General features: G+C 70.1%; 48 protein-coding genes, 2 tRNA genes and 1 pseudogene (2 of these 51 running past the window's edge). 15 read left to right on the top strand and 36 right to left on the bottom strand.

Annotated features, from left to right (window positions below; all coding sequences use genetic code 11):
* Positions 1-1,054, top strand: partial view of an LLM class flavin-dependent oxidoreductase gene (locus ACWD2L_RS25705; protein ID WP_351343393.1) — the 3' portion only. 26 nt of this gene lie to the left of the window's left edge; 1,054 of the gene's 1,080 nt are visible here — the last part of the coding sequence; its start codon lies off the left edge, out of view; its stop codon occupies positions 1,052-1,054.
* An 18-nt stretch (positions 1,055-1,072) separates the two neighbouring features.
* Here ACWD2L_RS25705 and ACWD2L_RS25700 read toward each other — a convergent pair whose 3' ends face one another.
* Positions 1,073-2,998, bottom strand: coding sequence for a putative bifunctional diguanylate cyclase/phosphodiesterase (locus tag ACWD2L_RS25700; protein ID WP_451191531.1), 1,926 nt, complete (start codon positions 2,996-2,998; stop codon positions 1,073-1,075).
* A 305-nt stretch (positions 2,999-3,303) separates the two neighbouring features.
* Here ACWD2L_RS25700 and ACWD2L_RS25695 point away from each other — a divergent pair, with 305 nt between their 5' ends.
* Positions 3,304-4,593 (top strand): M6 family metalloprotease domain-containing protein, encoded by a 1,290-nt coding sequence (locus ACWD2L_RS25695; protein ID WP_351343389.1) that lies wholly within the window; start codon positions 3,304-3,306, stop codon positions 4,591-4,593.
* Between the two features lie 420 nt (positions 4,594-5,013).
* On the opposite strand, the gene ACWD2L_RS25690 is transcribed toward ACWD2L_RS25695, so the two are convergent.
* The 7 genes from ACWD2L_RS25690 to ACWD2L_RS25660 all read right to left on the bottom strand — a co-directional run bounded on the left by ACWD2L_RS25690 (position 5,014) and on the right by ACWD2L_RS25660 (position 11,488).
* Positions 5,014-5,087 (bottom strand) — tRNA-Lys (locus ACWD2L_RS25690).
* Positions 5,078-5,719: a bifunctional DNA primase/polymerase gene (locus ACWD2L_RS25685; protein ID WP_351340927.1), complete on the bottom strand. Its 642-nt coding sequence runs from the start codon at positions 5,717-5,719 to the stop codon at positions 5,078-5,080. The genes ACWD2L_RS25690 and ACWD2L_RS25685 overlap by 10 nt, the downstream gene beginning before the upstream one ends.
* A gap of 156 nt (positions 5,720-5,875) precedes the next feature.
* Positions 5,876-6,226 carry a hypothetical protein gene (locus ACWD2L_RS25680; protein WP_351340930.1) on the bottom strand — a complete coding sequence of 117 codons (351 nt, stop codon included), beginning with the start codon at positions 6,224-6,226 and terminating at the stop codon, positions 5,876-5,878.
* 161 nt (positions 6,227-6,387) lie between these two features.
* Positions 6,388-7,722, bottom strand: coding sequence for an AAA domain-containing protein (locus tag ACWD2L_RS25675; RefSeq protein WP_351341000.1), 1,335 nt, complete (start codon positions 7,720-7,722; stop codon positions 6,388-6,390).
* An 11-nt stretch (positions 7,723-7,733) separates the two neighbouring features.
* Complete coding sequence (locus ACWD2L_RS25670) at positions 7,734-9,317, bottom strand: hypothetical protein (RefSeq protein ID WP_351340933.1); 1,584 nt, start codon at positions 9,315-9,317, stop codon at positions 7,734-7,736.
* A 142-nt stretch (positions 9,318-9,459) separates the two neighbouring features.
* The gene (locus ACWD2L_RS25665; protein ID WP_351340935.1) at positions 9,460-10,635 is read right to left on the bottom strand and encodes a hypothetical protein; all 1,176 of its coding nucleotides are present in this window, start codon (positions 10,633-10,635) and stop codon (positions 9,460-9,462) included.
* The gene (locus ACWD2L_RS25660; protein ID WP_351340936.1) at positions 10,559-11,488 is read right to left on the bottom strand and encodes a phosphatase PAP2 family protein; all 930 of its coding nucleotides are present in this window, start codon (positions 11,486-11,488) and stop codon (positions 10,559-10,561) included. The genes ACWD2L_RS25665 and ACWD2L_RS25660 overlap by 77 nt, the downstream gene beginning before the upstream one ends.
* A 242-nt stretch (positions 11,489-11,730) precedes the next feature.
* Here ACWD2L_RS25660 and ACWD2L_RS25655 point away from each other — a divergent pair, with 242 nt between their 5' ends.
* The gene (locus ACWD2L_RS25655) at positions 11,731-12,330 is read left to right on the top strand and encodes a histidine phosphatase family protein (protein WP_351340939.1); all 600 of its coding nucleotides are present in this window, start codon (positions 11,731-11,733) and stop codon (positions 12,328-12,330) included.
* Positions 12,331-12,568: 238 nt separating this feature from the next.
* Here the strand turns inward: ACWD2L_RS25655 and ACWD2L_RS25650 are convergent, their stop codons facing one another.
* Positions 12,569-13,939, bottom strand: coding sequence for a tetratricopeptide repeat protein (locus tag ACWD2L_RS25650; protein ID WP_351340941.1), 1,371 nt, complete (start codon positions 13,937-13,939; stop codon positions 12,569-12,571).
* Between the two features lie 296 nt (positions 13,940-14,235).
* On the opposite strand from ACWD2L_RS25650, the gene ACWD2L_RS25645 reads away from it, so the two are divergent.
* On the top strand, positions 14,236-14,670 hold the full coding sequence (locus ACWD2L_RS25645; protein WP_351341003.1) for a hypothetical protein: 435 nt from the start codon (positions 14,236-14,238) through the stop codon (positions 14,668-14,670).
* A gap of 68 nt (positions 14,671-14,738) precedes the next feature.
* Positions 14,739-15,611 (top strand): spermidine synthase, encoded by an 873-nt coding sequence (locus ACWD2L_RS25640; RefSeq protein ID WP_351340944.1) that lies wholly within the window; start codon positions 14,739-14,741, stop codon positions 15,609-15,611.
* A gap of 80 nt (positions 15,612-15,691) precedes the next feature.
* Here the strand turns inward: ACWD2L_RS25640 and ACWD2L_RS25635 are convergent, their stop codons facing one another.
* The gene (locus ACWD2L_RS25635) at positions 15,692-16,270 is read right to left on the bottom strand and encodes a hypothetical protein (protein WP_351340947.1); all 579 of its coding nucleotides are present in this window, start codon (positions 16,268-16,270) and stop codon (positions 15,692-15,694) included.
* Between the two features lie 100 nt (positions 16,271-16,370).
* Here ACWD2L_RS25635 and ACWD2L_RS25630 point away from each other — a divergent pair, with 100 nt between their 5' ends.
* The 3 genes and pseudogenes from ACWD2L_RS25630 to ACWD2L_RS25620 all read left to right on the top strand — a co-directional run.
* Positions 16,371-17,060 (top strand): response regulator transcription factor, encoded by a 690-nt coding sequence (locus tag ACWD2L_RS25630; protein WP_351340949.1) that lies wholly within the window; start codon positions 16,371-16,373, stop codon positions 17,058-17,060.
* Positions 17,057-18,490, top strand: coding sequence for a sensor histidine kinase (locus tag ACWD2L_RS25625; RefSeq protein ID WP_351340952.1), 1,434 nt, complete (start codon positions 17,057-17,059; stop codon positions 18,488-18,490). The genes ACWD2L_RS25630 and ACWD2L_RS25625 overlap by 4 nt, the downstream gene beginning before the upstream one ends.
* 240 nt (positions 18,491-18,730) lie before the next feature.
* Positions 18,731-19,624 (top strand): annotated as a pseudogene (locus ACWD2L_RS25620) (chitinase); the annotation flags it as partial.
* An 89-nt stretch (positions 19,625-19,713) separates the two neighbouring features.
* Here the strand turns inward: ACWD2L_RS25620 and ACWD2L_RS25615 are convergent.
* From ACWD2L_RS25615 to ACWD2L_RS25585, 7 genes are all read right to left on the bottom strand, one after another.
* Positions 19,714-21,366, bottom strand: coding sequence for a bifunctional aspartate transaminase/aspartate 4-decarboxylase (locus tag ACWD2L_RS25615; protein ID WP_351340954.1), 1,653 nt, complete (start codon positions 21,364-21,366; stop codon positions 19,714-19,716).
* Positions 21,367-21,394: 28 nt separating this feature from the next.
* Positions 21,395-23,098 carry an aspartate-alanine antiporter gene (gene aspT, locus ACWD2L_RS25610; protein WP_351340956.1) on the bottom strand — a complete coding sequence of 568 codons (1,704 nt, stop codon included), beginning with the start codon at positions 23,096-23,098 and terminating at the stop codon, positions 21,395-21,397.
* 16 nt (positions 23,099-23,114) lie between these two features.
* Entirely contained in the window at positions 23,115-24,791 is a 1,677-nt protein-coding gene (gene aspT, locus ACWD2L_RS25605) for an aspartate-alanine antiporter (protein ID WP_351340959.1), read from the bottom strand.
* Between the two features lie 107 nt (positions 24,792-24,898).
* A complete protein-coding gene (locus ACWD2L_RS25600) occupies positions 24,899-26,350 on the bottom strand; it encodes a GH1 family beta-glucosidase (RefSeq protein ID WP_351340961.1) in 1,452 nt (483 codons plus the stop codon).
* 163 nt (positions 26,351-26,513) lie between these two features.
* On the bottom strand, positions 26,514-27,425 hold the full coding sequence (locus ACWD2L_RS25595; RefSeq protein ID WP_351340964.1) for a carbohydrate ABC transporter permease: 912 nt from the start codon (positions 27,423-27,425) through the stop codon (positions 26,514-26,516).
* Positions 27,422-28,456 (bottom strand): carbohydrate ABC transporter permease, encoded by a 1,035-nt coding sequence (locus ACWD2L_RS25590; RefSeq protein ID WP_351340967.1) that lies wholly within the window; start codon positions 28,454-28,456, stop codon positions 27,422-27,424. Before ACWD2L_RS25590 ends, ACWD2L_RS25595 begins: the two co-directional genes overlap by 4 nt.
* On the bottom strand, positions 28,453-29,781 hold the full coding sequence (locus ACWD2L_RS25585) for an ABC transporter substrate-binding protein (protein ID WP_351340969.1): 1,329 nt from the start codon (positions 29,779-29,781) through the stop codon (positions 28,453-28,455). Before ACWD2L_RS25585 ends, ACWD2L_RS25590 begins: the two co-directional genes overlap by 4 nt.
* A 269-nt stretch (positions 29,782-30,050) precedes the next feature.
* Here ACWD2L_RS25585 and ACWD2L_RS25580 point away from each other — a divergent pair, with 269 nt between their 5' ends.
* On the top strand, positions 30,051-31,106 hold the full coding sequence (locus ACWD2L_RS25580) for a LacI family DNA-binding transcriptional regulator (RefSeq protein WP_351340972.1): 1,056 nt from the start codon (positions 30,051-30,053) through the stop codon (positions 31,104-31,106).
* Between the two features lie 71 nt (positions 31,107-31,177).
* On the opposite strand, the gene ACWD2L_RS25575 is transcribed toward ACWD2L_RS25580, so the two are convergent.
* Complete coding sequence (locus ACWD2L_RS25575; RefSeq protein WP_351340975.1) at positions 31,178-31,303, bottom strand: hypothetical protein; 126 nt, start codon at positions 31,301-31,303, stop codon at positions 31,178-31,180.
* Between the two features lie 15 nt (positions 31,304-31,318).
* A complete protein-coding gene (locus ACWD2L_RS25570) occupies positions 31,319-31,822 on the bottom strand; it encodes a glycine-rich domain-containing protein (protein WP_351340977.1) in 504 nt (167 codons plus the stop codon).
* Between the two features lie 225 nt (positions 31,823-32,047).
* On the opposite strand from ACWD2L_RS25570, the gene ACWD2L_RS25565 reads away from it, so the two are divergent.
* A complete protein-coding gene (locus ACWD2L_RS25565; RefSeq protein WP_351340979.1) occupies positions 32,048-32,557 on the top strand; it encodes a hypothetical protein in 510 nt (169 codons plus the stop codon).
* Positions 32,558-32,601: 44 nt separating this feature from the next.
* Positions 32,602-33,150, top strand: coding sequence for an NUDIX hydrolase (locus ACWD2L_RS25560; protein WP_351340981.1), 549 nt, complete (start codon positions 32,602-32,604; stop codon positions 33,148-33,150).
* A 96-nt stretch (positions 33,151-33,246) separates the two neighbouring features.
* On the opposite strand, the gene ACWD2L_RS25555 is transcribed toward ACWD2L_RS25560, so the two are convergent.
* From ACWD2L_RS25555 to ACWD2L_RS25540, 4 genes are all read right to left on the bottom strand, one after another.
* Positions 33,247-33,319 (bottom strand) — tRNA-His (locus ACWD2L_RS25555).
* 122 nt (positions 33,320-33,441) lie between these two features.
* Positions 33,442-34,044: an oligoribonuclease gene (orn, locus tag ACWD2L_RS25550; protein WP_351340984.1), complete on the bottom strand. Its 603-nt coding sequence runs from the start codon at positions 34,042-34,044 to the stop codon at positions 33,442-33,444.
* Between the two features lie 79 nt (positions 34,045-34,123).
* On the bottom strand, positions 34,124-35,341 hold the full coding sequence (locus tag ACWD2L_RS25545) for a helix-turn-helix domain-containing protein (protein ID WP_351340986.1): 1,218 nt from the start codon (positions 35,339-35,341) through the stop codon (positions 34,124-34,126).
* 398 nt (positions 35,342-35,739) lie between these two features.
* Positions 35,740-36,048, bottom strand: a complete 309-nt coding sequence (locus tag ACWD2L_RS25540; protein ID WP_451191562.1) for a hypothetical protein — start codon at positions 36,046-36,048, stop codon at positions 35,740-35,742.
* A 360-nt stretch (positions 36,049-36,408) separates the two neighbouring features.
* Here ACWD2L_RS25540 and ACWD2L_RS25535 point away from each other — a divergent pair, with 360 nt between their 5' ends.
* Positions 36,409-36,933, top strand: a complete 525-nt coding sequence (locus tag ACWD2L_RS25535) for a universal stress protein (RefSeq protein WP_351340989.1) — start codon at positions 36,409-36,411, stop codon at positions 36,931-36,933.
* A 287-nt stretch (positions 36,934-37,220) separates the two neighbouring features.
* Here ACWD2L_RS25535 and glmS read toward each other — a convergent pair whose 3' ends face one another.
* The gene (glmS, locus tag ACWD2L_RS25530; protein ID WP_351340991.1) at positions 37,221-39,038 is read right to left on the bottom strand and encodes a glutamine--fructose-6-phosphate transaminase (isomerizing); all 1,818 of its coding nucleotides are present in this window, start codon (positions 39,036-39,038) and stop codon (positions 37,221-37,223) included.
* Between the two features lie 17 nt (positions 39,039-39,055).
* A complete protein-coding gene (locus ACWD2L_RS25525) occupies positions 39,056-39,313 on the bottom strand; it encodes a hypothetical protein (RefSeq protein WP_351340994.1) in 258 nt (85 codons plus the stop codon).
* A 201-nt stretch (positions 39,314-39,514) separates the two neighbouring features.
* Between ACWD2L_RS25525 and ACWD2L_RS25520 the strand changes: the two genes are divergently transcribed.
* The gene (locus ACWD2L_RS25520; RefSeq protein WP_351340997.1) at positions 39,515-41,098 is read left to right on the top strand and encodes a purple acid phosphatase family protein; all 1,584 of its coding nucleotides are present in this window, start codon (positions 39,515-39,517) and stop codon (positions 41,096-41,098) included.
* A 136-nt stretch (positions 41,099-41,234) separates the two neighbouring features.
* Here ACWD2L_RS25520 and ACWD2L_RS25515 read toward each other — a convergent pair whose 3' ends face one another.
* From ACWD2L_RS25515 to ACWD2L_RS25465, 11 genes are all read right to left on the bottom strand, one after another.
* Positions 41,235-42,095: a DUF4429 domain-containing protein gene (locus tag ACWD2L_RS25515; RefSeq protein ID WP_351345462.1), complete on the bottom strand. Its 861-nt coding sequence runs from the start codon at positions 42,093-42,095 to the stop codon at positions 41,235-41,237.
* Positions 42,096-42,191: 96 nt separating this feature from the next.
* Complete coding sequence (locus tag ACWD2L_RS25510) at positions 42,192-43,964, bottom strand: IucA/IucC family protein (protein ID WP_351345465.1); 1,773 nt, start codon at positions 43,962-43,964, stop codon at positions 42,192-42,194.
* Positions 43,961-44,521: a GNAT family N-acetyltransferase gene (locus ACWD2L_RS25505; RefSeq protein ID WP_351345468.1), complete on the bottom strand. Its 561-nt coding sequence runs from the start codon at positions 44,519-44,521 to the stop codon at positions 43,961-43,963. Before ACWD2L_RS25505 ends, ACWD2L_RS25510 begins: the two co-directional genes overlap by 4 nt.
* Positions 44,518-45,813 carry a lysine N(6)-hydroxylase/L-ornithine N(5)-oxygenase family protein gene (locus ACWD2L_RS25500; RefSeq protein WP_351345471.1) on the bottom strand — a complete coding sequence of 432 codons (1,296 nt, stop codon included), beginning with the start codon at positions 45,811-45,813 and terminating at the stop codon, positions 44,518-44,520. Before ACWD2L_RS25500 ends, ACWD2L_RS25505 begins: the two co-directional genes overlap by 4 nt.
* Positions 45,797-47,239, bottom strand: coding sequence for a lysine decarboxylase DesA (desA, locus tag ACWD2L_RS25495; protein ID WP_351345474.1), 1,443 nt, complete (start codon positions 47,237-47,239; stop codon positions 45,797-45,799). The genes ACWD2L_RS25500 and desA overlap by 17 nt, the downstream gene beginning before the upstream one ends.
* Positions 47,240-47,401: 162 nt before the next feature.
* Entirely contained in the window at positions 47,402-48,259 is an 858-nt protein-coding gene (locus ACWD2L_RS25490; RefSeq protein WP_351345477.1) for a siderophore-interacting protein, read from the bottom strand.
* Positions 48,260-48,263: 4 nt separating this feature from the next.
* A complete protein-coding gene (locus tag ACWD2L_RS25485) occupies positions 48,264-49,307 on the bottom strand; it encodes an ABC transporter substrate-binding protein (RefSeq protein WP_351345480.1) in 1,044 nt (347 codons plus the stop codon).
* A gap of 286 nt (positions 49,308-49,593) precedes the next feature.
* Complete coding sequence (locus tag ACWD2L_RS25480; RefSeq protein WP_351339360.1) at positions 49,594-50,754, bottom strand: acyl-CoA dehydrogenase family protein; 1,161 nt, start codon at positions 50,752-50,754, stop codon at positions 49,594-49,596.
* Positions 50,755-50,761: 7 nt separating this feature from the next.
* Positions 50,762-51,742 (bottom strand): hydroxymethylglutaryl-CoA lyase, encoded by a 981-nt coding sequence (locus tag ACWD2L_RS25475; protein WP_351339363.1) that lies wholly within the window; start codon positions 51,740-51,742, stop codon positions 50,762-50,764.
* Positions 51,739-53,655, bottom strand: coding sequence for an acetyl/propionyl/methylcrotonyl-CoA carboxylase subunit alpha (locus ACWD2L_RS25470; RefSeq protein WP_351339366.1), 1,917 nt, complete (start codon positions 53,653-53,655; stop codon positions 51,739-51,741). The genes ACWD2L_RS25475 and ACWD2L_RS25470 overlap by 4 nt, the downstream gene beginning before the upstream one ends.
* Positions 53,656-53,669: 14 nt before the next feature.
* The gene (locus ACWD2L_RS25465; protein WP_351339368.1) at positions 53,670-55,292 is read right to left on the bottom strand and encodes a carboxyl transferase domain-containing protein; all 1,623 of its coding nucleotides are present in this window, start codon (positions 55,290-55,292) and stop codon (positions 53,670-53,672) included.
* Between the two features lie 85 nt (positions 55,293-55,377).
* Between ACWD2L_RS25465 and ACWD2L_RS25460 the strand changes: the two genes are divergently transcribed.
* Positions 55,378-55,971 carry an SACE_7040 family transcriptional regulator gene (locus ACWD2L_RS25460; RefSeq protein WP_351339371.1) on the top strand — a complete coding sequence of 198 codons (594 nt, stop codon included), beginning with the start codon at positions 55,378-55,380 and terminating at the stop codon, positions 55,969-55,971.
* Between the two features lie 129 nt (positions 55,972-56,100).
* Positions 56,101-57,048 carry the 5' portion of an acyl-CoA dehydrogenase family protein gene (locus ACWD2L_RS25455; protein ID WP_351339374.1) on the top strand. It continues 210 nt past the right edge of the window, so 948 of the gene's 1,158 nt are visible here — the first part of the coding sequence; it begins with the start codon at positions 56,101-56,103; its stop codon lies off the right edge, out of view.

Below are 57,048 nucleotides of genomic sequence, written 5' to 3'. Positions count from 1 at the left end.
CGCACCCACCCCGCTCTCCGTCCTGGACCTGGTCACCGTCGGAGCGGGTCGCACGGCCACCGACGCCCTCCGCACCAGCGTCGACATCGCCCGCCTCGCCGAGTCCCGCGGCTACCACCGCTACTGGGTCGCCGAGCACCACTCGATGCCGGGCGTCGCCTCCAGCAGCCCCGCCGTGATCCTGGCCCACCTGGCCGCCCACACGGACCGCATCCGCCTCGGCTCCGGTGGCGTCATGCTCCCGAACCACGCCCCGCTCGTGATCGCGGAACAGTTCGGCACGCTGGAAGCGATGGCCCCGGGCCGCGTCGACCTCGGCCTCGGCCGCGCCCCCGGCACCGACGGCGCCACCGCCGCCGCCCTGCGCCGCTCGGACCGCCTGAACGAGGGCGCGGACGACTTCCCGCAGCAGCTCGTCGAGCTCACCCGCTTCCTCGACGACGACTTCCCCGACGGCCACCCGTACTCCCGGATCCACGCCGTCCCCGGCCCCGTCCAGGCCACCTCCCCCGGCGGCGTACAGGACCCGAACCGCCCGCCGGTCTGGCTGCTCGGCTCCTCCGGCTTCAGCGCCCGGCTTGCCGCGACCCTCGGCCTCCCGTTCGCCTTCGCGCACCACTTCTCGGCGCAGAACACCATCCCGGCGCTCGACCTGTACCGCGAGAACTTCCGTCCGTCCGAGCTGCTCTCCGAGCCCTACGCCGTCATCGGCGTCTCGGCCCTCGCGACGGACGACGACGGCACGGAGGCCCGCCGCCAGGTCCTCGCGGCCGCCCTCAACATGGTCCGGCTGCGCACCGGCCGTCCCGGCCTCGTCCCGACCCCCGAAGAGGCCGAGGCGTACCAGTTCAACGAGATGGAGCAGGAGTTCATCAACTCCTGGAACTCCAACGTCATCCACGGCACCCCCGACGAGGTCCGCGCCGGCCTCGACGACCTGCAAAAGCGCACGGGCGCGGACGAGTTGATGCTCACGGCCAACGCCCACGGCGGCGACGTACGCCTGCGTTCCTACGAACTCATCGCGGACGCCTACGGGTTGCCGCGCGCCTGACGCGGTAGCGGCGGCGGATCATCCGCGCTCCGCGAGGAGCCCGGAGATGCGATCCGCCGCCACCGGCCGCGAGTAGAGCCACCCCTGCCCGGTGTCGCACCCGAGCCGGCGCAGCCGCTCCGCCTGCTCCGCCGTCTCCACGCACTCGGCGGTCACGGTGAGCCCGAGCCGGTGCGCCAACTGCACGAGCGCCTCGACGATCATCGCGTCCGCCGGCTCCGCGGGCGCGGTCCCGTCACCCTGGAACCCCCGCACGAACGCCCCGTCGAGCTTGAGCACCGACACCGGCAGCCGGCTGAGGTACGCGAGGTTGGAGTACCCGGTGCCGAAGTCGTCGATGGCGATGCGCACCCCCATGTCGCTCAGCGCCCTGAGCGCCTGCAACGGCCGGCCCGTCGGCCCCATCACGGCGGACTCGATCAGCTCCAACTGGAGGAGTTCCGGCGGGAGTCCGGTCTCGGCGAGGATCTGCGCGACGTCGGACACCAGGTCCGAGTCCCACATCTGACGCACCGCCACATTGACGCTCATGAACACCGGCCGCGCCTCGGGGTGCTCCACCTGCCAGCGCCGCGCCTGCGCGCACGCCGTCCGCAGCACCCACCGCCCCAACTCCACGATGGAGCCGTCCTCTTCGGCCAGTGCGATGAACCGATTCGGCGTCAGTAGGCCGAATTGCGGGTGCCGCCAGCGCACCAGCGCCTCGACGCCGCGCAGCGCACCGTCCGCCATCTCCACCAACGGCTGGTACTCCAGGGTGAATTCACCCCGGTCGACCGCGGGCCGCAGGCTCGACGACAGGGCCTGACGGGTCATCCGGTGGGCGTTGCGCTCCGGATCGAAGAAGGTCCAGCGGGCCTTGCCGTCCGCCTTCGCCCAGTACAGCGTGGTGTCGGCCGCCTGCATCAGGGCCGTCGTGCTGGTGCCCGTGACCTGCCGCTCGACCACGCCGATGGAGGCGGACACCGACACCTGGTGACCGGCCAGGTCGAAGGGCTCCCGCAGCGCGTCGAGCACCGCGCGGGCGAGCGCGGCCAGCTGCTCCGTACCGGTGGAGTCCTCGACGAGCAGCGCGAACTCGTCCCCGCCGAGCCGGGCCACCAGCGGGGCGCCCGTGGCGTTCTGCGCATGGTCCGCGCAGTGCGTGAGCCGCTCGGCGACGGCGACGAGCAGCCGGTCGCCGACGGGATGCCCGAGCGAGTCGTTGACCGCCTTGAACCCGTCGAGATCGAGCAGACAGAGCCCCACCCGCCCGGTCGCCCCCGCACTCTCGTACGCCCCTGGGCTCTCGTACGCTCCCGTCTCCAGGGCGGTGCAGACGCGCTCGAAGAACAGGGCGCGATTGGGCAGCCGGGTCAGCGGATCGTGCAGCTCCAGGTGGTGCAGCCGGTCCTGGAGACCGCGGTGCGCGGTGATGTCGCCGAGCGAGAGCAGCACCGCCTCCGCGTCCGGGAGCGGTGACACCGTGACGCGCAGCCACATCGAGTGGCCCGAGGGGTGCTTGAGGCGGCGGGTGCGGCTGAGCCGGGCCTGCCGCCCGCGCAGGATCTCCTGGTAGGCGTCCGCGGTGCGCGGGTCCGAGTGCAGGTCGACCAGTTCGTCGACAGCGCGGCCGATGAGCTGCCGGGCACCTCCGCCGGTGTTCTCCTCGCACAGCAGGGCGCACGCGGCGTCGTTGGCGCCGCGAATCACGCCGGCGCGATCGACGACCGCCATGGCCAGCGGCGACGTCGCGAAGGCCGACCGCACGCCGTCACTTTCCGTGATGCCCAAGGGCTCTGTGATCACTGAGGGCTCTGTGCTGACCGAGGGCTCTGTGGCCTCTGAGTTCGCGGAGTTCTCGGAGGTCTCCGTGAACCCCCGGAACTCCGCGAGGGGGTCGTGGCGCAGGCCGGGCGGGGCCACCCAGTGCGCGGTCGTGGGCCCTTCGGGCTGTGCGCTCACCGCTCGCTCCCGTGGTGCGTCGGATGGTTGCGTGATCTGCTGCGGCCGGGTCCCGGCAGGAAAGTGTGCCGATCATAGGGCCAGGTCGAACGGCCTATCCAGCCTGGATCACGGGGTGCGTGGGTTCCGGGCCGCCGCGCCCGCCCCGGTAGATCGTTTCTGCTCGCTGCTGCCCCACCTCCTGTCGCTCCCCGATCGCGGCCGATCGTCTGTGACGTTCCGTTATCGGCTGGAGTGTCGTGCGCTCACTCATCCGGGCCAGATAAACAGGGCATAGCACATCAAATGCCAACACTCTGGGTTCGGTGTCCCGCATTCCCGTCCCGGAGGTCGACTTGCCGCGTCCGCAGCCACTCGGGGGAGTGGCCACGCCACGCCCGCGCGCACTCGCGGCGGCGCTCACCGCCTTCGCCGCCGTGGCCGCCATGGGACTCCTCGCCGGTCCGGCCTCGGCCGTTCCGTTCGCGGGGCCGTGCGCCCTGGAGCGCACTCCGGCGCACCACTCCGAGGGCCTGGACACCTGGAATCCGGCGTACTCGAAGCCCGAGAAGACCCTCAACGCCGTGATGGTCTTCCTCTCGTTCCCCGACTCGCGGCCGCTGGCCACGCCGGACGAGCTGGCCTCCGACTACTTCCCGGCCACCAGCCGCTTCTTCGACCGGGCCTCGTACGGAAAGTTCTCCCTGGTCCCGCATCCGCAGCGGCGGTGGACCCGGATGCCGCACGCATCGACCACGTACGCCATACAGCGCGACTGGGACGCCGCGCACCGCAGCGCATATCTGCAAGATGCCCTGAAGGCGGCGGATCCGCACACGGACTTCAGTAAGTACGACGTCGTCTACTTCGTCGCAGACCCGGACGCGCCCGGCGTCGACTCCGACGCGACGAAGGTCGTGAACTTCGACCGGCCGATGCGCGCGGACGGCACGGACATCCGTCGCATCGTGACCGTCTTCGAGCGCCATCCGCCGGACCGGAACGTCCTCGCGCACGAGACCGGTCACGTCTTCGACCTGCCCGACCTCTACCACCGGCCCACCGACGGCAAGGGGGACTGGGACACGTACGTCGGGGACTGGGACGTCATGGGCAGCCAGTTCGGCCTGTCGCCGGATCTGTTCGGCTGGCACAAGTGGAAGCTGGGGTGGCTGGAGCGGCGGCAGGTGGCGTGTGTGAAGCGGAGTGGTGAGACGCGGTTGACGCTGGAGCCGTTGAGTTCGGGGGAGCGGGGGGCGGGGGCGCCGTTCGGTACGGGGGGTGGCACCAAGCTCGCCGTCATTCGTACGGGGGTCGACAGTGCCATCGCGCTCGAGGCGCGGGGTGGGTCCGGCAATGATGCGGCGACCTGTAGTCGGGGTGTCCTCGTGTACCGCGTACGCAGCGACTCCTCGTCCGGGGGCGGGCCCATGGAGGTCCTGGACGCGCATCCCCGTACGGAGGCCTGTTACGGCGAGTCCGTCTACCCGCCCCTGGCCGACGCGCCCGTGGGGGTGGGGGAGACCTTCACGGTGCCGGGCGACGACATCCGCGTCGAGGCGGAGGGCCGGACGGCGTCGGGGGCGTGGACGGTGCGGGTGACGACGTCGGGTTGATCGTGCACCGGCACCGTCGTTGCGGTCGCGGGGCTCCGCCCCGGACCCCGCGCCTCAATCGCCGGCGGGGCTTAAAAACAACCGCCGGCGCGGCTTGAGAGATCAGCCGCCGGCGGGGCTTGATCTATCAAGCCCCGCCGGCGATTGAGGCGAATCTTTTAAGCCTCTGCGGCGCTTGAGCCGCGGGGTCCGGGGCGGAGCCTCGCGGCCGCAACGACGGCGGACATGACGAAGGCCCCCCGCCGTAGCGAGAGGCCTTCGTCTTCAGGTGCGCCATCAGGGACTCGAACCCCGGACTCGCGGATGCTGTATTCCCCGGGGGATAACCCCCGGACCCCCAGCCGCGCCTGTCGGCGCCGGGGTGACTCCGAGCGCACGGCAAAGGCCCCCCGCGCTTGCGGAGGGCCTTCGTCTTTCAAGTGCGCCATCAGGGACTCGAACCCCGGACACGCGGATTAAGAGTCCGCTGCTCTAACCAACTGAGCTAATGGCGCCGGTTGACGTCGTAGACATTAGCACCAGGATCGGGGGCAGGAAAAATCGAAATCCGCACCGCGGCCTGCGCACTCGCGCGCGCCGCCCTGACGCATGCCCAGCGCATCACCTCGGGCCCCGGGAGCCAGGGGTGACGGGTGTCGGGGGCGACCACCCAGCGGGACTCCTGGCGCTGGTCGGGCCGGAGGGCGGCGTGGGTCGTGGGGGCCGGGCCGGTGACCGCGTCGCCGGCGCCGTGGTAGAGCAGCGGCGGCACCGAGGGGCCCCACTCCTCCCAGTGGAGGAGGGCCGGCAGGCGCTGCGCCGTGCCCGGCGCGGTGAACAGGAGCATGCGGCCCCGGTGCGTGGCGACGGGCCCCGATCCGGGCCCCTCGGACCAGAGCCGGTCTAACATCCGCCGGCCGAAGATCGCGGGCACGTTCACCACGTCGAAGGCGGATCCGCAGGGGAGGACGACGGGGGCCGTGGGCCGCGCCTCCCAGTGGGCGAGCGTGGAGCGGGGGTACGCCCCGGCGGAAGCGAGCCAGGCGGCGCCCTCGGGAGTGACGTCGCAGATGTCGAAGTGGTCGCGCTTGCCAGGGGTCGTGGCCGACGGGTCGTGGGGGGTGTACGGAGGCGTCGCAGTACTCATGCCTCATACATCTACAGGGGGTGAAGGCGCGATCGCCATGGGTTGCGGAAAATCGGGACAGGAGTGGGCGGGGTGGAGTATCTTGCCCACTGGCATATGCCAAATGATCTTTCTGGTGCCCGTGGCCCTCGCGGTACGCCCCCGTCACGACCCTCGTTACTGCGTCCGCTCCTGAGCCCCGCGCAGCAGATCACGGCCGAACTCGACCATCCTCTTCGCGTAGTCCTCGGTCCAGTCCGCGCGCTCCGCGATGTCCGCCGTGGTGAGCCGGTCGAAGCGGCGCGGGTCCGCGAGCTGGGCCGCGGCGACGGCCTGGAACTCCATGGACCGGTCCGCCGCCGAGCGGAACGCGTGCGTCAGCTCCGTGGCGCGGGTGAGCAGCTCGCGGGGGTCCTCGATGGACTCCAGGTCGAAGAAGTGCTCCGGGTCGGCGGACGCCTCCGCGGGTTCGAAGATCAGCGGGGCGGGTCGTAGCCGGGGCTGGTGGGTACGGTCGGGCTCCGCCATGGTGCGGCCTCCTGTTGCCGGGGTGGCCCGCGGTTCCGTGTCGGGCCACCTTCCATTGTCCGTCGGCCCGCAAGAGGGCGGGTGGGCTCCGCCCGGTGGGCCGGGGTGAAAGATCGGGGCTCTGCCCCGTACCCCGCTGGCTCTCGTCCAAAGAGCGGGGCTTAAAAAGGGACCCGGTGTTCGGTCAGGCGGGACAGGACGGAGTGGTTGGCTTCCCAGCCGTCCGGGAATTTGACGGTCACGCCGAGTTGTACCGGGTCCGCCGACGGGTGTTCGTCCAGGAGGTCCGCGACGCCGGCCCGGCACACCACCACGCACGCGTGCCGATGCCGCGACGCGAGGACGCAGAGTCGGCCCGTCTCCAAGTGGAACGCCGTCGCGTCCGGGCGGCCGGACAGTGGGTGCAGCACGACGGTGACGTCGTACTCCCGGCCCTGGAGGCGGTTCGCCGTGTCCACGGTGACGTCGTGGACGTCGAGGTCCGTCAGCGCCGCCCGTACCGCCGCCGCCTGGTCGCGGTGCGCGGTGCCGACGCAGATCCGCTCGGCCGTCAGCGGGCCCTCGCCGGACTCGGAGCGCGTGACACCGTCCCGGTCGAGCAGCCGCCGTACGACCAGGGCCACCGCCCGGACCGCCTCCGGGTCCGTACGCGGTGTGTGTGCGGCGGGCAGTTCGAGCAGGCCCCAGCCGGCGGCCGCCGCCTCGTCGATGACGCGGTCGGGGCCCGAACCGTCCGATTCCGTAAGGAAGTTCAGCTCACGGTCGCCCTCGTCCGTGCCGCTGCGGAACGGTGTGTACGGGTAGAAGGCGTCGGAGACCAGCGGCGCCGCGGAGGCCGGGAGGCGCCAGGAGACCGGGAGGCGGTGCTGCGGCAGCTGCGGGTTGTGGGCCAGCAGCGTCGACACCGCCGAGGCCGACGGGTCGTAGGAAAGGCCCGCCCACTGCTCCGCCCCGACGATCGAGAACGGGTCCAACTGCCCCGGATCGCCCACGAACAGCGCCCGCTCGAACAGCCCCGCGACGGCCAGCAGGGAGTCGGAGCGCATCTGGTACGCCTCGTCGACGATCGCGTGTGGCCACGGCCCTCCCGCGTCGTCGGCCTTGACGTGCGCCCACTTCGCGGCCGTCGACACGACGATCGGCAGCGGGGCCAGATCGCCGACCTTCGTGGACAGGCGGACGTTCGGCAGGTCGTCGAGCGCCTTGTCGTACGCGTCCGGGTCGCTGCTGTGCAGCCGGCCGACCACGAGCTCCGGGTTCTTCACGTGGAGGCGCAGGACCAGGTCGTCCACCTGCGCGTTCGTCTGCGCCACGATCATCAACGGGCGGCCCGCCTCGGCGAGTTCGAGCGCCGCCCGCACCACGAGGGTCGACTTTCCGGCGCCGGGAGGCGAGTCGACGACGATGCCGCGCGCCGTGCCGTGCAGCGTGTCGCGGAGGATGGCGGCGGTGGCCTGCCCGGCCGCATCGGACGGGCTGAGGGCGGTGGTCGGCATGGTCGGCGCGGTCACAGTACGTCCTCCGAAGTCACGGTGTCGGGCGACTCCGCGTCCGTCCCCGGCGGGCCGCCGTGCGTCCACGGTGTCTCCTCCGGGTCCGGCAGCTTGGGGCCGCCGCGCTGCTCGTGCTCGAACAGCGTCCAGCACACCCGCTCGCCCTTCTCCGGCAGCGAGCCCTCGGCCGGTTCCTTGCCGCGCCCCATCTTGTCCAGGACCCGCAGCACGACGGCCCTGCCTCCGTCTTCGTACTCCACGAACTCGGCCGTCTGCGGCTTGCCTTCGAGCGTGCGGTACACCTTCACGCCCGCGCCGAGGCGCGGCCCGTCCGCCGTGCGGAGGGTGACGAGCGGGCGGGGCCGCTTCTTCTCGTTGTACGCGGCCGCCACCTCGGTCACCTCACCGGTGAACGCCTCGCCGGAGAGGCGGCGGCCCGCCATCACCAGCGGGTCGTCCAGCGCCTCCTGCGCGTCCAGGCGGGCCTGCTCGCGCTCGCGCGTGGCCAGCTTGTTCGCCGCCGTCACCGCGTCGTCGCGGCGCGGCTGCGGGGGTTCGCCCGCCAGAACCCGGTCGCGGTGGCCGGTGAACGACCAGCGGTCGCGGGTCCAGCGCTCCGCCGCGTATCCGCCCTCGGGCAGCGTGCACAGCTGGTCGAGGCCGCGCCACACCGCGTCCCACGTGGGCCGCGTGCGGGACTCGACCAGGGCGTGGATCTCCCGCTCGGCGGCGGTCAGTTCGGCGAGTCGGCCCTCGGCCTCGACCGCGTCGTCCGCCGCCGCGTGGCGGGTGCGGGCCTTGTCGTAGCGCTCGATCGCGGGCGCGAGCAGCTTGTTGTCGAACGCGGGGTCCGTGGCGGGGCCCGCCGGCGGGCAGAGCAACTGTCCCTGCCGGTCGCGGTCCAGCTCGGCGCCGAGCGCGGCCGCCGCGCCCGACGTGCCCTCCGGTGCCTCGATCCAGGCGAGCAGCGCGCCCAAGTGCTGGTCCTCCAGGCTCGACTGGCCCGTCGCCCAGTGCCACGACAGGAGGTCCGTCATCGCGAGGAGCAGGGACGAGCCGGGTACGCGTGCGCGCTCCCCGAAGTGCGTGAGCCAGCGGCCGAGGAGCGGGACGTGCGGCGGCGCGGGGTAGGGCGTCTCCGGATCCTGCTCCGCGGTGCGGCGAAAGCGCATCGAGCGGCCGAGGAGCCGGAGGAACTCGATGCCCGCGCGGCCCGGCACGATCATCTGCGGGGCGTCCGCGCACAGTTCGACCTCGACCTTCACCTTCTTGCCGGTCTCCGGGTCGACCTCGCTGCGCTCGGCGGCCTCGACGTCGGTGGCGTACGTGTCGATGTACGGCAGGACCTCGTCGGCCAGCTGCGTCAGGAACGCGAAGCGGAGGTCGCGGTCGCGGGGCTGCGGGACGACCAGGAGCCGCGGCGAGGTCCGCTCGGTGCCGATCAGCGCGCCGAGCGGCGCGCCCGTCTCACCGGCCGTCGTGAGCGGCACGAGGACCAGTGGTCGCTGGGAGAGGTGCCGGTGCCGCACGGTGGCGATCCGCTGGGCCCGCCCCGTGTCGGTGGCCTCCAGCCGGGCCAGGTGATTGATCAGACTCACCGGTGAGTCTCCTTACGGGGTTCTGCGCCGCGAACATTAAGCCCCTGCGGCGATTGAGCAGGCCTTTTCAGCCCCGCCGGCGATTGAGGCGCGGGGTCCGGGGCAGAGCCCCGTGACGTGGGCACTGTGCCGCGCATCAGGCTCAGCACCGCACACCCCCCAACGCCTCCACCCGCAACGCCACCGCACGCCGCAACGCCGCCACCGTCGGATCCGCCGGATCCCCCGCCTCGCCCCGCGCAGCGGCCAGCACCGACTCGACCGTGGTCAACGCCCCGAGCTCAGCCCGCAGAGGCCGACCGAGGGCCGTCACCGCCCCGCCCTCACGCGCCCGATCACGGCAGTGAAACGCCAACTCGCACGCCGCAAGGCACTCCGGCGCGTATGTCGCGGGAACCGACTCCACCGCCGCCGTCAGCTCCGCCTCGGGCAGCTCCGGATCGAAGACCGTGCCCGGCGGGAGCGCCGCCGCGATGTCCTCCACGCGGGTCAGGCGCGCCAACTGCCGGCGCGTCACCGCGCGTTGTTTGCGGACGTCGACCGCCGACGCCGCCGGCAGGTTCGAGAAGTCCTTGGGGCACACGAGCACGATCCGGTCCCGCACCCGGACCCCCGCGTCCGGCATCCGGGCCGCGACCTCCTCCAGGGCAAGCACGTACACCGCCGCCTGGCGGGCTGCCGCGCCGACCTTCGACGCGTCCGCCGCGCCGTCGATCATCGGGAACGACTTGATCTCGACGACCGTCCAGCTGCCGTCCGGATGCACCACCACCGCGTCCGGCTCCAGGAACGCCGGACTGCCCGCCACGTCGAGCGCCAGCATCGGGTGGTCGAGGAACGTCCATGTGCCCGGCGTATCCGGCGTACCCGCCGCTTCGGCCGCCTCCCGGAGGGCGAGCGCCGTGCGCGCCGTGCGCCCCTCTGGGCCGATCGCCGACAGGTCCGGGGCCCGTACGAGATCGGGGGTCGGCTCGGGCGCGGCGCCGTCCACGCGCGCGTGAACGAGCTTGACCAGCTCCGAGCCGCCGTCCGACTTCACCCGCGCCTCGAACACATTGCCGCGGGCCAGGGCGAACTGGGACTGGCCGAACGAGGACGGTGCGCCCAACGCGTCCGCTATGCGCGCCTTGTCGACCCCCGCGCCGTCCAGGAGTGCCCGCCTTCGGCAGCCCGGGTTCGCGGCCAGGGCGGCCAGGGCCCGGGCGTCCAGCGGACGCGGCGGATGGTCGGGGCCGCGCAGTTCAGCGAGCCGGTGCCGCAGCCCCGTCGCCGCTGTCCTGCGACCTGGCTGCCTCGCGCTGTCGGGGAATTCGCTCACCCGGGAAAGTCTGGCACTCTCCACTGACAATCGGGGTCCGCGGGGCGGAAGGTGTGCCCCCCGCTCCCGCGAGCACGCCGTACGCCCGGTCCTTCAGGAGCGCCGCGACGAGCCGCACCGGCTTCGTCAGGAGCAGGCCCACGGCCATCACCGCGACCCCGGCGAGCGCGTCGAAGAAGTAGTGGTTGGCCGTGCCCATCACGATGAGCGTGGTGAGCAGCGGGTACGCGACCCCCAGCGCCTTCACGTACGGGGAGCGGGCGTGCCGCCACAGCAGGATGCCGCACCACAGCGCCCAACCGACGTGCAGGCTGGGCATCGCTGCGTACTGGTTGGTCATGTCGCCCATGCCCTTGGGTGCGCTTGCCGCGTCGCCCCACCAGCCGTAGGAGCTGTAGTGGGCCATCGTGTCGATGAATCCGTGGCCCGCGGCGAGCAGCCGCGGCGGGGCGGTCGGAAGGAGGATGAAGCCGACGAGGCCGATCACCGTCGAGGTCATCAGCCACGTGCGGGCCGTCCGGTAGATCTCGGCGCGGCGGCGGAACAGCCAGACGAGGACGATCGGCGTGACCAGGTAGTGGAGCGAGGCGTACCAGAAGTCGGCGGGGACGCCGATCCACGGTTCGTGGGTGAAGAGACGGTTCAGCGGGTGCTCGAAGTTGAGGTGCACGGCCTGCTCGGCCCGGAGGATCGCGAGGCCGTGGTCGACGGCCTGCTCCACGTTGCCCCCGGCGAGCAGCCGACCCGCCGAGTACGCGCCGTACACGAGGAGGATCAGCGGCAGTTCCGTCCACCAGCGGAGCCCGGCGCCGGGTATCGCTTCCGTGCGCGGTGCTTCGTCGGTCTGCGACATGCGGGCCGCTCCCCCTCTTCGCTCGTGCGGCGGCCTCTGGCCACGGCCTCGCTTTACGGTGTATATGGGGCTCTGCGTGGGCGAGCCCTGACCTTCCTAGACGCAACGATCACGCTGCGGGTTGCCCCCCGGGCGACCTCCCTGTGGATTGCGGGATGATGGACGGGGCGATCCTTCCCGCTCGTCCTATGTTCACCCTTAGCCCCTTGTAGTTGCTCGTAGTTTCGAAAGAGGCCTCCTCTATGGCACCGCGCATCCTGTTGGCCCGGCACGGACAGACCGAATGGTCGCTGTCCGGACGGCACACCGGGAGGACGGACATTCCACTCCTGGAAGAGGGCAGGCGCGGCGCGAAACTGCTCGGCGAGCGCCTCGGGCGCGCGCCGTACGACGGGCTCGACGGGGTGGAGGTGCGGACGTCTCCGCTGGTGCGTGCGAGTGAGACGTGTGAGCTCGCCGGGTTCGGGGAGCGGGCGGCCACGTGGGACGCGCTCTTGGAGTGGGACTACGGGGCGTACGAGGGGCTTACGCCGGCGCAGATCCAGGAGCGCAGGCCCGGGTGGTTCATCTGGCGGGACGGGGTGCCGGAGGGGGAGTCGCTCGGCGAGGTGGCGGCGCGGGCCGACGAGGTCGTTGAGTGGGCGCGCTCCGCCGACCGTGACGTCCTGGTCTTCGCTCACGGCCACATCCTGCGCTCGATCGGGGCGCGTTGGCTCGGGCTCCCGCTGGACTTCGCCGCGCGAATCCGCCTGAACCCGACGTCGTTGTCCGTGCTGGGGTGGGCGTACGGGGAGCCGGCTCTGGAGTCCTGGAACGAAACGGGCCACCTGGCGGTGAGCTGACCCGGGGTGCTGTTGCGCGGCATCGGGGTCTTTCTCCCCCACCCCGCCCCTTCCCGAAAGTCCTGCCGGACGGGCCTGCTCAATCGCCGCAGGGGCTTGAAAGGCCCGCTCAATCGCCGCAGGGGCTTGATGATCGAGCCCCTGCGGCAAAATCAAGCCCCGTCGGCGTTTGAGGCGATCTTTTAGCCCCTGTGGCGATTGAGCGGCGGAGCCCCGTGGCGTAGGGGCGGTGCCGGGGTCAGGCTGAGCGGCGAGCGACCGCGTGGGCGTCCAGGAAGGACGAGACCCCGGTCGACCGCCGGTGCGGCAGCAGTACACGGGCCGTCGCCGCCAGCATCCCCTCGATGCGGGAAGAGCGGACGTCCTCAAGGAGGTTGAGGGCGCGCATACCGGCGGAGGCCGATTCGTCGGGTTGCCCCGCCCGCGCCAGATCGTCCGCCAACTCGGCCGTGTACAAGGCCATGTTGCGCGTGAAGTGCGGATCCTGGAGAGCCGCCGCACGCCGCGCGTGCAGGGACGCGCGGTCCCAGCCGCCCAGCGCCGACCAGCACTGCGCCTCGAGGCCCTCCAGCTCGGCCTCCCCGTAGAACGACATCCACTCCGGATCCGCGTCGGAGACCCCCCGCGCGAACAGCGCCTGCGCGCGGGCGAGGGAACGTTCGCAGGAGGACTGGTCGCCCAACCCCGCCCAGCCGCCCGCCTCCCGCAGGGCGAGGAGGGAGAGCAGGCGGGGGGAGCCGAGGCGGGACGCCACGCGCGTGGCCGCCTGGGCGGCGCGTACCGCCTCGCGCGGGCGCCCCGCGTCGCGCGCCAGGAACGCCGTGTTGCAGAACGCGTGCGCCTCCAACGCCTCGTCGCCCGCCATCCGCGCCGTCGCGAGCGCCTCCGCGTAGTGCGAGCGCGCGTCGTCGAAGCGGCCCGAGTCGTGGGCCAACCAGCCGACCGAGATGGCCAGTTCGCCCGCTCCGGTCTGCAGGCGCTCGGTGACCTCGCGCCGGGCCGTGCCCGCGTCGAGCAGCTCGAAGGCGGTACGCAGCGGGGCCGAGGCCCGCCGGTACAGGCCGTCGGCGCCGTGCCGGTCGTCGAGCAGCCGGATCCGCCGGATCGCCTCCTCGACGGCGCCGATCCCGGCCCGCGCCGGATGCCGGTCGAGGTCCGCGGGGAGCGCGGGGACGCCGAAGGGCGCCAGGGCGGCGACGGCCACGGTGGCCGTCGAGCCGGTCATGCCGGTCATGAATGCGCGACGTCGCACGTCGCTCTCCTCGTCGTACAGGTGCTGCGGGTCGGCGGTGGCGGTGGTGGCAGGGCGCGCGCCCCGGCCACGTACCGCGGAACGGGGCGCGAACCCCAGCTCCACGAGGGTCCGGCCCGGGAACATGTGCAGGAACACCCGCTCGTACGCGTAGTTGGGGCAGCGGATCTCGCCGGCCTCCACGCGTCCGATGTAGCGCGCGTCGCAGCTGACCCGCTCACCGATCTCCCTGGCCGCGCGCCGCACCGCGGCGGCGAACTCGCCCGGAGAGCGCCGGCCGCGCAGCTCCCGGAAGGCGAGGTTCGGTCGTGGAGACTGCGGCGTCGAGGTGTCCGAGGCCATCGGCGACGACGTCATGAGCGGGTCCTCCCGTGCGAACCGTGCCGGACGGCAGGGAAGTTGGGAGCGCCCGGGATCCCGAGAGGGAGGGCTGCCGCAACTTCCTTGTTCCGGCGAGGCTCGAAGGTACCGGCTGTCACGACCGCGACACGCAGAGTTTGGCTACAAAACGGATATCTCACCCACGATCCGCCATGAACTGCCATCCTTTGCGGCGGCGTGCCGCCGTAGCTGTTGACAGCGTGTGCGCGTTGAACCATGCGGCGAAACCCCACGAGCGAGGAGTTGCCGACGTGTTGGACGCGACCAAGCCGATGCTGTCACTTCCCACGACCCCCACGACGGTGCGGCATCGACCGGGCGAGGAGTGCAGCGCGGCGCCGCCCGGCGGCTGCGACCTGGTCACGGTGCCGGCCCGACAGGGCCTCGAGGCGGTCGACATCCTGCGCCGCGGCTGTACGGAAACGGTTGGCCCCGTGCTGCACGACGGGGGCGGCGGCACCCTCGGCTTCCTCGTCCCGCCCGGTACCGCCGACGGCTGGGACGTGCCCGGCAGCGACTGTACGCACACGCAGGGCCGCGGCCTCGCGCTCGGCGCCCGGACCGATCCGCCGGTCGAGGGCACGGGCTGGCTGCTCCCACCGGACCCCGCGGAGCGGCCCACGGACCTGGTCACCGACCCCACGGTGCTGCGGGCCGCGCTCGACGAGGCGGCACGCATGATCGAGGCGGCGGACAACTGCCGTTGATCCCGTACGTGCCGGGGGTCCGGGCCCCCGGAGTGGCTCGGGTCCGATGAACCTGTCTTAATGGCCGAATGGCAAGGTCACGAGGGAAGCAGGGGCAGGGGCGCGCGGGGCGGGAGGCCGTGGTCGAGGAGGTCGACGGAGGGCTCGCCGAGCTGGTGCCCGACCGGGACCGGCCGGCCGGCTGGACGCTGCTCGTGGACGGCGCGCCGCAGTCCCATGTGGACCTCGACGACCCCGCCCACCTCTCCTTCGAGTACCAGCGCCGGATCGGCCACGTCATCGATCTGGCCGCCGAGCGGGGCCGTCCCGTGCAGGCCGTGCACCTCGGCGGCGGGGCGTTCACGCTGGCCCGTTACGTCGCCGCGACCCGGCCACGGTCCACGCAGCAGGTCGTGGAGCGGGACGGGGCGTTGGTCCAACTCGTGCGCAAGCACTTGCCGTTGGATGCGGGGGCTCGGATCCGGGTACGGACGGCGGACGCCCGTGAGGCGCTCGGGAAGTTGCCCGACGACTGGGCGGATGTGCTGGTGGCCGACGTGTTCAGTGGGGCGCGTACGCCCGCGCATCTCACCAGTACGGAGTTTCTGGGCGAGGTGCGGCGTGTGTTGAGGCCCGCCGGCACGTATGTGGCGAATATCGCGGATGGCCCGCCGCTCGCGTATCTGCGGGGGCAGATTGCCACTGCGGCGGCGGTATTTCCCGAGCTTGCGCTCGTGGCTGATCCGACGGTGTTCCGGGGGAAGCGGTTCGGGAACGCGGTGTTGGTCGGGGCCGCGGGTGGGCTGGCTGTGGCTGAGTTGAGGCGGCGGGCGGCGGGGGATTCGCATCCGGGGCGGGTTGAGTACGGTAAGGCGCTTTTGGATTTTGCGGGTGGGGCGGTTGCGGTGGGGGATGTGTCGGCCAAGGCGTCTCCGGCGCCGCCGCCATCCGTGTTTCGCTAGTCGTTGCCCACGTCGCGGGGCTCTGCCCCGGACCCCGCGCCTCAATCGCCGGCGGGGCTTGATATGCGGCTTAAGCGTGGTCAGTAGTTTGCGACCTCGACTGATGGTTCGTGGTCGTGCCAGGTGCAGAAGACTGAGACTTTTTGTTCGCCCGAGGTGAATTCGACGCGGATCCATGTCGGCTGTTTCCAGACCTGGACCGACCAGCCCGCCGCCGGTGTCGCGGAGACGAGGGTCGCCGAGGTCTTCCGGAGGTCGAAGACCGCGCGGCCGCCGGCCGTCGCGTAGCTCTTGACGGAGCCGGAGGGCGGTGGCGCGGGGGACGTCGTGCGCGGGGTGGGCGTGGGGGAGGGGGAGCGGGGCGTACGGCTCGGTGATGCCGACGGCTTGTGAGGTGAGGGGGAGGTCGAGGGGGAGGGGCGGTGTGTCGACGAGGACTCCGGTTGCCGCGCGCTCCGGTCGTGCTGCTCGTCCTGCGTCACCGCGACGGGGAGCGCCTGCGGCGGGTCGTACACCGTGCCCGCCATCACCGTGTGCACGCCCCACCACGACAGCGTCACCGAGGCCCCGGTGGCGAGCAGCCACGCGACGCCGTGGGTGAGCCGTCGACGGCCGGGGTGATCCTGGCTCCGGGACGGAGGCGGCGGGCTCTCGTGCATCGCGGGCCATACTGCACCACACCCGCCCCGGCTGTCCCGCAAGGCCCGCGACCACCTGAAAGAGGCCCGGAAACCGCCGGATGGCGTACGGTGCCGTCCCATGGCAAGTGTGCTCGTGGTCGAGGACGACCAGTTCGTACGCTCGGCCCTCATCCGGCACCTGACCGACGCGGCGCACACCGTGCGCAGCGTCGGCACGGCCCTGGAGGCGCTGCGCGAGGTCGCCCATTTCCGGTTCGATGTCGTCATCCTCGATCTCGGTCTGCCCGATCTGGACGGCGCCGAGGCGCTGAAGATGCTGCGCGGGATCACCGACGTACCCGTGATCATCGCCACTGCCCGGGACGACGAGGGTGAGATCGTCCGGCTGTTGAATGACGGTGCCGATGACTATCTGACCAAGCCGTTCTCGCCCGAGCATCTGTCTGCCCGGATGGCCGCCGTGCTGCGTCGCTCGCGGGGGAGCACCGGCGCCGAGCCGCCCTCGCGGGTGCTCAGGGTCGGCGGGCTCGCCATCGATCCGCTGCGCCGGCAGGCCGAGCTCGACGGTGCGCCGTTGGATCTGACGCGGCGCGAGTTCGATCTGTTGACGTTCCTCGCGGGGCGGCCCGGCGTGGTCGTCGCGCGCAAGGAGCTGCTCGCCGAGGTGTGGCAGCAGTCGTATGGGGACGATCAGACCATTGATGTGCATTTGTCGTGGTTGCGGAGGAAGTTGGGGGAGACCGCGGCTCGGCCGCGGTATCTGCACACCCTGCGCGGCGTCGGTGTGAAGCTGGAGCCGCCGGCATGAGGTGGGCGCTGGTGAAGGTGTGCCTCGCCGTCACGGCGATGGTGGTGGTCGCCTTCGCCGTCCCGCTCGGCCTCGTGATCAAGGAGATGGCGCGGGACCGGGCCTTCTCCAACGCCGAGCGGACCGCCGCCGCCATCGGCCCCACCCTCTCCATCACCACCGACCGCGACCAGCTCGCCCGCGCCCTCGCCACCGCGCAGACCGGCGGCGAGGACCGGATGTCCGTCTACGTTCCGGCCGGTGGCGGGCGCGGGGCGATCCGGCTCGGCGAGCAGCGGGTCGACTCGGACGAGCTCGACATCCGGCAGGCCACCGTCGCGGACGCGCCGGGCGGCTCGGTGTGGCTGCAGCCCATCGCGGTGAGCACGGGCAAGATCGCCGTGGTCGAGGTGTACGTCCCCGAGGCCGAGGTCACCAATGGTGTGACGACCGCGTGGTTCGTGCTCGGTGGTGTCGGCATCGCGCTGATCATCGGGTCCGTGGCGGTCGCGGACCGGCTCGGTGGACGGATGGTGCAGCCGGCGCAGCGGCTCGTGGGCGCCGCGCACGCTCTGGGGGACGGCAAGCTCGGGGCGCGCGTGCCGGAGGACGGTCCCACCGAGCTGCGGCTCGCCGCCGTCGCGTTCAATTCGATGGCCGATCAGGTGGTTCAACTGCTCGCCAATGAGAGGGAGTTGGCCGCCGATCTGTCGCATCGGCTGCGTACCCCGCTGACCGTGCTGCGGCTCAATGCCGCCTCGCTCGGGGACGGGCCCGCCGCCGAGCAGACCCGGGCCGCCGTGGAGCAGCTGGAGCACGAGGTCGACACCATCATCCGGACGGCCAGGGACGCCAAGCCGCAGACCGCTGCCGCAGGACCTGGCGCAGGCTGCGACGCCGCCGAGGTGATCCGTGAGCGCATGGACTTCTGGTCGGCGCTCGCCGAGGACGAGGGCCGCAAGGTGCGGGTCGCCGGGGTGGACCGCCCCGTACGCATACCGGTCGCCCGCGGTGAGCTGGCGGCCGCGCTCGACGCACTGCTCGGCAACGTGTTCCGGCACACCCCGGAGGGCACGGCGTTCGCGGTCGACGTGCACCGGGCCGACGGGGCCGTGATCGTGCTCGTCTCCGACGCCGGCCCCGGGATCGCCGACCCGGAGGCCGCGCTGGCCCGCGGCACCGGGGGCGCGGAAGTCGGCTCGACCGGGCTCGGGCTGGACATCGCGCGCCGGGTCGCCGAGTCCACCGGCGGCGACGTGCGCCTCGGCGCGTCCGTGCTCGGCGGCACCGAGGTGCGGATCTGGCTGCAGCTGGAGGGGCACCGGCCCGTCGCGGGGAGTCGCGGGCACGGGCGGCGTGGCCGGGACCGAAAGGGCGGGAACGGCAGCCGTAAGAAATCGCTCGCACACGGATTGGTATCGACCTTTAACCGGTCCCGATCCCTCTCTTAAGCGAACCCTAAGAACCTCAACCCTCCGCCCACTTGCCCGAATTGACGGGTTCACGATCGCTAGCGTGCTGCCACGTACCCCCCACCCCCCACGTACAGCTAAGGCAGGCACGCGATGAGCAGCAGCACGCACCGGCGCAGGTTCAGCGGCAGGAAGAAGGCGATGGGCGGTGCCGTGGCGGCCGCCGTCGTGGGCGGTGGCGCGTTCTTCTTCTCCTTCGGGGCGTCCGCGGCCCCGGTGGCGGCCGCCGGCTTCGCGCCCTACGTCGACACCTCCCTCACCCCGGCGTTCGACCTGGCAGCCTCCGCCAAGGCCACCGGAGTCAAGGAGTACAACCTCGCCTTCATCACCTCCGGCGGCGACTGCGCCCCGAAGTGGGGCGGTGTCACCGACCTCGATGGTGACCAAGTCGCCTCGCAGATCGGCGACTTGAGGGCAGCGGGCGGAGACGTCCGGGTCTCCTTCGGCGGCGCTTCCGGCACCGAACTGGCGCAGGCCTGCTCCTCGGCCTCCGACCTGGCGGCGGCGTACCAGAAGGTCATCGACCAGTTCGACCTCACCAAGGTCGACTTCGACATCGAGGGCGGCGCGCTGCCCGACACGGCGGCCAACACCAAGCGCGCCGAGGCGATCGCCACGCTCCAGAAGGACAACGCCGACCTGAACGTCTCGGTGACGCTGCCGGTGATGCCGGAGGGGCTCACCCAGGACGGTGTGAACTTCCTCGAGAACGCCAAGGACAACGGCGCCTCGCCCGACCTCGTCAACGTCATGGCGATGGACTACGGGGCGTCCTACAGCGGCGACATGGGCGACTACGCCGAGCAGGCGGCCACCGCGACGCAGGCGCAGGTGGAGTCGGCTCTCGGCCTGTCGGACGCGGACGCCTGGAAGGCCGTCGCGATCACCCCGATGATCGGCGTCAACGACGTCTCGTCCGAGGTGTTCAAGGTCGAGGACGCCACGCAGCTCGTCTCCTTCGCGAAGGAGAAGGGCCTCGGCGGCCTGTTCATGTGGTCGGCGACCCGCGACAAGGCCTGCGAGGGCGGCGCCTCCGACTCGGCGCAGCCGACGTGCAGTTCGATCGAGCAGGAGGCGGACGCGTTCCAGAAGGCGTTCGCGGCCTTCAAGTAGCCCCGCCCCACACACCCGCCCCCCACACAAGCGGAAGCCCCGGCCGGCTCCACCCCCCACCCGGCCGGGGCTTCCGTGGCACGCGGGACCTACTCCTGCGAGGTCCGCCATTCCTCCGCGTAGTCGTCGAAGATGCCGCGCAGATGGTGGCCGATCTTCAGATAGTCCATGTTGTCGAGGTTGGCCAGCGAGACGCGGACCGACCACTCGGGTCCGTCGAAGCCGCCGCCGTTGAGGAGGACCACACCCGTCTGCTGGGCGAGCCGGAACAGGGCGTCGACCGGCTCGTAGTTCTTCTCCAGGAACTCGGCGAACGCCGTGCCGTGGACGCGCTCGGCCTCGGCGAGGAGGTCCAACTCGATGTAGTAGGCGGCCCGGTGGGGATCCTGGTGGATCTTCATCTGGGCGCCTTCGAGGAGCAGGTCGAGGCGCTGCTGCACGATGGAGCGGATCTTCTCCTTGTACGCCTGGCCCTCCTCCAACATGTCGAACAGGGAGAAGAGGCTCATCATCACCTGCTGCGGCAGCGACAGGCCCGCCGTGTGGTTGAGCGCCACCTGCCGGGAGTCCGCGACGAGCCGGTCGATGAACCTGATCTTCTCCGGCTCCAGGGTCAGCGAGCCGTACCGCTTGTTCAGCCGGTCCTTCTCCTCCTGCGGGAGCTGGGCGATCCGCTCGTCGATGATGTTGTCGTCGTGCAGCCCGATCACGCCGAGCCGCCACCCCGTGCACCCGTAGTGCTTCGAGTACGAGTAGACGAGCAGGGTGTTGCGCGGCAGGTCGGCGGCGATCGAGCGGAAACCCTCCACGAACGTGCCGTACACGTCGTCGGTGACGAGCAGCAGGTTCGGGTTCTTCCTCGCGACGATGTCCTTGATCTGGTTCGCGACCCGGGTGCTCAGCGCCAGGGAGGGCGGGTTGGAGGGGTTCACCAGGCAGACCAGCTTGATCTCCGGGTCCTCCAGCTTGGCGACCTCCTCCTCGGGGTAGCGCCACTCGCGCACGCCGGTCTCGGCGAACTTGTCGGCCGAGATGTACGTGACGTCGAACTCGTAGGTGTCGAGTTCGGGGATCTCGATGTACGGGGTGAAGACCGGGACCATCAGCGCGATCTTGTCGCCCTTCTTCAACAGCCCGTTCTTCATGAGGGAGTCGAAGATGTAGCACATGGCCGCCGTGCCGCCCTCGGTGGCGAACAGCGACAGGTTGTTGCCCGCGGGCGCCTTCTTGTCGAACATCTCGTCCGCGAGGTAGCCGCGCACCACCTGCTCGCTGTGGACCAACATCCGGTCGGGCACCGGGTAGTTGTCGCCCGTGATGCCGTCCGTCAGCTCGTGCACCCACTCGTCCTTGTCGAACCCGAAGCGCTGGATGCCGAGCTGGACGCACTGGGCGAGGAGCTCGATGCCCGGCAGGCCCGGGTTCTGCCGTACGAAGGTGTCGAAGCGCTCGTACGCGCCGTGCTTCTCCGGCATCCCGCCGAGGTTGTCGGCGGTCCATACGCGCCGCGACTCCGTCAGGGCGAAGTAGCCGAGCGAGTAGAACGCCTCGCGGGGCCCCGTGGCGACCCAGTTGGGGTTTCCGCGGCCCGCGTTGAGCATCTGGCGGCTGGACTTCTCCTTCTGGCCCGGCTCGTCGGCCTGCGCCTGCTCGGCGAGGTCGATGAAGATGTTCTTCAGCTCGAAGGGGGAGAGCTGGGCGTACTGCTGGATCTCTTCGCGCGTGAGCGTCGTCTTGGGCATGGTGTGTCCTTAACTGCGGTGTGGGGGCTCAGTGTTGGAGGAGAACGATCACGGCGCCCCAGATGGTGAGGAGCACATTGCCGACGGCGTACGGGATCGTGTAGCCGAGGGTCGGCACCTGCGAGCGGGAGGCCTCGTTGATCGCGCCGATCGCCGCGGTGGTCGTCTGGCCGCCGGCGAGGACGCCCATCAGGATCGGGAAGCGGATCTTCTGCACGTAGTGGCCGAACAGGAAGCCGACGATCAGCGGGACGACGGTGGCGACCGCGCCGAAGACCAGCAGGCCCCAACCGGCTTCGGAGAGGCCGGAGGTGAAGCTCGGGCCCGCGTTGATGCCGACGATCGCGACGAACATGCACAGGCCGAGCGTGTCCATGAACCACTGGGCGCCCGGCGGCACATTGCCGTACGTCGGATACTTGCCGCGGATGTAGCCGAAGACGAGGCCCATGATCAGCGCGCCACCGGAGGTGGACAGGGAGATCGGGACGCCGGACACGGTCAGCGCCGGGATGCCCAGGCAGCCGCCGAGGAAGATGCCGAGGCCCACCCAGACCATGTCGGTGGCGAACGAGGTCGGCACCGGCTTGCCGAGCGCCGCGCCGGCCGGGTCCACGAGGCGCTTGGGCCCGGTGAGGACGAGTGTGTCGCCGCGCTCGACCTTGGTGGAGAGGCGGTACGGGAACTCGGCGCCCGAGCGGTAGATCTTGTCGATGTAGACGCCGACCATGAACGGCTCGCGCCGCAACTCGGATACGGGTCTGCCGAGTTGGGCCTTCTCCGACGCCACGACGTGCAGCGACTCCGTCTGGTAGCCGAGCAGCTCCACATCGTCGGTCTCCATGCCGATGTGGGTGCGGGCGTCGTAGTCGACGAGCGAGCCGCGCAGCGCGCTCACCGCGACGACGTCGCCCTCGCGGAGCACCGTCTGCTGGGAGTGGTCGAGGATCTGGCCGTCCCGGCGCACCCGCGTGAGGTAGATGCGGTGGCCGAGCTCCCGCTGCTGGTTCTCGAAGTCCTCGATGCTGCGGCCGATGATGTCGGGGCGCTGGATGGTGTAGGCGCGGAGCACGACCTCGTAGTAGCCCTCGGCGAGGTCCGGGTCGCCTCCGGGCGCGTCCAACTCCTTTGCCATCAGCGCGGATTCGGCCGCCAGGTCCTTTTTGTAGAGCCTCGGCAGGATGTTCGCGAGCAGCATCGCGCACAGGATCGTGCCGAGCGGATACGTCACCGCGTAGCCGATCGCCACGAAGTTCGCCTCGCTCTTGGCCGCCGAGGCGGACAGGCCCGGCAGGGTGCCGATGGCGTCCTGCGCGACACCGATCACCGCGGACTGGGTGAGCGCGCCGCCGAGGAGTCCGGCCGAGAGCCCGGGACCGTAGCCGAGCATCGCGGCGAAGACCCAGCAGATCAGCAGGCCGGACACGCAGACCACGACGGCGTTGAGCACCTGCGGCAGGCCGTCCGTTTTGAGGCCGCGGAAGAACTGCGGGCCGACCTTGTAGCCGAGGGCGAACAGGAACATGATGAAGAACAGGCTCTTCACCGTGCCGTTGATCTCGACCCCGGTCCAGGCGCCGAGCAGCAGGCCCGCGATGAGGCAGCCGGTGACGGCGCCGAGCGCGATGGCCTTGTAGCGGACCTTCCCGAGCAGGAAGCCGAAGGCGACCGTAAGGAAGACCAGGAGTTCCGGATAGGGCTGGAAGATGTTCCGGTTGAGGAAGTCGATCACGCCGGGGACCGCCCTCTCAGTGTCCGAGGATGCCGACGAGCACGGGGCCGGTCAGCGGGAGCAGGAAGTTGGAGAGGGCGTACGTGATCGTGTAGCCGAGCATCGGCACGGACGACTGCGCCACCTGGGTGACGGCGGTGATCGCGGGGGTCGAGCACTGCTGCCCCGCGATGGCACCGATCAGGAGCGGTTTCTCGATCTTGAGCAGCTTGCGCCCGACGACCAGTGAGACCGTCGCGGGGATCAGCACCATGGCGATCCCGGCGAACGGGAGCAGCGCCCCGTACTCCTTGATCAGCGGCCAGGCCTGTGGCCCGGAGACGAGGCCGGTGCAGGCGATGAAGACCGCGAGCCCCATGTCCTTGATGGTCGACGCGGCCTGCGGAGGGAACGCGCCGAAGGTCTGCGAGCGTGAGCGGAACCAGCCGAAGAGCAGACCGGAGATCAGGCAGCCGCCGCCGGTGCCGAGCGACATCGGGATGTCGCCGAACTCCACCACGACCTGCCCGAGCAGTGAACCGGCCGCGATACCGAGCCCCAGATAGATGAAGTCGGTGGCATCGTTCTTGACGACCGAGCCGATCCGCGCGACCAACTTGTTCAGACCGGAGCGCGCGCCCACCAGGGTCAGCACGTCGCCCCGGGCCAGGGTCGTGTCGCCGTTGGCGGGCATGTCCTGGTCGCCGCGGCTGATGTCGGTGACGTAGACGCCGTCTCGGTAGAACTCGGGGTGCTCCTGCTGCAGCTCGTCGATGGACTTCCCTTCCAGGGCCTTGTCGGTGACCGACACCTGGCGGGAGGCGAGCGGCGAGTCGAGCCCCGGCACGCCCGGCGTCTCGGGCCCGACGATCCGGCCCGCGTCGATCACGTTCGCCCGGCGGCCGACCAGGAGCACCAGGTCGGAGAGGGTGAGCTCCAGACCGGGCGCGACGTCGAGGACCTTGCTGCCGCGCTTGACCGCCTCGATGGTGACCCGCTCGCCGAGCGAGGACCGCAGGTCGTCGACCGTACGGCCGTCAGCGGTGGTCACCAGATAGGTGCGGCCGACCATGCCCGGCAGAGCGGGGCGCTCGTCCGACTCCAGGCTGCCGCGGCTGCGCGTCTTCTCCCACAGCTCGCGGGCGGCGTCGCGCAGGTTGATGCGCATCATCATCGGCATGATCTGGCTCGTGTAGAGCACGATCGTGATCAGTCCGAAGAGATAGCAGACCGTGTACGCGGTGGCGACGTTGCCCTGGTACTCGGTGATCTGGGCGGCGCTGAGGTTGCCGAGCTTGCCGATGGACTCGGTGGCCGTGCCGACCACGGCGGACTCGGTGGCGGCGCCGGCCAGGATGCCGGACGCTGTGCCGACGTCCAGGTCGAACCAGTTCGCCAGGCCGAGCGCGATGCCGATGACACAGACCAGCTCGATGCCGCACAGCACGAAGAAGCGCAGGCTCTTCTTGTTGAGGTTGCGGAAGAACTGCGGCCCGGCCATATAGCCGAGCGCGAAGATGAACAGCGCGAAGAACACGGTCTTCACGTCGTCGGAGACATGGGCCTTGGTCCAGGCCCCGAGCAGCAGCGAGACGATCAGCGTCCCGCAGATGCCGCCCAACGTCAGCGGCCCCACGCGCAGCTTCCCCACGAGGTAGCCGAGCGCGAGGCTTACGAACAGGACGAGTTCGGGATGGTCCTTGAGGACACCCATGGCGCCTCAGGACCGTTCATATCGGTAAGTAGCGTGCATAGGCGAAAAATAAGGGCAGGTGTGTGCCGCTGCCACGCGGCACACACCTGCCCACTGCCCGCCGGGGGTCAGGATTCGGCGGGCAGCCCCCCGTTGCGCGCGACCTGGGAGTACCAGGTGGCGCTGGACTTCGGGATGCGCTCCTGCGTCTCGTAGTCGACGTACACGGCGCCGAACCGCTTGCCGTATCCGTAGGCCCACTCGAAGTTGTCGAGCAGCGACCAGAGGAAGTAACCGCGGACGTCGGCGCCCTGCTCGATGGCGTCGTGGACGGCGGCGAGGTGGGCGTGCAGATAGCGGACGCGGTCCGGGTCGTGCACTCGGCCCTCGGCGTCGACGACGTCCTCGTACGCGGCCCCGTTCTCGGTCACGTAGAGCGGGATGTTCGGTGCCTGCGCGGTGTAGTCGAGGAGCAGGTCCGTGAGACCCGTCGGGTCCACGGGCCAGTCCATCGCGGTGAGTTCGCCCGACGCGCGGTGGAAGACGACATCGTCGGCGCCCGGCCACGGGGCGTGCTCGCTGGCGCCGTGCCCGTCGAGGCGCGGGCCGTCCTGGTCGGAGCGGGGGGCCGAGACGACCGCCGGCGTGTAGTAGTTCAGGCCGATGAAGTCGAGCGGCTGGTGGATCGCCGCGGTGTCCCCGTCCCGCACGAACGACCAGTCCGTGATGGCCGCGGTGTCGGTGATCAGGTCGCGCGGGTAGGCGCCCTTCAGCAGCGGCCCGGTGAAGACCCGGTTCGCGAGCGCGTCGATCCGGCGCCGGGCGTCGAGGTCGGCGGGGGCGTCGGTGAGGGCCCGCACCACGCTCGGGTTCAGGCTGATACCGACCTTGGCGCGGGCCGGCAACACGTCACGCAGGGCCGAACTGGCAAGCCCGTGACCGAGGTTGAGGTGGTGCGCCGCGCGCAGGGCGGCCGCCGGATCCGTCCGCCCGGGGGCGTGCACCCCGGAGGCGTAGCCCAAAAAGGCGCTGCACCAGGGCTCGTTGAGGGTCACCCAGCTCTCGACGCGATCGCCGAGCGCCTCGCCGACGAGCCCCGCGTACTCCGCGAACCGGTACGCGGTGTCCCGCTCGGGCCAGCCGCCCGCGTTCTCCAACTCCTGGGGCAGATCCCAGTGGTAGAGCGTCGCCACGGGCTTGATCCCGTTCGCGAGCAGCTCATCGACGAGCCCCCGGTAGAAGTCGAGCCCACGCTGCACGGCGGGCCCGCGCCCGGTCGGCTGCACCCGCGGCCACGCCACGGAGAACCGGTACGCGGTGAGCCCCAGATCGGCCATCAGCCGCACGTCGTCGCGCCACCGGTGGTAGTGGTCCACGGCGACGTCCCCTGTGTCGCCGTTCAGCACCTTCCCCGGCGTATGGCTGAACGTGTCCCAGATCGACGCCGTCCGCCCGTCCTCCCGCACGGCCCCCTCAATCTGATACGAGGCAGTGGCCGCCCCCCACAGAAACCCTTCGGGAAACCGGGTATGGACAGGAGCGGTGGCGAGGATGGGACCGGTGTTGTTCGTGGTGGTCATAGGAGCGCTCCCATGGTGAGTAATGAGGCCGCATTCTGCGGACGGCCGATCAACGAGTGGGCAATTCAAGCCCCGCCGGCGATTGAGGCGCGGGGTCCGGGGCAGAGCCCCGCGACGTAGGACCGGACGGGGCGCAACAGAAACGCCCCGCCCACCCCCGTGGTCACCCCTTGACCGCCCCCTGCATAATCCCGCCCACAATCTGCTTCCCGAACAGCAGAAACGCGACGAGCAACGGCAACGTCCCCAACAACGCCCCCGCCATGATCACCGAATCATCGGGGATGTACCCCGTCCCCAACGCGTTCAGGGCGACTTGAACCGTCGGATTCTCCTGGTTGAGGGCGATGATCGGCCACAGGAAGTCGTTCCAGGCCATGACGAACGTCAGCAGCCCCAGCACGGCCATCGCGGGCCGCGCGGCCGGGAACACGACATGCCACACCACCCGGAGACTGCTCGCCCCGTCGACCCGCGCCGCCTCGATGAGCTCGCTCGGCAGCGCCTGCACCAGGTACTGCCGCATGAAGAACGTACCGAAGGCGGAGACGAGGGTCGGCAGGATGACCGTCTGCAACTGGTTGGCCCAGCCGAGGTCCGACATCCACAAGTACAGCGGTACGACGGCCAGTTGCGGCGGAATCATCATCGTGCCGATGGTCATGAGCAGCAGCGTCGTCGAGAACCGGAAGCGCAGCTTGGCGAAGGCGAACCCGGCGAGCGTGGAGAACAGCACCGTACCGACGGTGATGGCCGACGCGACGAGGATGCTGTTCCACATCGCGGTGCCCATGCCGGCCTGGTTCCAGGCGGTCTCCAGGTTCTTGAACAGGTTCCCGCCGAACCAGAACGGCGGCGGCGTCTGCGCGAGCCGCTCGTTGGTGCGCGAGGCCGCGATCGCCGTCCACACCAGCGGGGCCAGCGAGATCACGGCGAACACGATCAGCGCGACGTAGGTGACGGGCCCCGCGTGCAGCTGCTTGCCCGCGCCCAGGACGCGAAAGCGCTTCGGCGGCCCGGCGTCCTCGACCGGCAGCGGCGCTGCGGGCGGCGTTTCGCTGTTGGTGATGGTCATTGGGTCTTCCTCAGCCGTCGGGTGATCAGCATGTTGACCGCGGCGACGATCAGCAGAATCAGGAACATCGACCAGGCGATCGCGGACGCCTTGCCGAGGTTGCCGACGATCCAGCCCTGGTCGTACATGTACAGACCGAGCGTCTGGTACTGGTGCTCGGAGCCGCCCTTGGTGCCGCTGACCCCACCGAACAGCAGGGGCTCACCGAAGAGTTGAGTGGCGCCGATGGTGGAGACGACGATCGTGAACAAGATCGTCGGACGCAGCATCGGGACGGTCACGTGCCGGAACTGCTGCCAGCGGTTCGCCCCGTCCAGGGCCGCCGACTCGTACAGGTCGGCCGGGATGGCCTGCATCGCCGCCAGGTAGATCAGCGCGTTGTAGCCGGTCCACCGCCAGATCACGATCGACGACACGGCGAACTGTGAACCCCAGGTGGATTCACGCCAGTTGATCGGGTCGATGCCGAACAGGTCGAGGACCCAGTTGACCATCCCGTTGTCGGGGGAGAACAGCAGCACGAAGACGAGCGTCGCCGCCGCCACCGAGGTCGCGTACGGGGTGAGCATGACGACGCGCCAGACGGTCGAGCCGCGCAGCCGGTAGTTGAGCATGTGGGCGAGCCAGATCGCCACGATCAACTGCGGCACGGTGGCGATCACACCGATGGTGAACGTGTTCCCGAGGGCGTTCCAGAAGAACTCCGAGTCGAACAGGTTCTTGTAGTTGTCCAGGCCCGCCCACGTCTGGCTGTCGAGGGAGGACAGCTGCACGTTGTGCAGGGAGTACCACGCGGTGTAGAGCAGCGGCACCAGCGAGAAGGCGCCGAAGATGATGAAGAAGGGGGAGATGAACGCGTACGGGGACGCCTTCATGTCCCAGCGGTACAGCCGGCTGCGCCAGGAGGAGGTGCCCGGCGGCGGAGTGCCGCGACCCTGAGCGCCCCGGGCCGCGCCCGACTCCTTGGTGGAGTCGGACGCGGCGTCGGCGCTCGACGCGTCGTGCGCGAGAGCCTCGTTGGAGCTGGTCACTGGCCGAGCACGTCCTTGACTTCCTTGGTGGCCGCGTCCCAGCCCTGCTCGGGCGACTTGCCCTTCTGCTCGACCTGGAGGATGCCGGTGTCGGTGATTCCGGTGTTGATCGGCTGGTCCTTGATGCCGAAGATCTGCACCGGGATGGTCTTCGCCGAGTCGGAGAAGATCTGGGTGAGCGGCGCGTCCGAGAAGTACTTCGTGGTCTCGGCCTTGGGCTTCAGGGTCTCGTACGCCGACGGGGTCGACGGGAAGCTGGCCTGCTTGGCGAAGACCTTCGCCTGCTGCGCGGGAGCGGTCAGCCACTTCGCCAGGGCGATGGCCTCCTTCTGGTGCTTGCTCGCGGTCGGCACGCCGATGAACGAGCCGCCCCAGTTGGCCGCGGTCGGCGCCGCCGCCACGTCCCACTGGCCCTCACCGGACTTGCCGGACTTCTCCTGGATGTAGCCGATCATCCAGGCCGGGCAGGCGACGGTGGCGAACTTGGCGTTGGCGAAGCCCTGGTCCCAGGGCTTGTCGAACTGCTTCAGCTTCGCCGACATGTCACTGGTCGCCACGTCCATCGCCGCGTTCCAGGAGTCCTTCACGCCCTGGGACTTGTCCCAGATGACGTTGCCGCTCTTGTCGTAGTAGCGGTCCTTCGCGCCACCGAGCGCCGCGTTGTAGACGGAGGCGGCCGAGTCCACGAACTTCGTGCCGCTCGGCGCCTTCTTCATGTAGTCCTTGCCGACGTCGGTGTACTTCGACCAGTCGCCCTTCCACATCTCGGCGAGCTTGGTGCGGTCGGTCGGCAGGCCGGCCTTCTTGAAGAGGTCCTTGCGGTAGCAGATCGCCATCGGGCCGACGTCCGTGCCGAGCGCGATCAGCTTGCCGTCCTTGCTGGTGGCCTGCTTGTTCTTCCAGTCCAGCCACTGCGACTTGTCGACCTCCTTGCCCAGGTCGACGAACTTCGCGGCCTGCGTCTGCACGGCCTCGGTGATGTTGCCGATCTCAATGGCCTGGATGTCGTCCGTGCCGGAACCGGCCTGCAGGCGCGTGAGCGTCTTGGGCCAGTAGACGTCGGTCCTGGTGGTGACGTTTTCCTTGATGGTGACGTTCTTGTGCAGCTTCATGTATTCGTCGTAGAGCCCGGCCTGCTTGTAACCGAACGTACCGAAGGTGCCGACGGTCAGCGTGGTGGCGCCCTGCTTGCCGCCGGAACCCCCGGCGTCTCCGGAGCCATCGTCGCCGTCATCGGCCGCGCAGCCGGCAAGCAGCCCTGTGGCCAGGGCGGCGACGACCGCGAAGGTCATCGCGCGACGGGACGTACGGGCAGTCGTGCGCATTGCGTCCTCCAAGTGCTCATGTGCTCTTGATGCTGAGACCTGCAGACCCCGGCCAACTGCCAATTGCTGTACTGGGCCCGTTCGTTCACTTGCGGCTCGGGCGGGGAACGTGCGGCTTCTGTATGCGTCCACTAGGGTGGGAGCGCTCCCACTCGTGATGAGTTGAAGGGTCGTCGCTCGAACCCGGGGTGTCAAGACACTCGGCGGCGACAAGTTCGTGCGGTTATCGGGCTGTTAGATTCCGCTCAAGATCTGGGGAGGTAGGAGTCATGGTGGCTCACGGCACGCACAGCAGGCGCCCGACGCTCGAGGAGGTCGCGGCCAGGGCGGGCGTCGGCCGGGGCACGGTCTCCCGCGTCATCAACGGATCGCCGCGGGTCAGCGACCACACCCGCGCCGCGGTGGAGGAGGCCGTCGCCGAGCTCGGCTACGTACCGAACACGGCGGCCCGTGCCCTCGCGGCCAACCGCTCGGACTCCATAGCCGTGGTGGTTCCGGAGGCCGAGTCCCGGTTCTTCTCCGAGCCGTACTTCTCCGGCATGGTCGGCGGCGTCGGCCTGGCCCTCGCCGAGACCAACCTCCAGCTGTTGCTCACCTTCGCCCGCGGCGAGCGCGAACAGGACCGGCTCGCCACCTACCTCACCGCCCACCGCGTGGACGGCGTCCTGCTGGTCTCGGTGCACTCCGACGACCCGCTCGCGGACCGCCTCATGCAGATGGACATCCCGACCGTGATCAGCGGCCCCCGCTCCGCGGACGAGCCACTGCCCTCGGTCGACACCGACAACTACGCGGGCGCCCGCTCCGCCGTCGAGCACCTGGTCGCCCGCGGCCGCCGCTCCGTCGCGATCATCACGGGCCCGCTCGACGTGTACGGGGCCCAGCGCCGCCTCGTCGGCTACCAGGACGAGCTGGCCGCGAGCGGGATCTCCTACGACGAGAAGCTGGTGACCTACGGGGACTTCACGGAGGAGGGCGGCCGCCGCTGCATGGCGGAACTCCTGGAGCGCGGCACCGGCCTCGACGCGGTCTTCGCCTGCTCCGACCTGATGGCCTCCGGCGCCCGCCAGGTGCTGCGCGAGGCGGGCCGCCGCATCCCCGACGACGTCTCCCTGGTCGGCTTCGACGACTCGGTCATCGCCCGCCACATGGAGCCCGGCCTCACCAGCGTGCGCCAGCCCACCCTGGACATGGGCCGCGCGATGACGGAACTCCTGCTCGACGAGATCGCCCTCGCCGCCCAGGGCAAGCGCTCCTCCGTCCGCCGGGGCACGCAGCGCCACCTGGTACTCCCGTCGGAACTGGTGGTCCGCGCCTCGTCGTAGACACGCCGCCGTGCCCCTGTCGACGCATGGAGAGGCGCCCGGCTCTATGCGAACCGGGCACCTGCAAGGGCTCAGCCCTTGGTGGGGATCACGAAACCCCTGACGGGCTTCGGTTCCGGGTCACGCGACGCCGGCTGCTGCGTGCGCTTCCACGCCGCGACCAGCTCCGCGTATCGGGGGTCGATCCACTCGGCCATGCGTCGCCTCCGCCATCACCCTACGGGCGCGGTGGGTGGCTGGGGAGTGGGCATGGGGCGGATCGTGCACTCGGGGGCATGCTGACATTTCGCCGCCACCGACACGAGTGTCTCGTCGGAAGGTGGCCCCCACAGCTCGGCGTCCGCCTCCCACCCGAGCGCCGCGATGTTCGCCCGCGTGCGGTTGAGGATCTCCGGGTCGTAGTTCGTGGGGTCGTAGCCCGGGTAGTGGTGGACGAACTCGCCGAGCCGTTCGCACAGTTCGGCGTACGGCGCGCTGTGCAACAGGAGTGCGTGCCATCCCTCGTCGACGATGCGCGACGGTGCGAGCCCGGTGCCCGGGTTCTTTGCGCAGGCGGTCACGAACTTCAGCGCCTCCTCGACGATGCGGCCGGCCATCTCGCCGGGCATGTCCGCGTTGGCATCCAGTACGGTCCCGCGGCAGCTCTCGAAGACCGTGTCGGGGACGAGTATGCGGGCGATGACCGGGACAGGGCCGGGGTTCGGGGGGGCGGGCATGGGCTGGGGCTCATCCGGTGTGCTCACGGTAATCTCCGTGTGTGAGAAGGAAGTTGGCCCGCCTGGTTGGGGGCTGCCGGTCTCGACGAGCGTGGCGACGGCCGCCACCGTGCACAGGTCGCCGGGGTACCGGGGCGGCACGTTCCAGTAGGAGCCGGGCGGGCGTTTCCTGCCGAGGCGAGGCACCCCGAGGTAGTTGCCGGTGTTGAGGAGGACGGTTCCCGCATGGCCGGACACGCGATCTCACCCGCGCTCGCCTGCGACCTCAACGCCATGCAGGCCAAGGCCTTCGCCCGCATGGGAGATCACGGTGGCGCCCGCCGTGCGATCCGTCACACCGAGACGGCGGCGGGGCTCATCCGGCTCGACGAGGAGCCCGCGGAGACCGGATACGTTCAGCCGGGTCTCCTGGAGAACGCGCTCGCCGACACCCTCATGCGACTCGGTGACAACGGGCCCGCTCAGCGTTATGCAGCAGAGGCAGTAGAGATCCACGCGCATGCGCGCGGCCGGGTGCACAGGCTCGCCACCCTCGCCGACTGCGAGCTGCGCGCCGGCGGGGTCGACCAGGCGGCAGGTACCGCGGAGCGGATGCTCGACACCGTGCAGGGCATGGAGTCCCACCGCCTGTACGACCGTCTCGCCGGCGTACGGCGCAGTCTGGCGACAACCCGGAGCGCTTCCGTGCGCGAGGTCGTCGGCCGCATCGACGACACCCTCCGCATTCCGCTGTAGCCGGTGTGGCCGGATGGAAGGCGTACCCGACGAGAGGCGGCAGCGTGTCAGTGTGGCGGAATCTCGGCGAGCGCACCGTGTACGAGAACAAGTGGTGCACCGTGAACATGGCCGACGTCGAGCTCCCTGACGGCAGGCACCTCGACCACACGGTGATCCGGCTCCGGCCCGTCGCGGTCGCCACGGTCGTCAACGAGGCGAACGAGGTGCTGCTCCTGTGGCGACACCGGTTCATCACCGATGCGTGGGGGTACGAATTGCCCTCCGGGGGCACCGGCGAGGGTGAGGATCCCGCCGTCGCGGCGGCCCGCGAGTTCGAGGAAGAGACCGGATGGCGGCCGGGCCCGATGCGGCTGCTCCTCGCGGTCGACCCCATGCCGGGAATCTCTACCTCGCACCACCGCGTGTACTGGTCGGACGCGGCCGAGCAGGTCCGGGAGATCCCGCAGGACGACTTCGAGTCTTCGCGCCGTGAGTGGGTGCCGCTGGAGAAGGTGCCGGCACTCATCGCGCGCGGGGAGATCAGGTCGGCGAACGCGGTGGCCGCCCTCCTGCTGCTGCACGGGCAGCGGTGCGGTGGCCTTCCGGCATGACGCCGGTGGCCTGCGACGGCAGGTCCCGATGTTCCCACGGACGCGAGCACGAAAAAGGCCCGGCCTGCTTTCGCAGGTCGGGCCTTGATCATTCAGGGTGAGTGACGGGACTTGAACCCGCGGCCACCTGGACCACAACCAGGTGCTCTACCAACTGAGCTACACCCACCATGTCCGGTCGTTTGTCTTTCTTCGGACCGGCCGAGAAAAAGTGTACAGGGTCCGGAGGGGTGCTCGCGCACACCTTTTCCCGAGGGGGTCCGGACCCCGTACACAGGGGCTTACGAGGGGTTATTCCGCAGGCAGGACGTGCTTCGCCGCGATCGACTTCGCGGTGTCCGAGTCCGGTCCGGGCTGTGGGACGAAGACCGCCTCACGGTAGTAGCGCAGCTCGACGATGGAGTCGCGGATGTCGGCGAGCGCCCGGTGGTTGCCGTTCTTGTCCGGACTGTTGAAGTACGCCCTCGGGTACCAGCGCCTGGCGAGCTCCTTGACCGAGGACACATCGACGATCCGGTAGTGGAGGTAGTCCTCCAGCGTCGGCATGTCACGCAGCAGGAATCCGCGGTCGGTACCGACCGAGTTCCCGCAGAGCGGGGCCTTGCCCGCGTCCTTGACGTGCTCACGTACGTAGGAGAGGACCTGCTCCTCGGCGTCCGCGAGCGTCGTGCCGCCCGCAAGCTCGTCGAGGAGACCCGAGGCGGTGTGCATGTTGCGCACCACCTCGGGCATTGTCTCCAGGGCCTCGTCCGGCGGGCGGATCACGATGTCCACACCGTCGCCGAGTACGTTCAGCTCCGAATCGGTGACCAGTGCGGCCACCTCGATGAGCGCGTCGTTCGCCAGCGAGAGACCGGTCATCTCGCAGTCGATCCACACCATGCGATCGTTCATGCGCCCAACCCTACGGGTCCGACCTTCCCACTGGCAGACGACGGTCGTCGGCTCCTGCTCCCGGCGCCGTGTTCCGGGGCTACAAAGCCGTGCGCGGGCCGGGCAGTCCCGAGTGGCCCGTGGGCATCGAGGCCGCGTGCGGGCCGAGCGCGGTCGCGGCCGCGGTGCGCCGGGACTGCGCGGGGACCGGCGTCCCCTCGGCGCCGGGCATGCCCGTGAGCTCGACCGTCCTGTCGGGCTTCTCGGGTTTTCCGTGGTTCCCCTGGCCGTCGCCCGACTGCGGCCTGCGCGCCCGGTACGCCGCCCGGTACGCGGCCGGGGACGAGCCCAGCTGGCGCCGGAAGTGCCCGCGCAGCGCGACGGGGGAGCGGAAGCCGCAGCGGCCCGCCACCTCGTCGACCGAGTAGTCGGACGTCTCCAGGAGCCGCTGCGCCTGCAGCACCCGCTGCGTGATCAGCCACTGGAGCGGGGCGGACCCCGTCAGCGACCGGAAGCGGCGGTCGAAGGTGCGTCGGCTCATATAGGCGCGGGCGGCCAGCGTCTCCACGTCGAACTGCTCGTGGAGGTGCTCCAGGGCCCAGGCGACGACCTCGGCCAGCGGGTCCGCGCCGATCTCCTCCGGTAAAGACCGGTCGAGGTAGCGCTCCTGGCCGCCGCTGCGGCGCGGTGGGACCACCAGACGGCGGGCGAGCGCTCCGGCCGCCTCGTTGCCGTGGTCCGTGCGCACGATGTGCAGACACAGGTCTATTCCGGCCGCGGTGCCGGCGCTCGTCAGTACGTCGCCGTCGTCCACGAAGAGCTCGCGCGGGTCCACATGGACCGACGGATAGCGCTTGGCGAGGGTCGGTGCGTACATCCAGTGCGTGGTCGCCGGACGGCCGTCCAGCAGGCCCGCCGCGGCGAGCACGAAGGCTCCCGTGCACAGGCCGACGATGCGTGCGCCCTCTTCGTGGGCGCGGCGCAGGGCGTCCAACGCCTCCTCCGGTGGCGGAGAAGTGATGGACCGCCAGGCGGGCACGACGACCGTGCCCGCTCGCGATATCGCCTCGAGTCCGTGCGGCGCGGTGAGTTCGAGTCCCCCCGTGGTCCTCAGGGGCCCGTCTTCGCCGGAGCACACGAGCAATCGATAGCGCGGAACTCCCGCGTCCTGCCGGTCGATGCCGAACACGGAGAGTGGAATGGAACTCTCGAAGATGGGTCCGCCGCTGAACAGCAGCACCGCGACGATCTCTCGTCGACGGCGCCCCGACAGCTTGCGAGCCGCCGCCTCCGGCGCGGTGGTGGCGTCGTGGCTCATGCTGCTAAGCCCCCCTCGGTGATCCCGGCTCCCTCAATATTTTGACGGGTTGTTCGCTCCTGCACGTTTCCCCTCGGTGATGCACGAAGTCCCCCGCCGCCTTCAGATCGACAGTCATGATCGAATCTACTGCGTCCCATGGTGCCGTCGTGACCAGTTAAGAACCTGACAGATTGTCGACAAGGCAACTTGGCGTGAAGCAGTCGATCACGAAGCGTCGCACTCAGGGGCGTTGCTGGGAAGTGGGCCTCAACTCCGTGGCCGGTCCCCGTAGGGCGGAAGCGCTTTTCGTCGCGGTTTCCGCCCTGGTGGCAAGGGGGTTGGAGGAGGTGAAACGCAAGGGAAGGTCCGCTGGCCCAAGTTGGCTGAAAATTATCGGAGCGCCGCGTTGAAACCGGTCAGCCAACGGGCGTATCCCACCCGGCCGGGCGCGTGTCGTCCTGTGCGTCATGTCCGGCCCCGCCGCTCCCGTCACCATGCGCCCGGCATTGTTCACTGTGCAACTGTGCAGCCCCGCGCTCCGACTGTCCAAGGAGTACGCGGCACGCCGCGGTGATCGCGGCCAGACCCAGGGCGGCGCCGCCGGCGCCCGCGGCGGAGGAGCCGTACCAGACGAGCACGAGCGGCACCAGGACGCAGCTGAACGCGGCCCAGCGTGCGGGCAGGGGCGCGTCGGGGCGGGCCGGGACGCCCCGACGCTGGGCGATGGTCGGTCCGGGCACTGCGCGCTCCCCTGTGTCGTTCGGTACGCGAGTTCAACGCCGCCGACCGACCGGGGTCACTGGGTCGAAGGACGGCGGACGCCCAGTTGAGTGCGCAATCCGCCTGTACGGGGCAGCAACCATTGCCATACGGTCGGCCCTCGTGCATGCTCCCCTGAACGTGGCGGAGCGAGACCATCGACGAACGAAGGCGCGGCTCTGGGCTCGGACGCAGAGTCTGGGCAGAGAAGGAGTGTCGCCGTACCCTTGGGGGTATGGGGTTGGGAAGATGATTCCCGGACACAGCTCCGCCGATCAGTTTTCGTCCCCTCTTTTGAGGCCCACGAGGTACACGCCGAGACACTCATGGCCGGTCACGAAATCCCTGAACCCGCGGACCGCAAGCGGCAGGTCGCCGATCCCACGGCGACGCCCCGAGCGGCGGAAGAGACACGTCAAGCCTGTGACCCCGCGTTCAAGCACGGGGTCGTCGTCGGTTTCGACGGCTCGACATCGAGCGAGCGGGCCCTCGCGTACTCGATCGGCATGGCCCATCGTTCGGGCTCGGGTCTGATCATCGTCCATGTGGCCAACCGGCTGCCCACCACGGTGTGGGCGGGCTGTGAACCGCCCGTGTTCGTGGACGTGCCGGATCACCGGACGGAAGTCCTGGGGCTCGAGCTCGCCTGTGCGGAGTATCTGTCCGAGGTGCCCTGGATCCTCGTCGAGCGTGGTGGCGACATCTGCCACGAGCTGGAGGAGGTCGGGCACGAGTACTCGGCCGACGCCATCGTCGTGGGGTCGACCCACGGGCTCGTCGGGCGGCTCTTCGGCTCGGTCGCGGGTCGGCTGGCGCGGCGGGCGCAGCGGCCTGTCATCGTCATTCCGTAGTCGGTGCGCAAGTCCCGCTCGGGGGAGTGTGGTTGACGGCGCGTCGTTGGATAAATCTACTGCCGCGTAGAGGTGCTTTGTGCCCTTGTGAAGGGTAAATACGGGGTGCCGGGCAGTGGGCCAAGGGGCGGGGCAATGGGCGGCCCCGGCCCTCTCGGAACGGGCCCCGTGCGCATGGTGGCGCGTACGGGGCCCGTTTGGCGGGTTTTTGTTGCGCGGCGGCGGGGTTGCGGTTGCGGGGCTCTGCCCCGGACCCCGCGCCTCAATCGCCGGCGGGGCTTATCCGCCTACTCGACCGTCACGGACTTGGCCAGGTTGCGGGGCTTGTCGATGTCGCGGCCGAGGGTCAAGGCCGTGTGGTAGGCGAGGAGTTGAAGGGGGATGCCCATCAGGATCGGGTCCAGCTCGTCCTCGTTCTTCGGGACGACGATCGTGTGGTCGGCCTTCTCCTGCTCCTGGTGGGCGACCGCCAGGATGCGGCCGGAGCGGGCCTTGATCTCCTCCATCGCGGCGCGGTTCTTTTCGAGGAGGTCGTCGTCCGGGACGATCGCGACCGTGGGGAGGGCCGGCTCGATGAGGGCCAGCGGGCCGTGCTTCAACTCCGAGGCCGGGTAGGCCTCCGCGTGGATGTACGAGACCTCCTTGAGCTTCAGGGACGCCTCGCGGGCCACCGGGTAGCCCCGGACGCGGCCGATGAACATCATCGAGCGGGCGTCCGCGTACTCCTCGGCGATCTTCTTGATCTCCGCCTCCTGGGCGAGGATCTCGGTGATCTGGGCGGGCAGCTTGCGCAGGCCCTCGATGATGCGCTTGCCGTCGGCGACCGAGAGGTCGCGGATGCGGCCCAGGTGGAGGGCCAGGAGGGCGAAGGCGACTGTCGTGTTCGTGAAGCACTTCGTCGAGACGACGCAGACCTCCGGGCCCGCGTGGACGTACACGCCCGCGTCCGACTCGCGGGCGATCGCCGAGCCGACGACGTTGACCACGCCGAAGACCCGCGCGCCCTTGCGCTTCAGCTCCTGGACCGCCGCGAGGACGTCGTACGTCTCGCCCGACTGGGAGACCGCGATGTAGAGGGTGTCGGGGTCCACGACCGCGTTGCGGTAGCGGAACTCGGAGGCCGGCTCGGCGTCCGCGGGGATGCGGGCCAACTCCTCGATCAACTGGGCGCCGATCAGGCCCGCGTGGTACGAGGTGCCGCAGCCGAGGATCTTCACGCGGCGGACCGTGCGGGCCTCGCGGGCGTCCAGGTTGAGGCCGCCCAGGTGCACGGTGGAGAAGCGGTCGTCGATGCGGCCGCGCAGCACGCGGTCCACGGCGTCGGCCTGCTCGGAGATCTCCTTGTGCATGTACGTGTCGTGGTCGCCCATGTCGAACGAGGCGGCCTCGAGGTCCACGGTGGTCGGCTCGTTGGCGGTGCGGGTGCCGGCCGTGGTGTACGTACGGAAGTCGTCGGCCTTGAGCGTGGCCATCTCGCCGTCGTCGAGCGTGACGATCTGGCGGGTGTGGGTGATCAGTGCGGCGATGTCGGAGGCGACGAACATCTCCTTGTCGCCGATGCCGAGGACGACCGGCGAGCCGTTGCGCGCGACCACGATGCGGTCCGGGAAGTCGGCGTGCACGACGGCGATGCCGTACGTGCCCTCGACCAGGTGCAGCGCCTCGCGGACCTTGTCCTCGAGCTCGGTGAGCTGGGAGCGGGCGATGAGGTGGGTGAGGACCTCGGTGTCCGTCTCGGAGAGGAACTCGACGCCCTCGGCGACCAGCTTGGCGCGCAGGTCCGAGGCGTTGTCGATGATGCCGTTGTGGACGATCGCGACCTTGTCGTCGGACGACATGTGCGGGTGCGCGTTGTGGTCGGAGGGGGCTCCGTGCGTGGCCCAGCGGGTGTGGGCGATGCCGGTGGTGCCCTTGAAACGGGCCGGAACCTTCGCCTCCAGGTCACGCACCCGGCCCTTGGCCTTGACCATCTTCAGGCCGGTGGCCTTGGGGCTGGTGATGACGACTCCCGCGGAGTCGTAACCGCGGTACTCCAGGCGCTGCAGTCCTTCGAGAAGGAGCGGCGCTACGTCACGCTTGCCGATGTAACCGACGATTCCGCACATAAGTAGAGAAATTCCCCTCAGCCGTAAACGATGCGGCGCAGCTGGCGGAGGGAGAGCTCCGGCGGCGACACCGCCCGGTAGCGCAGATCCGCCAGGATCCGCTCGAAGATCTCCGCGTTCACCAGGCCCTGACCCTGGAGTTCGCGGTGCCGGCGGCGGACGTAGTCCTCCGTCGGCTCGTCGAAGTATGCGAGCACGTCCTGGACCACCCGCAGCGCCTCGCCCCGGCTCAGGGCGGTGCTGCGCGTCAGGTGATCGACAAGTTCCTCGTGCACGCAGCCGATCCTCGGGGTTGCGGGTCGGTTTCGCAAGAAATCTGCCCGATATCGGGCAAGAATTCGCTCGGGTGGTCGTCGGGTGCGGTTGCGGGGCTCTGCCCCGGGCCCCGCGCCTCAATCGCCGGCGGGGCTCAATCGTGTGGTCGCGTTCATCCGGAGTATTCCTGGTGGATAGGTGGTTCGGACATCTTTCCGGGCATGGACATTCCACGTATGGGCGTACCCGCCGAGCTCGCCGACCGGCCCCTCGCCGAGCAGCACGAGTATCTGCGCAGCCGGTTCTCCCGCCGCACCATGATGCGCGGCGGCGCCGTCACGCTCGGCGCGATTGCGGGCGGTGTGTTCGTGCCGGGTGCCGCGAGCGCCGCTCCGGCGAGGTCGGCGGCGGCCCCGGCCGTCACGGAGGCCGTCGACGGGGCGCTGGTCGCGCCCTTCGGGCGGCACCTCTCGTACGGCGACGACGCGCGCACCGCGATGACCGTGTCCTGGCAGGTGCCGGTCGCGGTCAAGGACCCGTTCATCAGGGTCGGGTCGAGCGCCGGTGAGCTGTCGCGGAGGATCCCGGCGGAGCTGCGGGCGCTGTACACCCCGGCGGGCGTCGGTACGAGCGCCGACCACACCCAGTACTACGTGCACGCGAAGCTGACCCACCTCAAGCCCGGCAGGACGTACTACTACGGGGTCGGGCACCGGGGCTTCGATCCGGCGTCGCCGAGGTTCGCGGGGACCATCGGGACGTTCACGACCGCTCCGGCCCGTTCGCAGCCGTTCACCTTCACCGCCTTCGGCGATCAGGGCGTCAGCTACCACGCGCTCGCCAACGACAGCCTGATCCTCGCGCAGGGCCCGGCCTTCCACCTGCACGCGGGCGACATCGCGTACGCGGACCCCTCCGGGCAGGGGAAGACGACGGACACGTTCGACGCGCGCACCTGGGACCAGTTCCTCGCGCAGACGGAGACCGTCGCCAAGTCCGTGCCGTGGATGGTGTCGTACGGCAATCACGACATGGAGGCCTGGTACTCGCCGAACGGGTACGGGAGCCAGGAGGCCCGGTTCGCGCCGCCGACGAACGGGCCCGACCCGAAGAACCTGCCGGGCGCGTACTCCTTCGTGCACGGCAACACGGCCGTCGTCTCGCTCGACGCGAACGATGTCTCGTACGAGATCCCGGCGAATCTCGGCGTGAGTGGGGGGACCCAAACCACGTGGTTCGAACGGCAGTTGAGGAAGTTCCGGGCCGCCGGGTCCGGGATCGACTTCGTTGTGGTGTTCTTCCACCACTGCGCCTACTGCACCGCCACCGCGCACGCCTCGGAGGGGGGTGTGCGCAAGGAGTGGGTGCCGCTGTTCGAGAAGTACACCGTCGACCTTGTGATCAACGGGCACAACCACGTCTACGAGCGGACGGATGTGCTGAAGGGGGACAAGGTCACCAAGGAGCTGCCGATCGGGGGGACGGCGTATCCGGAGACGGATGGCGTCGTGTACGTCACCGCTGGGGCGGCGGGTAAGGGGCTCTACGAGTTCCCGGTCGAGGATTCGTACGAGGGGCACGAGAAGGTCGTCGATCCGTTCGCGTCGTATGTGACGCAGGACGGGGGTGGGAAGAAGGCGGTAACCGTGGACTGGTCGCGGGTGCGGTACACCAACTATTCGTTCCTGCGGGTGGATGTGGAGCCGGCGTCTGTGGGGCGGATGGCGAGGCTCACCGTGCGGGGGCTTGCGGAGACGGGGGCGGAGGTGGACCGGTTCGTGGTGGCGCGGAAGGTGCGGGCCTAGTAGCTGGTCACGGCCACGGGGCTCCGCCCCGGACCCCGCGCCTCAATCGCCGGCGGGGCTTGGTCTTTTAAGCCCCTGCGGCGATTGAGCAGCGGGGTACGGGGCAGAGCCCCGATCTTTTGGGGCGGTGCCGCTCTCACATGCGTTTCAGGATCGCTGACTTGGCCGTGGCGAATTCGTCGGCCGTCAGGACCCCGGCCTGGTGGAGGTCGCCCAACTCCCGGAGGCGACGGAGGAGGGCGTCGTGATCGTCCTCCGGCGGAGTCTTCTCCGGGACCGGGACCGGCGGCACGGCCCCGGTCGGCCCCGGACGGGGAAGGCGGGCCTGGACCGCCGCTGCCACGAGGGCCATCAGCGGGTCCTTCTTGAAGCCCCAGAGTTCGATGGAGTTGGGGTCGTATTTCGGGGGTGCCTTCGTCGGGGAGGAGCGGACCGTGAAGCGGAGGCAGCCGTTCTCCAGGCCGATCGCCGGCTGCCACTCGACCGCCGTGATGTCGGAGAGGGCCAGGACCCGGGTGCCGGCCGAGGACTTGGCCTCTTCCGTCTTCCAGTTCCACTCCAGGCGCACCCGCTCCCCGTCGAAGCTCGCCGTGCCGTCCCCGGCGGAGACGGACAGCGGTACGGCGGGGCCCGGCAGGAGGTACGTGGGGCAGGGCGAGGCGGGGATCTCGTCCAGGAGCAGCGCGTTGCGGACCTCGTCGACGAAGTACTCCGCGACGCCGTAGCGGTCCGACTCGACGGTGAGCTGGTACGGGTCCGCGCCCTCGGTCAGCTTGCCGCCGGTCGCGTGGAGGAGGGGGTCCGCGCCGTCCCGCAGGCGCAGTCGGCCCGTCTTCTTGCCCTGCTCGAAGGAGGCGCCCGCGAGCGCCGTCAGCGGCACGGTCAGCTCGCCCAGCGCCTTGCGGAGCGGGTGCACGCCCTTGTCGCGCCCCGGCACGAGCCGCAGCGTGTCGCCGAGATACGTCCAGGTGCCGTCGCGCTGGATGATTTCCGCCATGCCGCCATTCTCGTACGAGAAAGGCCTCGTACGGGAAAGGGGCCCGGGAGGACCGTCTCCCGAGCCCCTACCCGGTCATGGGGGCAGGCGATGGGGTCAGGCGATCGGGTTCTCCAGGTCGCCCACCAGTTGCAGGGCGCCCGACGGGTCCGCCAGGTCGACCATCTGCTCGTTGTTGCGCAGCTGGAGGCGGTTGAGGGCGGAGAGGGAGAAGTTGGGGGCGAACATGTCGAACCGCTCGAACTTCTCGGCCAGTTGGGGCATCGCGCCCTGGTAGTCGCCCACGCAGTCCGCGACCGCCGACCAGAACGTCTCCTCGTCCACGACGCCGTCCTCGACGAGGTTCGCCGCGAGGAAGCGGAAGAAGCAGTCGAAGACGTCCGTGAAGATGGAGAGCAGCTTCATGTCGTCGGGGACTTCGGCCTTGATGCGCTCGACCGCGGGCGGCAGGACCGCGTCCGGGTCCATCACCGCGATCTCCTCGGCGATGTCCTTGAAGATCGACCGCTTGACGACGCCCTGCTCGTCCAGGACCAGGATGACGTTCTCGCCGTGCGGCATGAACACCAGGTCGTAGGCGTAGAAGCTGTGCAGGAGGGGCGTCAGGTACGACTTCAGGTAGGGCTTCAGCCACTCGCGCGGGGTCAGGCCCGAGCGCTCGATCAGGGCCCCCGCGAAGGACTTGCCCTCGCGGTCCACGTGCAGGAGGGACGCCATGGTCGCCAGGCGCTCGCCCTCGCCGAGCGAGTCCACCGGGGACTCCCGCCACAGCGCCGCCAGCATCTTGCGGTACGGCGAGTAGCGGTCGGTGGCGGCCTCGTACTCCAGGTGCCGGTAGCCGACGGCCGCGCGCTCGCGGATGATCGTCAGGCCGGTCTCCTTGAGCACCTCGTCGTTCTCGATGAGGTTCGCGAGCCAGTCGTTGATCGCCGGCGTCGCCTCCATGTACGCCGCCGAAAGGCCGCGCATGAAGCCCATGTTGATGACCGAGAGGGCCGTCTTCACGTAGTGCTTGGAGGGCTCGCTCTTGTTGAAGAACGTGCGGATCGACTGCTGCGCCAGGTACTCGTCGTCGCCCTCGCCCAGGCACACCAGGTTCCGCTGCGCGATCTCGGCGGCGAAGGTGACGGAGAGCTTGTTCCACCACTGCCACGGGTGGGCGGGGATGAGGAGGTAGTCGGCCGGGTCGAGGCCCTGGTCGCGCAGGACCGTGTCGAAGCGCTCCAGGGTGGCGTCGCCCAACTCGGCGCGCAGGAACGACTCGTACTCCAGGCCCACGCCCGCTGTGAACGCCGCGCGCTCGCGGCTCGCGGCCAGCCAGATCAGCCGGACGGGGCTTGCGGTCTCGGGGGCGTACGAGAGGTACTCGTGGATGCCGAAGCCGAGGCGGCCGTTGTTCGCGACGAAGCAGGGGTGGCCCTCGGTCATGCCCGTCTCGATCGCCTGGAAGTCGCCGGAGGCGGCGAGTTCGGCGGAGGACAGGTACGGCTTCGTCAGCTTGAAGCAGGTGCCGGAGAGTGTGGAGGAGATCTCCTCCAGGTAGACGGGGAGCGTCGAGTCGCTGAGGCCGAGGCTCTCCTTCAGTTCGATGAAGAACTGCAGGGCGTTCAGCGGGAGTTCGGCGCCGTCGCGGTGGCGGGTGATCGAGTCGGCGGGCACCTGCCAGTGGTCGAGGCGCAGGCGGCGCGCGGTGAACTCGTAGCGGGTCAGGCCGTCGTCGCTGAGGACGGAGAACCGGCCGCCGGATATCGCTTCCGGTATCAGGAGCCGCTCGTGGCTGAACTCGGCCAGGGCCTTGCGGATGAGGAGGCGGTTGGCCTCGGCCCAGCGCTCGGGGGAGAGGTGGGTGGCGGCGTCGGCGATGCTCATGCTCCGGTGGTCCTTCCCGTGGCCGCTTCGAACTGGGCGCGCGTGCAGAAGCTCAGCAGCGCCTTCTTCTCCGGCTTGTCGATCTCACGCGCGGGGACGAAGCCGACGGCCTCGTTCAGGGCGTGAACTGCCTTGTTCCCCACGTCGGGTTCGACGACGACGCGTCGCACCGAGGCGTCGTCGAAGAGGTGTTCCATCACCGTCGTGATCACGGCGCGCGTGAAGCCCGGGACGCGGACGTCGGAGGGCGCGGTGAGGAAGTGCATGCCGATGTCGCCGGGCTCGGGCTCGTACAGGCCGACCAGCTCGACGTACCGCGGGTCGTAGCGCTCCATCAGGAACGCCGGTTCGCCGTCGTGCAGGCCGAGGAACGCGTCGTGGTGCTCGTGCGCCGCTATCGACATGTACTCGCGCTCGACGTCCTGGAGCTTCGCGTCCTGCATCAGCCAGTAGGCGGCCTTGGGGTCGGTGACCCAGCGGTGCAGCAGCTCGGCGTCGCCTTGTGCGTCGACGGGTCGGAGGGACAGTTTGCCCAGCGTGCGGGTGGTCGTGCTCATGCTGCGAACTCCTGGAACGCGATGGTCTTCTCGACGGGGTAGTACTCGGTGCCGAGCAGCTCGCCGATGATGTAACTGTTGCGGTAGGCGCCCATGCCCAGGTCGGGGCTGGTGATCGAGTGGGTGTGCACGCCCGCGTTCTGCAGGAAGATGCCGCGGCCCGTGGTGTCGATCGAGTAGTTGCGGGCGACGTCGTAGCGGCCCTTGCCGTCCCAGCGGATGCGGTCCTTGACCGGCTCCAGGAAGGCGGGCGTCGCGTACTTGTAGCCGGTGGCGAGGATCAGGCCCTCGGTCTCGAGCTCGAACTCCTTGTCCTGCTCCTCCTGGTGCAGGCCGAGGGTGTACGTGCCGGTGGCGGACTCGTAACCGGCCGTGCGCAGCGCCGAGTTGGTGAGCAGACGCGTCGGCACCGGACCGTTCAGGCCCTTCTGGTAGAGCAGATCGAAGATGGCGTCGATCAGCTCGCCGTCGATGCCCTTGAACAGGCCCTTCTGCCGCTCCTCCAGGGAGTAGCGGGTCTGCTCCGGCAGCTTGTGGAAGTAGTCGATGTAGTCCGGGGACGTCATCTCCAGCGTGAGCTTGGTGTACTCCAGCGGGAAGAAGCGCGGCGAACGCGTCACCCAGTTCAGCCGGTAGCCGTGCACGTCGATCTCGCCGAGGAGGTCGTAGTAGATCTCGGCGGCGGACTGCCCGGAGCCGACCAGCGTGATCGACTTCTTCTTCTGGAGCTGCTCCTTGTGCTGCACGTAGCGGGAGTTGTGGACGACCCCGTCGCCCTCGAGGCCCTGGCACGCCTCGGGGACGTACGGCGGGGTGCCGGTGCCGAGGACGAGGCGGCGGGCCCGGTGGGTCTCGCCCTTGTCGGTGTGCACGAGGTACAGCTCGGCCGCCTCGTCGTAGTGCACCTCGGTGACGGTCGTCGAGAAGCGGATGGACGACAGCTTGGCGGCCGTCCACTTGCAGTAGTCGTTGTACTCGACGCGCAGCGGATAGAAGTTCTCGCGGATGTAGAACGAGTACAACCGCCCCGATTCCTTCAGGTAGTTGAGGAAGGAGTACGGAGAGGTGGGGTCCGCGAGCGTCACCAGGTCCGACATGAACGGGGTCTGGAGGTGGGCGCCCTCGAGGAACATCCCCGAGTGCCACTCGAAGTCCGGCTTGGACTCGATGAACAGCCCGTTCAGCTCGTCGATCGGCTCGGTGAGCGCGGCGAGACCGAGGTTGAAGGGGCCGAGTCCGATCCCGATGAAGTCGTGGACGCTCTTCTTCGTCGTCTCAGGATGCGCGGTCAAGGGTGTCTCCCAGGTACTGCTCGGCGTGGCCGGCGATGAGGTCGAGGACGGCCGAGATGTCTTCGAGGGTCGTCTCGGGGTTGAGCAGAGTGAACTTCAGGTACTGGCGCTCGCCCACCTTGGTGCCCGCGACGACGGCGTCACCGGAGGCGAACAGGGCTTTGCGGGCATGGAGGTTGGCGCGGTCGATGTCCGTGGGGTCCGTGGCGTCGGCCGGGATGTAGCGGTAGACGAGCGTGGACAGGCTCGGCTCCACGACCACGTCGAAGCGTGGGTCGGATGCGAGCAACTGCCAGCCCTCGTACGCCAGATCGCACACCTCGTCGAAGAGGCCGCCGATGCCCTGCGCGCCCATCACGCGCAGCGTCAGCCACAGCTTGAGCGCGTCGAAGCGGCGCGTGGTCTGCAGGGACTTGTCGACCTGGTTGGGGATCCGCTCGGCGACGGTACGGCGCGGGTTGAGGTACTCCGCGTGGTACGTGGCATGCCGCAGCGTGGCCCCGTCACGGACCAGGATCGCGCTCGAACTCACCGGCTGGAAGAAGGACTTGTGGTAGTCGACGGTGACCGAGTCGGCGCGCTCGATGCCGTCGATCCGGTCCCGGTTCTTGTTCGACACGAGCAGCCCGCAGCCGTACGCGGCGTCGACGTGCATCCACGTGTCGTACTGGGCGCACAGCTCGGCGATCTGGGGCAGCGGGTCGATGGAGCCGAAGTCGGTCGTGCCCGCGGTCGCGACGACGGCCATGGGGACGAGGCCGTTCTCGCGGCAGCGCTCCAGCTCGGCGGCGAGGGCCACGGTCTGCATGCGCTTCTCCCGGTCGACCGGGATGGAGACGACCGCTTCCGGGCCGAGGCCGAGCAGCGTCGCGGACTTCTTGACGCTGAAGTGGCTGACCTCGGAGGCGAAGATGCGGAGCGTGGACAGGTCCTGCGACTTGGCCTCCTCCCGTGCGAGCAGCAGCGCCTGAAGGTTGGACTGCGAGCCGCCGGAGGTGAACACGCCGTCGGCGGCGGGGCCGAGGCCGATCCGTCCGGTGGTCCAGTCGATGAGCTTGCGCTCGATGAGCGTGCCGCCCGCGGACTGGTCCCAGGTGTCGAGCGAGGAGTTGACCGCGGCGAGGATCGCCTCGCCGAGCACGGCCGGGATGACGACCGGGCAGTTGAGGTGGGCGAGATAGCGGGGGTGGTGGAAGTAGACGGCGTCGCGGAGGTAGACGTCCTCCAGCTCGTCCAGGGCGGCGATGGTGTCCTGGAGCGGCTCGTCCAGATCTACGGCGTCGACGGTGGGGGCGAGAGCGTCCGGGGTGACGCCGGTGAACGGCCTTGTGGTGGTGGCGAGTTTGGCCGCCACCCGCTCGACTCCCTCGGTCACGGAGTTGCGGTAGAGCTCCGCGGTGGTGTCGTTGAGCAGGTGCGAGCGCATGAACGGTTCCTCCGGGTTTGTGGGGGGGTGGTTCCCGGGTGGGGCAGGAAAAGGGCGGGGTCGCGAGCCCTTGGATTAGGTTAGCCTAACCTAACTTTGGCTCGCGACCCCGCCCCCTGTTCCGTGGCTGGTATGGCTGGAATGTCCAGTCGCCTACGGGCGTTACGCCGCCCGCAGCGCGTCCTCGCTCATGCCGCGCCGCCAGTACCCGACAAAGGTGACCGCCCGCTTGTCGTACCCCCGCTCGCGCACCAGGTGCCGCCGCAGCTCCTTCATCGCCCCGGACTCACCGGACAGCCAGGCGTACGGACTTGTGGCCTCGGGAAGCCGCGCGGAGCGCACGGCGTCGACGGCCGAGGGTGCGCCCTCGTCACGGACCAGCCAGGTCACGTCCACATCCGCGAGCGTGATGATCGGCTGGATGTCCGCGCGGTGCGGAACCTCCAAGTACACGTGCGCCGAGACGTGTTCGGGCAGCCAGGCAAGGATGCCGAGCGCGGCGGGCAGCGCCGTCTCGTCGCCCCACATGAGGATGTGGTCGAAGTCGTCGTGGGGCTGACAGCGCACCGCGGCGTTGTCGGCGATCGCCGGGCCGAGCACGACGGCCCGGTCCCCGGGGGTCGCGGCGCGGGCCCAGCGGCAGGCGGGGCCCGAGGTCGACGGGTCGTCGTCGTGCAGCACGAAGTCGATGTCGACCTCCTCCGCGGGGAAGCGGCGCTGGCCGCTCAGCGTGTACGAGCGCATGATCGCGCGCTCGCCGTCCGGGATCGCCCGGTACGCCGCGTGCCAGGCGCGGCCGTCCTCGCCGGGCGTGACGGGCGGCATGACCGGGGCGTCCTGGCCCGGGTGCGGCAGGAAGAGGGAGAGGGACTGGTCCCGGCCGCCGCCGTGGAAGTCGGCGAGGTCCTGCCCGGTGAAGGTGACCCTGAGGAGCGACGGACCGAGCCGCCGCGTGCGGACCACTTGCAGATCGAAGAATCGGAAAGGTGCGACAGCGGGGGCTTCGGTCGTCGTCGTCATGGGATCAGGACACCTTCTTCGCCGTCTCGATGGCCTTCGCGAGGTTCTCCAGCATGGGAGCGCACTTGTCGTAGGAGAGGATCGGCTCGGGGGAGCGGGCGATGACCTGGCCGGCCTTGACCGCCGGCAGCTTCTTCCAGGTCGGCTCGTCGACGTCGGCGGGCTGAATGGCCTGGGCGCGGTCGTCCATCATGATGATGTCGGCCTTGTACTTGTTGACGTTCTCCCAGCTCAGGTTCTCGAACCAGCCGCCGGACGCCTTCTTCGCACCCTCCGAGGGCTCCACGAAGTTCACGCCGAGCGCCTTGAAGTACTCCAGGTCGACGGAGAGGTTCGTGCCCGAGACGTAGAAGATGTCGGGGCTCGCGCTACCCGCGAGGACCTTGATGTCGGGGTGCGCCTTGGCCGCCTTGCGGAGCCGGGCGGCGGCGTCCTCGAAGCGCTTCTTGGCCTTGACGACCTTGTCGGCCTTCAGGTCGGCGCCGAGCGACTCGGCCAGCTTGTAGACGTGCTCGAGCGGTGTCGTGAGCTGGCGGTCGTAGACGGAGATGCCGGCGCTCGGGGCGAGCTTGGCGATCTTCTTGGCGGACTCCTCGGGGACGTACCAGAGGGTGCCCGCGCCGTCGAAGATCGTGGTGAGCAGCACCTCGGGGGCGAGCCCCGCGTACTTCTCGATGTTGAACTGGCCCCACTCGTTGCCGATGACCGTGACCTTGTCGACGGGCATGTCGCCGGCCTGGACGTCGGGCTTGCCGCCCTTCGTGGTGGTCGGGCCGAAGACGCCCTTGACCTGGATGCCGTAGTCGTAGAGCGCGGCGGCCATGCCGGTGAAGGCGACGATGTTCGTCGGAACCTTGTCCAGCTTCACGGTCTTGCCGCGGTCGTCCTTGTACGACCAGGGGCCGGACTTCTTGGCGGCACCCGCCGAGCTCGAACCCCCGTCCTTGGAGCCACCGTCGCCGCAGGCGGCAAGCGCGGCTCCGAGGCCGATGGCGCCGGTCGCGGCGAGGATGCCGCGGCGGGTGGGGCGGGACAGGGCGTTGGGCATGGTGGGCAACTTTCGGACGTGCCGAGGCGGCGACCGGGCGGGTGTGGAACTCAGGGTAGGTTAACCTAACTTCCCCGGTTGTCCAGGGGCCGGGCCCCTGCGCCTGCGGCCCGGCCCTTCAAGCCCCCGCGCACGGGTGAGCCATTTAAGCCCCTGCGGCGATTGAGCAGCGGGGTATGGGGCAGAGCCCCAATCTTTTGAGCACGGGGGCCGTCCTCCGGACTCGGGGATCCGCCCCGGACCCCGCTGCTCAATCGCCGCAGGGGCTTGAATGGCCGCACCGGCGCTAGCTGGTCAGGCCGAGTTCCCGCGCGATGAGCATCCGCTGTACCTCACTCGTGCCCTCCCCGATCTCCAAGATCTTGGAGTCCCGCCACATCCGGGCGACCGGGTACTCGTTCATGAAGCCGTACCCACCGTGAATCTGCGTCGCCTCCCGCGCGTTGTCCACCGCCACCGTCGACGAGTACAGCTTCGCGAGCGCCGCCTCCTTCTTGAACGGCTCCCCGCAGACCAGCCGGGACGCCGCGTCCCGCCAGGCCAGACGGGACGTGTGCGCCTTCATCTCCATGTCGGCGATCTTGAACTGGATCGCCTGGTAGCCGCCGATCGTGCGCCCGAAGGCCCGGCGCTCCTTGGCGTACTTCACCGACTCGTCGACGCAGCCCTGCGCGAGCCCCGTGGCCAGCGCCGAGATCGCGACCCGCCCCTCGTCGAGGATCCGCAGGAACTGGGCGAAGCCCCGGCCCTCCGCGCCGAGCAGGTTCGCGGCCGGTACCCGTACGTCGTCGAAGTGCAGCTCACGGGTGTCCGACGCGTTCCACCCCACCTTCGAGTAGGGCGCCGCCACCGTGAAGCCGGGCGTCCCGGACGGCACGATGATCGATGAGATCGCCGGGCGTCCGTCCGCCGTACGGTCGGTCACCGCCGTCACCGTCACCAGGCCCGTGATGTCCGTGCCCGAGTTGGTGATGAAGCACTTCGTGCCGTTGATGATCCAGTCACCGGTCTCCTCGTCCCGCACGGCCGTGGTGCGGGTGCCGCCCGCGTCCGAGCCCGCCTCGGGTTCCGTGAGCCCGAACGCGCCGAGGACCTCGCCCGCGCACAGCTTCGGCAGCCACTCCCGCTTCTGCTCCTCCGTACCGAAGAGGTGGATCGGCATCGCGCCGAGCGAGACCCCGGCCTCCAGGGTGATCGCCACCGAGGAGTCGACGCGCGCCAGCTCCTCCAGGGCGATGCCGAGCGCCAGGTAGTCGCCGCCCATGCCGCCGTACTCCTCGGGGAACGGCAGCCCGAACAGGCCCATGCGGCCCATCTCTCGGACGATCTCGTACGGGAACTCGTGCCGCTCGTAGAGATCGCCGATCTTCGGGGCGACGACCTCGTGCGCGAACTCCTCGACGGTGCGGCGGAGTTCCTCGTGCTCGGGGGAGAGGTGGTGATCCATGGCTGCCTCACTGCTCCTGGTCGGCATCGGCGTCGGCCTCGGGTGCGAGAGCGCGAACGGTGCGGGACGGGCTGGGTCGGCCCAGGTGTCCGGCCATCCACCTGCTGGTGTCGGTGAGACGGCCGAGGTCGACCCCGGTCTCGATGCCGAGTCCGCGCAGCATCCAGACGAGGTCTTCCGTGGCGAGGTTGCCGGTGGCGCTCTTCGCGTACGGGCAGCCGCCGAGACCGCCCGCTGAGGCGTCCACCGTCGTCACGCCGTGCTGCAGCGCCGCCAGGGTGTTGGCGAGCGCCTGGCCGTACGTGTCGTGGAAGTGCACGCCGATCGCGTTCGTCGGCACGCCCTCCTCGTTCAGCTCCGACAGGAGCGCCTGTACGTGTCCGGGGGTGGCCACGCCGATGGTGTCGCCGAGGCTCAGCTCGTCGCAGCCCATGTCCATCAGGGACTTGGCGACGGAAACGACTTGGTGGACGGGGACCGGGCCCTCCCACGGGTCGCCGAAGCACATGGAGAGGTAGCCGCGGACGTGCGCCCGGTGCCCCTTGGCCTGCGTCACCACTGGCTCGAACATCGCCAGGGACTCCGCCACGGTCCGGTTCAGGTTCGCCTTGGCGAAGGACTCGGTGGCGCTGGCGAACACGGCGACACGGTGCGCGCCGAGGGCCAGGGCCCGGTCGAGGCCGCGCGCGTTCGGTACGAGGACGGGGAGGTGGACGCCGTCGGCCCCGAGCTCCTGAAGCTGTGGGAACAGGGCTTCCGCGTCCGCGAGTTGGGGCACCCACTTGGGGTGCACGAAGCTCGTGGCCTCGATGGTGGTGAGGCCGGCCTGTGCCAGGCGGTGGATGAACTCCGCCTTCACCTCCGTGGGCACGGCCTTCTTCTCGTTCTGCAGCCCGTCGCGCGCCCCCACCTCGTGGATCCGGACGCGGGCCGGGAGGCCCTGGACGGGGACGACCATGGGGAGCGGGGGCGTGGGGGTCGGGGTCATCGCGCGGCCTCCGTGTCCGCCGGGTCGACGACCGCCAGTACCTGGTCCATCGCCACCGTCGTCCCGGGCGATACGTCCAGCTCGCTCACCGTGCCCGCGTGCGGGGACGTGATCACGTGTTCCATCTTCATCGCCTCCACCACCAACAGGCTCTGCCCTGCCGTCACTTGGTCGCCCACCGCCACCTTCACCACGGTCACCGTGCCGGGCATCGGCGCCGTCAGGGAGCCCGCACCGCCGGCCCCCGCCCCGGTCAGGTTCGCCGCCACCGGGTCGTGGTCCTGCACGTGCCAGGCGTCGCCGTCGCGCGCCAGCCAGCCGCCCGCGGTCGCGGTGAGGCGGGCGGGCGTGGTCGGCGCGCCGTCGACCAGAACCTCCGCTCCGCGCACCCGGACCTCGACCGGGTCGTGGCCCGGGACCCGCAAGGGGTGCACGGTCCACGCCGGTTCGCCGCCGAGCCGCCAGCCGGTGGGCCGGTCGAACGGGTCCGTCCAGCCCTCCTTGACGGCCGGGGCCAGCCGCTCCTGGCGCAGAGCGCCCGCCGCCGCGTAGATCCCCGCCGGGACCTCCGCGTCGACCAGCTCGTCCGTCGCACGCTCCACCAACCCCGTGTCCAAATGGCCCGCCACGACGTCCGGATGGGCGAGCAGGCGCCGCAGGTAACCGGCGTTCGTCGGCACGCCGAGCGTCACCGTGCGGGCGAGCGCGGCCCGCAGCCTGCGCAGCGCCGTGTCCCGGTCGGGGCCGTACGCGATGATCTTCGCGAGCATCGGGTCGTAGAGGCTGGAGACCTCGGTGCCTTCGGTGAGGCCGGAGTCGACCCGGACGCCTTCGCCCTCGGGTTCGCGCAGCGCCAGCACCGTGCCGCCGGAGGGGAGGAAGCCCCGCGCGGGGTCCTCCGCGCACAGGCGGGCCTCCACCGCATGCCCGGTGAGCGTGATGTCGTCCTGCGTGAAAGGGAGTTGCTCGCCCGCCGCCGACCGTACCTGCCACTCCACCAGGTCGACGCCTGTGACGAGCTCGGTCACCGGGTGCTCGACCTGGAGGCGCGTGTTCATCTCCATGAAGCAGTACGAAGCTGGGTCGTCGCCCGGCACGATGAACTCCACCGTGCCCGCGCCCCGGTAGCCGCAGGAGCGCGCTGCCTCCACCGCCGCGGCGCCCATCGCCGCGCGCGTGGCCTCGTCGAGGAGCACGGAGGGCGCCTCCTCGACGATCTTCTGGTGGCGGCGCTGGAGGGAGCACTCGCGCTCTCCGAGGTGCACCACGTTCCCGTGGCCGTCCGCCAGGACCTGGATCTCGATGTGGCGTGGCCGGTCGATCCAGCGCTCCACGAGAAGCGTGTCGTCCCCGAAGGAGGTGCGGGCCTCGCGCCGGGCGGCCGCGATCTCCTCCTCCAGGGTCGTCAGATCGCGGACGAGCCGCATGCCCTTGCCGCCGCCGCCCGCGCTCGGCTTGAGGAGGACGGGCGCGCCCAATTTGCGGGCCGCTTCGGCCAGTTCCGGGTCGCGGCCGCCGGGCACCACCGGAACTCCGGCCGCGCTCACCGTCTCCTTGGCGCGGATCTTGTCGCCCATCAGCGCGATCGCCTCGGCGGACGGGCCGATGAAGACGAGCCCCGCCTCCTCGCAGGCCCGCGCGAACGCCGCGTTCTCCGCAAGGAATCCGTAGCCCGGGTGCACTGCCTGCGCCCCGGTCGCCGCCGCGGCCTCGATCAGCCGTTCCGCCACCAAGTAGCTCTCGGTGGCCGCCGGAGGGCCGATCCGCACCGCCTCGTCCGCCTCGCGCACATGCCGCGCGTCCGCGTCGGCGTCGCTGTACACCGCCACCGAGCGGATGCCGAGCGCCCGCAGCGTACGGATGACGCGCACCGCGATCTCGCCCCGGTTGGCCACAAGTACCGTCTCGAACACGTCTGGTCCGCCCCTCACATCCGGAAGACACCGAAGCCGGCGGACTTCTCCGGCAGCGGCGCGTTGGCACAAGCGGTCAGGGCCAGGCCGAGGACCTGGCGGGTCTCCATCGGGTCGATCACGCCGTCGTCCCACAGCCGGGCCGTCGCGTAGTAGGCGTTCCCCTGCGACTCGTACTGGGCGCGGATCGGGGCCTTGAACGCGTCCTCGTCCTCGGCGGGCCACTGCTCGCCGCGCGCCTCCAACTGGTCGCGCTTCACGGTCGCGAGCACCGATGCGGCCTGCTCGCCGCCCATCACGGAGATCTTCGCGCCGGGCCACATCCACAGGAAGCGGGGGGAGTACGCCCGGCCGCACATCGAGTAGTTGCCCGCGCCGTACGAGCCGCCGATCACCACCGTCAGCTTCGGCACGCGCGTACAGGCCACCGCCGTGACCATCTTGGCGCCGTGCTTGGCGATCCCGCCCGCCTCGTAGTCCTTGCCGACCATGAAGCCCGAGATGTTCTGCAGGAACAGCAGTGGGATGCCGCGCTGATCGCACAGCTCGATGAAGTGGGCGCCCTTCTGGGCGGATTCGGCGAACAGGATCCCGTTGTTCGCGACGATGCCGACCGGGTGCCCGTGGATCCGCGCGAACCCGGTGATCAGCGTCTGCCCGTACTCGGCCTTGAACTCGGCGAATGCGGAGCCGTCCACCACGCGCGCGATGACCTCGCGTACGTCGTACGGAGTCCGGGAGTCGACCGGCACCGCCCCGTAGAGCCCCGCCGGGTCCACTTTCGGCTCGATCGCGGCCTTCACCGACCACGGCAGCGGGCCGCGCTCCGGCAGCGTGGAGACGATGGTGCGGACGATCCGCAGCGCGTGCGCGTCGTCCTCCGCCAGGTGGTCCGTCACGCCCGACACCCGCGAGTGGACCTCGCCGCCGCCCAGCTCCTCGGCCGTCACCACCTCGCCCGTGGCCGCCTTCACCAGCGGCGGGCCGCCCAGGAAGATCGTGCCCTGGTTGCGGACGATCACCGCCTCGTCGCTCATCGCCGGGACGTATGCCCCGCCCGCCGTGCACGAGCCGAGGACCGCCGCGACCTGCGGGATGCCCGCGCCGGACATCCGCGCCTGGTTGTAGAAGATCCGCCCGAAGTGCTCGCGGTCCGGGAACACGTCGTCCTGCATCGGCAGGAACGCGCCGCCGGAGTCCACCAGGTAGACGCACGGCAGCCGGTTCTCCAGGGCCACCTCCTGCGCGCGCAGGTGCTTCTTCACCGTCATCGGGTAGTACGTGCCGCCCTTGACCGTCGCGTCATTGGCGACGATCACGCACTCGCGGCCACTGACCCGGCCGATCCCGGCGATCACACCCGCGGCCGGCGCCTGCCCCTCGTACATTCCGTCCGCCGCCAGCGGGGCCAGCTCCAGGAACGGGGAGCCCGGGTCGAGCAGCGCGTCCACCCGGTCGCGCGGCAGCAGCTTGCCGCGCGCCGTGTGCCGGGCCCGCGCCTTCTCGCCGCCGCCGAGCCGGGCCGCGGCGAGCTTGGCGCGCAGCTCCTCGCCGAGTGCCCGGTGCGCCGCTTCGTTGGCCCGCCAGGCCTCCGACGCGGGCTCCGCCGCACTCGTCAGCTCCGGTGCTTCCTGCATCTGGCGGCCCCTCATGCTTGTTAATGAGCGTTAACCGATTTCCATCAGGTTAACGCTCGCTAACGTCCCTGTCTAGAATTGCTTCATGGCCACGAGAACCGACGCCCCCACCCGCCGCGAGCAGATCCTCAGCGAGGCCGCGCGGCTCTTCGCCGACCGCGGCTTCCACGGCGTGGGCGTGGACGAGATAGGGGCGGCGGTCGGCATCAGCGGCCCCGGCCTGTACCGGCACTTCGCCGGCAAGGACGCGATGCTCGCCGAGCTGCTCGTCGGAATCAGCGGGCAGCTGCTCACCGGTGGCAAGCGGCGGGTCGCCGAGGCCGAGCACGGGCCCGAGGCGCTGCTCGACTCGCTCATCGAGGGGCACATCGACTTCGCGCTGGACGACCGCGACCTGATCACGCTGCACGACCGGGAGCTCGACCGGCTGCGCGACAGCGACCGCAAGCTGGTGCGGCAGTTGCAGCGCCAGTACGTGGAGTTGTGGGTGGAGGCGGTGCGGAAGGTCTACCCCGAGCTGGTGGAGGCGCACGCGCGCGTAGCCGTGCACGCGGTGTTCGGGCTGCTGAACTCGACCCCGCACCTGAGCCGCCCGAGCTCGCTGCCCGGCCGGACGGTCACCGCGCGGATGCTGCACAAGCTGGCGCGTGGCGCGTTCGCGGCGACTGTCGCAGAGTGAGGCCGACGGCTGCCGCGGAGTGACCTGTATCTCTGGACGCTCCTTGCAACTCGCGGGTAACCTGCCCCTGAGCAAGCGCTTAGTCGCTTGGTTGCCGTCCGCACACTCGTCGTAGAGGGAGAGTTCTCCGTGCGCCGTACCGTTTTTGATGAGGACCACGAGGCGTTCCGGGAGACCCTGCGCGCCTTCATCGAGGCCGAGGTCGTCCCCCATTACGACGAGTGGTTCCAGCAGGGCATCGTGCCGCGCGAGCTCTACTCCAAGCTGGCCGACCTGGGTCTGTTCGGCATCAACGTGCCCGAGGAGTTCGGCGGCGCGGGCCTGGACACCCACAAGTTCGAGGCCATCCAGAACGAGGAGTGCGCCCGCGCGGGCGTCTCGTTCGGCGGCTCCGGCGTGCACGTCCTGCTCGCCCTGCCGTACATCAAGATGCTCGCCACCGACGAGCAGAAGAAGCGCTACCTGGAGAAGTTCGTCACCGCCGAGGAGATGTGGGCCCTCGCGATGACCGAGCCGGGCACCGGCTCCGACCTGGCCGGCATGAAGACCACGGCCAAGCTCTCCGACGACGGCACGCACTACGTGCTCAACGGCTCGAAGACCTTCATCACCGGTGGCGTGCACGCCGACCGCGTCATCGTCTGTGCCCGCACCGACGCGGCGACCGCCGAGGACCGCCGCCACGGCATCTCCCTGTTCGCCGTCGACACCAAGTCCGAGGGCTACTCGATCGGCCGCAAGCTGGACAAGCTCGGCCTGCGCACCTCCGACACCGCCGAGCTGGCGTTCGTCGACGTGAAGGTCCCCGTCGAGGACCTCCTCGGCGAGGAGAACAAGGGCTTCTACTACCTCGGCAAGAACCTCCCCTCCGAGCGCTGGGGCATCGCCTACGGCGCGTACGCGCAGGCCAAGGCCGCCGTGCGGTTCGCCAAGGAGTACGTCCAGGACCGCACCGTCTTCGGCAAGACCGTGGCGTCGTTCCAGAACACCAAGTTCGAACTGGCCGCCTGCCAGGCCGAGGTGGACGCCGCCGAGGCCGTCGCCGACCGCGCCCTCGAAGCGCTCGACGCCGGTGAG

The sequence above is a fragment of the Streptomyces sp. NPDC002754 genome (assembly GCF_053592315.1).
Note: the sequence above shows the minus strand (reverse complement) of the source record. Positions and strands in the feature narration are given on the sequence as shown.

Coding starts and splice junctions, on each gene's coding strand:
- ACWD2L_RS25630 (WP_351340949.1), top strand. CDS start 16,371: ATGGCAAGTGTGCTCGTGGTCGAGGACGACCAGTTCGTACGCTCGGCC.
- ACWD2L_RS25645 (WP_351341003.1), top strand. CDS start 14,236: ATGCTGTCACTTCCCACGACCCCCACGACGGTGCGGCATCGACCGGGC.
- ACWD2L_RS25510 (WP_351345465.1), bottom strand. CDS start 43,964: ATGAGCATCGCCGACGCCGCCACCCACCTCTCCCCCGAGCGCTGGGCC.
- ACWD2L_RS25625 (WP_351340952.1), top strand. CDS start 17,057: ATGAGGTGGGCGCTGGTGAAGGTGTGCCTCGCCGTCACGGCGATGGTG.
- ACWD2L_RS25650 (WP_351340941.1), bottom strand. CDS start 13,939: ATGACGTCGTCGCCGATGGCCTCGGACACCTCGACGCCGCAGTCTCCA.
- ACWD2L_RS25600 (WP_351340961.1), bottom strand. CDS start 26,350: ATGACCACCACGAACAACACCGGTCCCATCCTCGCCACCGCTCCTGTC.
- ACWD2L_RS25515 (WP_351345462.1), bottom strand. CDS start 42,095: ATGGCGGAAATCATCCAGCGCGACGGCACCTGGACGTATCTCGGCGAC.
- ACWD2L_RS25675 (WP_351341000.1), bottom strand. CDS start 7,722: ATGCCGACCACCGCCCTCAGCCCGTCCGATGCGGCCGGGCAGGCCACC.
- ACWD2L_RS25660 (WP_351340936.1), bottom strand. CDS start 11,488: ATGTCGCAGACCGACGAAGCACCGCGCACGGAAGCGATACCCGGCGCC.
- glmS (WP_351340991.1), bottom strand. CDS start 39,038: ATGTGCGGAATCGTCGGTTACATCGGCAAGCGTGACGTAGCGCCGCTC.
- ACWD2L_RS25685 (WP_351340927.1), bottom strand. CDS start 5,719: ATGAGTACTGCGACGCCTCCGTACACCCCCCACGACCCGTCGGCCACG.
- desA (WP_351345474.1), bottom strand. CDS start 47,239: ATGCGCTCGCACCTGCTCAACGACACCACCGCGGAGCTCTACCGCAAC.
- ACWD2L_RS25485 (WP_351345480.1), bottom strand. CDS start 49,307: ATGCCCAACGCCCTGTCCCGCCCCACCCGCCGCGGCATCCTCGCCGCG.
- ACWD2L_RS25505 (WP_351345468.1), bottom strand. CDS start 44,521: ATGAGCACGACCACCCGCACGCTGGGCAAACTGTCCCTCCGACCCGTC.
- ACWD2L_RS25575 (WP_351340975.1), bottom strand. CDS start 31,303: ATGGCCGAGTGGATCGACCCCCGATACGCGGAGCTGGTCGCGGCGTGG.
- ACWD2L_RS25595 (WP_351340964.1), bottom strand. CDS start 27,425: ATGACCATCACCAACAGCGAAACGCCGCCCGCAGCGCCGCTGCCGGTC.
- ACWD2L_RS25545 (WP_351340986.1), bottom strand. CDS start 35,341: ATGAGCCACGACGCCACCACCGCGCCGGAGGCGGCGGCTCGCAAGCTG.
- ACWD2L_RS25570 (WP_351340977.1), bottom strand. CDS start 31,822: ATGCCCGCCCCCCCGAACCCCGGCCCTGTCCCGGTCATCGCCCGCATA.
- ACWD2L_RS25615 (WP_351340954.1), bottom strand. CDS start 21,366: ATGCCCAAGACGACGCTCACGCGCGAAGAGATCCAGCAGTACGCCCAG.
- ACWD2L_RS25490 (WP_351345477.1), bottom strand. CDS start 48,259: ATGACGACGACGACCGAAGCCCCCGCTGTCGCACCTTTCCGATTCTTC.
- ACWD2L_RS25520 (WP_351340997.1), top strand. CDS start 39,515: ATGGACATTCCACGTATGGGCGTACCCGCCGAGCTCGCCGACCGGCCC.
- ACWD2L_RS25480 (WP_351339360.1), bottom strand. CDS start 50,754: ATGGATCACCACCTCTCCCCCGAGCACGAGGAACTCCGCCGCACCGTC.
- ACWD2L_RS25585 (WP_351340969.1), bottom strand. CDS start 29,781: ATGCGCACGACTGCCCGTACGTCCCGTCGCGCGATGACCTTCGCGGTC.
- ACWD2L_RS25580 (WP_351340972.1), top strand. CDS start 30,051: ATGGTGGCTCACGGCACGCACAGCAGGCGCCCGACGCTCGAGGAGGTC.
- ACWD2L_RS25475 (WP_351339363.1), bottom strand. CDS start 51,742: ATGACCCCGACCCCCACGCCCCCGCTCCCCATGGTCGTCCCCGTCCAG.
- ACWD2L_RS25460 (WP_351339371.1), top strand. CDS start 55,378: ATGGCCACGAGAACCGACGCCCCCACCCGCCGCGAGCAGATCCTCAGC.
- ACWD2L_RS25680 (WP_351340930.1), bottom strand. CDS start 6,226: ATGGCGGAGCCCGACCGTACCCACCAGCCCCGGCTACGACCCGCCCCG.
- aspT (WP_351340959.1), bottom strand. CDS start 24,791: ATGGGTGTCCTCAAGGACCATCCCGAACTCGTCCTGTTCGTAAGCCTC.
- ACWD2L_RS25655 (WP_351340939.1), top strand. CDS start 11,731: ATGGCACCGCGCATCCTGTTGGCCCGGCACGGACAGACCGAATGGTCG.
- ACWD2L_RS25535 (WP_351340989.1), top strand. CDS start 36,409: ATGGCCGGTCACGAAATCCCTGAACCCGCGGACCGCAAGCGGCAGGTC.
- ACWD2L_RS25640 (WP_351340944.1), top strand. CDS start 14,739: ATGGCAAGGTCACGAGGGAAGCAGGGGCAGGGGCGCGCGGGGCGGGAG.
- orn (WP_351340984.1), bottom strand. CDS start 34,044: ATGAACGATCGCATGGTGTGGATCGACTGCGAGATGACCGGTCTCTCG.
- ACWD2L_RS25565 (WP_351340979.1), top strand. CDS start 32,048: ATGGCCGGACACGCGATCTCACCCGCGCTCGCCTGCGACCTCAACGCC.
- ACWD2L_RS25635 (WP_351340947.1), bottom strand. CDS start 16,270: ATGCACGAGAGCCCGCCGCCTCCGTCCCGGAGCCAGGATCACCCCGGC.
- ACWD2L_RS25465 (WP_351339368.1), bottom strand. CDS start 55,292: ATGCAGGAAGCACCGGAGCTGACGAGTGCGGCGGAGCCCGCGTCGGAG.